63 protein-coding genes (1 of these 63 running past the window's edge) are annotated in these 57671 nt (G+C 44.3%); 37 read left to right on the plus strand and 26 right to left on the minus strand.

What is annotated here, in order from left to right; all coding sequences use genetic code 11:
• The 8 genes from HF974_11085 to HF974_11120 form a co-directional block, all read right to left on the minus strand.
• The coding region (locus tag HF974_11085; protein ID MBC2698850.1) for a lipoate--protein ligase family protein at positions 1–761 on the minus strand (761 nt) is incomplete at its 3' end.
• Positions 762–898: 137 nt separating this feature from the next.
• Positions 899–3169 (minus strand): 4Fe-4S binding protein, encoded by a 2271-nt coding sequence (locus tag HF974_11090; GenBank protein ID MBC2698851.1) that lies wholly within the window; start codon positions 3167–3169, stop codon positions 899–901.
• 18 nt (positions 3170–3187) lie between these two features.
• The gene (gene hdrB, locus HF974_11095) at positions 3188–4081 is read right to left on the minus strand and encodes a CoB--CoM heterodisulfide reductase subunit B (GenBank protein ID MBC2698852.1); all 894 of its coding nucleotides are present in this window, start codon (positions 4079–4081) and stop codon (positions 3188–3190) included.
• A 38-nt stretch (positions 4082–4119) separates the two neighbouring features.
• A complete protein-coding gene (gene hdrC, locus HF974_11100; protein MBC2698853.1) occupies positions 4120–4599 on the minus strand; it encodes a CoB--CoM heterodisulfide reductase subunit C in 480 nt (159 codons plus the stop codon).
• A gap of 60 nt (positions 4600–4659) precedes the next feature.
• A complete protein-coding gene (locus tag HF974_11105) occupies positions 4660–5397 on the minus strand; it encodes a hypothetical protein (protein MBC2698854.1) in 738 nt (245 codons plus the stop codon).
• Between the two features lie 13 nt (positions 5398–5410).
• Positions 5411–6919, minus strand: a complete 1509-nt coding sequence (locus HF974_11110; GenBank protein ID MBC2698855.1) for a 4Fe-4S binding protein — start codon at positions 6917–6919, stop codon at positions 5411–5413.
• A gap of 3 nt (positions 6920–6922) precedes the next feature.
• A complete protein-coding gene (locus HF974_11115) occupies positions 6923–8050 on the minus strand; it encodes a glutamine amidotransferase family protein (protein ID MBC2698856.1) in 1128 nt (375 codons plus the stop codon).
• On the minus strand, positions 8051–9562 hold the full coding sequence (locus tag HF974_11120; GenBank protein ID MBC2698857.1) for a hypothetical protein: 1512 nt from the start codon (positions 9560–9562) through the stop codon (positions 8051–8053).
• Between the two features lie 262 nt (positions 9563–9824).
• Between HF974_11120 and HF974_11125 the strand changes: the two genes are divergently transcribed.
• A complete protein-coding gene (locus HF974_11125) occupies positions 9825–10007 on the plus strand; it encodes a hypothetical protein (protein MBC2698858.1) in 183 nt (60 codons plus the stop codon).
• A gap of 137 nt (positions 10008–10144) precedes the next feature.
• Here HF974_11125 and HF974_11130 read toward each other — a convergent pair whose 3' ends face one another.
• The 4 genes from HF974_11130 to HF974_11145 form a co-directional block, all read right to left on the minus strand.
• Complete coding sequence (locus HF974_11130) at positions 10145–11536, minus strand: ATP-binding protein (protein MBC2698859.1); 1392 nt, start codon at positions 11534–11536, stop codon at positions 10145–10147.
• Between the two features lie 1056 nt (positions 11537–12592).
• A complete protein-coding gene (locus HF974_11135) occupies positions 12593–13915 on the minus strand; it encodes a glutamine synthetase (protein MBC2698860.1) in 1323 nt (440 codons plus the stop codon).
• A gap of 813 nt (positions 13916–14728) precedes the next feature.
• Complete coding sequence (locus HF974_11140) at positions 14729–14956, minus strand: addiction module toxin, HicA family (protein MBC2698861.1); 228 nt, start codon at positions 14954–14956, stop codon at positions 14729–14731.
• Positions 14953–15153 carry a type II toxin-antitoxin system HicB family antitoxin gene (locus tag HF974_11145; protein ID MBC2698862.1) on the minus strand — a complete coding sequence of 67 codons (201 nt, stop codon included), beginning with the start codon at positions 15151–15153 and terminating at the stop codon, positions 14953–14955. The genes HF974_11140 and HF974_11145 overlap by 4 nt, the downstream gene beginning before the upstream one ends.
• Before the next feature lie 406 nt (positions 15154–15559).
• Between HF974_11145 and HF974_11150 the strand changes: the two genes are divergently transcribed.
• The 5 genes from HF974_11150 (at position 15560) to HF974_11170 (ending at position 20108) form a co-directional block, all read left to right on the plus strand.
• Positions 15560–17209 carry an SAM-dependent DNA methyltransferase gene (locus HF974_11150; GenBank protein ID MBC2698863.1) on the plus strand — a complete coding sequence of 550 codons (1650 nt, stop codon included), beginning with the start codon at positions 15560–15562 and terminating at the stop codon, positions 17207–17209.
• Entirely contained in the window at positions 17209–18228 is a 1020-nt protein-coding gene (locus HF974_11155) for a DUF1016 domain-containing protein (protein ID MBC2698864.1), read from the plus strand. The genes HF974_11150 and HF974_11155 overlap by 1 nt, the downstream gene beginning before the upstream one ends.
• Complete coding sequence (locus tag HF974_11160) at positions 18225–19574, plus strand: restriction endonuclease subunit S (GenBank protein ID MBC2698865.1); 1350 nt, start codon at positions 18225–18227, stop codon at positions 19572–19574. The genes HF974_11155 and HF974_11160 overlap by 4 nt, the downstream gene beginning before the upstream one ends.
• A complete protein-coding gene (locus HF974_11165; GenBank protein MBC2698866.1) occupies positions 19571–19804 on the plus strand; it encodes a hypothetical protein in 234 nt (77 codons plus the stop codon). Before HF974_11160 ends, HF974_11165 begins: the two co-directional genes overlap by 4 nt.
• A gap of 88 nt (positions 19805–19892) precedes the next feature.
• Complete coding sequence (locus tag HF974_11170) at positions 19893–20108, plus strand: DUF2283 domain-containing protein (protein MBC2698867.1); 216 nt, start codon at positions 19893–19895, stop codon at positions 20106–20108.
• Between the two features lie 16 nt (positions 20109–20124).
• Here HF974_11170 and HF974_11175 read toward each other — a convergent pair whose 3' ends face one another.
• On the minus strand, positions 20125–20271 hold the full coding sequence (locus HF974_11175; protein MBC2698868.1) for a hypothetical protein: 147 nt from the start codon (positions 20269–20271) through the stop codon (positions 20125–20127).
• Positions 20272–20293: 22 nt separating this feature from the next.
• Here HF974_11175 and HF974_11180 point away from each other — a divergent pair, with 22 nt between their 5' ends.
• The 3 genes from HF974_11180 (at position 20294) to HF974_11190 (ending at position 24650) form a co-directional block, all read left to right on the plus strand.
• On the plus strand, positions 20294–20503 hold the full coding sequence (locus HF974_11180; GenBank protein ID MBC2698869.1) for a hypothetical protein: 210 nt from the start codon (positions 20294–20296) through the stop codon (positions 20501–20503).
• On the plus strand, positions 20500–21327 hold the full coding sequence (locus HF974_11185) for a DUF429 domain-containing protein (protein ID MBC2698870.1): 828 nt from the start codon (positions 20500–20502) through the stop codon (positions 21325–21327). The genes HF974_11180 and HF974_11185 overlap by 4 nt, the downstream gene beginning before the upstream one ends.
• 158 nt (positions 21328–21485) lie before the next feature.
• Positions 21486–24650 (plus strand): type I restriction endonuclease subunit R, encoded by a 3165-nt coding sequence (locus tag HF974_11190; GenBank protein MBC2698871.1) that lies wholly within the window; start codon positions 21486–21488, stop codon positions 24648–24650.
• Between the two features lie 57 nt (positions 24651–24707).
• On the opposite strand, the gene HF974_11195 is transcribed toward HF974_11190, so the two are convergent.
• The 3 genes from HF974_11195 to HF974_11205 form a co-directional block, all read right to left on the minus strand.
• On the minus strand, positions 24708–24947 hold the full coding sequence (locus tag HF974_11195) for a hypothetical protein (protein MBC2698872.1): 240 nt from the start codon (positions 24945–24947) through the stop codon (positions 24708–24710).
• A gap of 86 nt (positions 24948–25033) precedes the next feature.
• Positions 25034–25387: a hypothetical protein gene (locus tag HF974_11200; GenBank protein ID MBC2698873.1), complete on the minus strand. Its 354-nt coding sequence runs from the start codon at positions 25385–25387 to the stop codon at positions 25034–25036.
• A gap of 38 nt (positions 25388–25425) precedes the next feature.
• Entirely contained in the window at positions 25426–25629 is a 204-nt protein-coding gene (locus tag HF974_11205; GenBank protein ID MBC2698874.1) for a hypothetical protein, read from the minus strand.
• Positions 25630–26131: 502 nt separating this feature from the next.
• On the opposite strand from HF974_11205, the gene HF974_11210 reads away from it, so the two are divergent.
• Positions 26132–27172 (plus strand): NAD(P)/FAD-dependent oxidoreductase, encoded by a 1041-nt coding sequence (locus tag HF974_11210; GenBank protein ID MBC2698875.1) that lies wholly within the window; start codon positions 26132–26134, stop codon positions 27170–27172.
• A gap of 454 nt (positions 27173–27626) precedes the next feature.
• Entirely contained in the window at positions 27627–27788 is a 162-nt protein-coding gene (locus tag HF974_11215; GenBank protein MBC2698876.1) for a hypothetical protein, read from the plus strand.
• A 180-nt stretch (positions 27789–27968) separates the two neighbouring features.
• Here the strand turns inward: HF974_11215 and HF974_11220 are convergent, their stop codons facing one another.
• The gene (locus HF974_11220; GenBank protein ID MBC2698877.1) at positions 27969–29285 is read right to left on the minus strand and encodes an ATP-binding protein; all 1317 of its coding nucleotides are present in this window, start codon (positions 29283–29285) and stop codon (positions 27969–27971) included.
• Between the two features lie 927 nt (positions 29286–30212).
• Between HF974_11220 and HF974_11225 the strand changes: the two genes are divergently transcribed.
• From HF974_11225 to HF974_11300, 16 genes are all read left to right on the plus strand, one after another.
• Positions 30213–31628 (plus strand): ammonium transporter, encoded by a 1416-nt coding sequence (locus tag HF974_11225; GenBank protein MBC2698878.1) that lies wholly within the window; start codon positions 30213–30215, stop codon positions 31626–31628.
• Between the two features lie 11 nt (positions 31629–31639).
• Positions 31640–31987 (plus strand): P-II family nitrogen regulator, encoded by a 348-nt coding sequence (locus tag HF974_11230; protein MBC2698879.1) that lies wholly within the window; start codon positions 31640–31642, stop codon positions 31985–31987.
• A 25-nt stretch (positions 31988–32012) separates the two neighbouring features.
• On the plus strand, positions 32013–32195 hold the full coding sequence (locus HF974_11235; protein MBC2698880.1) for a hypothetical protein: 183 nt from the start codon (positions 32013–32015) through the stop codon (positions 32193–32195).
• Between the two features lie 18 nt (positions 32196–32213).
• Positions 32214–33011, plus strand: a complete 798-nt coding sequence (locus HF974_11240) for a GNAT family N-acetyltransferase (GenBank protein ID MBC2698881.1) — start codon at positions 32214–32216, stop codon at positions 33009–33011.
• An 82-nt stretch (positions 33012–33093) separates the two neighbouring features.
• Positions 33094–34074 carry a DUF128 domain-containing protein gene (locus tag HF974_11245; protein MBC2698882.1) on the plus strand — a complete coding sequence of 327 codons (981 nt, stop codon included), beginning with the start codon at positions 33094–33096 and terminating at the stop codon, positions 34072–34074.
• 329 nt (positions 34075–34403) lie between these two features.
• Entirely contained in the window at positions 34404–35222 is an 819-nt protein-coding gene (gene cfbC, locus HF974_11250) for a Ni-sirohydrochlorin a,c-diamide reductive cyclase ATP-dependent reductase subunit (GenBank protein MBC2698883.1), read from the plus strand.
• A gap of 14 nt (positions 35223–35236) precedes the next feature.
• Positions 35237–35554, plus strand: coding sequence for a P-II family nitrogen regulator (locus tag HF974_11255; protein MBC2698884.1), 318 nt, complete (start codon positions 35237–35239; stop codon positions 35552–35554).
• Positions 35551–35907 (plus strand): P-II family nitrogen regulator, encoded by a 357-nt coding sequence (locus HF974_11260; protein ID MBC2698885.1) that lies wholly within the window; start codon positions 35551–35553, stop codon positions 35905–35907. The genes HF974_11255 and HF974_11260 overlap by 4 nt, the downstream gene beginning before the upstream one ends.
• Positions 35908–35967: 60 nt before the next feature.
• Positions 35968–37338, plus strand: a complete 1371-nt coding sequence (locus HF974_11265) for a nitrogenase component I subunit alpha (GenBank protein ID MBC2698886.1) — start codon at positions 35968–35970, stop codon at positions 37336–37338.
• A complete protein-coding gene (locus tag HF974_11270) occupies positions 37335–38684 on the plus strand; it encodes a hypothetical protein (GenBank protein MBC2698887.1) in 1350 nt (449 codons plus the stop codon). Before HF974_11265 ends, HF974_11270 begins: the two co-directional genes overlap by 4 nt.
• Positions 38674–39615 (plus strand): ABC transporter substrate-binding protein, encoded by a 942-nt coding sequence (locus HF974_11275; GenBank protein MBC2698888.1) that lies wholly within the window; start codon positions 38674–38676, stop codon positions 39613–39615. Before HF974_11270 ends, HF974_11275 begins: the two co-directional genes overlap by 11 nt.
• 77 nt (positions 39616–39692) lie before the next feature.
• Positions 39693–40457 carry an ABC transporter permease gene (locus HF974_11280; protein ID MBC2698889.1) on the plus strand — a complete coding sequence of 255 codons (765 nt, stop codon included), beginning with the start codon at positions 39693–39695 and terminating at the stop codon, positions 40455–40457.
• Between the two features lie 3 nt (positions 40458–40460).
• Positions 40461–41150 (plus strand): ABC transporter ATP-binding protein, encoded by a 690-nt coding sequence (locus tag HF974_11285; GenBank protein ID MBC2698890.1) that lies wholly within the window; start codon positions 40461–40463, stop codon positions 41148–41150.
• A 5-nt stretch (positions 41151–41155) separates the two neighbouring features.
• The gene (locus HF974_11290) at positions 41156–41878 is read left to right on the plus strand and encodes a hypothetical protein (protein MBC2698891.1); all 723 of its coding nucleotides are present in this window, start codon (positions 41156–41158) and stop codon (positions 41876–41878) included.
• Positions 41879–41940: 62 nt separating this feature from the next.
• On the plus strand, positions 41941–42192 hold the full coding sequence (locus tag HF974_11295) for a hypothetical protein (GenBank protein ID MBC2698892.1): 252 nt from the start codon (positions 41941–41943) through the stop codon (positions 42190–42192).
• Positions 42193–42195: 3 nt separating this feature from the next.
• The gene (locus HF974_11300; GenBank protein ID MBC2698893.1) at positions 42196–42681 is read left to right on the plus strand and encodes an amidohydrolase family protein; all 486 of its coding nucleotides are present in this window, start codon (positions 42196–42198) and stop codon (positions 42679–42681) included.
• A gap of 358 nt (positions 42682–43039) precedes the next feature.
• Here HF974_11300 and HF974_11305 read toward each other — a convergent pair whose 3' ends face one another.
• The 3 genes from HF974_11305 to HF974_11315 all read right to left on the minus strand — a co-directional run bounded on the left by HF974_11305 (position 43040) and on the right by HF974_11315 (position 44319).
• Positions 43040–43468, minus strand: coding sequence for a hypothetical protein (locus tag HF974_11305; protein MBC2698894.1), 429 nt, complete (start codon positions 43466–43468; stop codon positions 43040–43042).
• 415 nt (positions 43469–43883) lie between these two features.
• Positions 43884–44111, minus strand: a complete 228-nt coding sequence (locus HF974_11310; protein MBC2698895.1) for a type II toxin-antitoxin system HicA family toxin — start codon at positions 44109–44111, stop codon at positions 43884–43886.
• On the minus strand, positions 44104–44319 hold the full coding sequence (locus HF974_11315; GenBank protein MBC2698896.1) for a type II toxin-antitoxin system HicB family antitoxin: 216 nt from the start codon (positions 44317–44319) through the stop codon (positions 44104–44106). Before HF974_11315 ends, HF974_11310 begins: the two co-directional genes overlap by 8 nt.
• A 116-nt stretch (positions 44320–44435) precedes the next feature.
• Between HF974_11315 and HF974_11320 the strand changes: the two genes are divergently transcribed.
• The 7 genes from HF974_11320 to HF974_11350 all read left to right on the plus strand — a co-directional run bounded on the left by HF974_11320 (position 44436) and on the right by HF974_11350 (position 47591).
• Positions 44436–44600: a hypothetical protein gene (locus tag HF974_11320; protein MBC2698897.1), complete on the plus strand. Its 165-nt coding sequence runs from the start codon at positions 44436–44438 to the stop codon at positions 44598–44600.
• 360 nt (positions 44601–44960) lie between these two features.
• Entirely contained in the window at positions 44961–45503 is a 543-nt protein-coding gene (locus HF974_11325) for an N-acetyltransferase (protein ID MBC2698898.1), read from the plus strand.
• Positions 45504–46013: 510 nt separating this feature from the next.
• Positions 46014–46220, plus strand: a complete 207-nt coding sequence (locus HF974_11330) for a hypothetical protein (protein MBC2698899.1) — start codon at positions 46014–46016, stop codon at positions 46218–46220.
• The gene (locus tag HF974_11335) at positions 46210–46470 is read left to right on the plus strand and encodes a type II toxin-antitoxin system RelE/ParE family toxin (GenBank protein MBC2698900.1); all 261 of its coding nucleotides are present in this window, start codon (positions 46210–46212) and stop codon (positions 46468–46470) included. The genes HF974_11330 and HF974_11335 overlap by 11 nt, the downstream gene beginning before the upstream one ends.
• 134 nt (positions 46471–46604) lie before the next feature.
• Positions 46605–46835: a hypothetical protein gene (locus tag HF974_11340; GenBank protein MBC2698901.1), complete on the plus strand. Its 231-nt coding sequence runs from the start codon at positions 46605–46607 to the stop codon at positions 46833–46835.
• A 256-nt stretch (positions 46836–47091) separates the two neighbouring features.
• Positions 47092–47328, plus strand: a complete 237-nt coding sequence (locus tag HF974_11345) for a hypothetical protein (GenBank protein MBC2698902.1) — start codon at positions 47092–47094, stop codon at positions 47326–47328.
• A complete protein-coding gene (locus tag HF974_11350) occupies positions 47325–47591 on the plus strand; it encodes a type II toxin-antitoxin system RelE/ParE family toxin (protein ID MBC2698903.1) in 267 nt (88 codons plus the stop codon). The genes HF974_11345 and HF974_11350 overlap by 4 nt, the downstream gene beginning before the upstream one ends.
• Positions 47592–48102: 511 nt before the next feature.
• Here HF974_11350 and HF974_11355 read toward each other — a convergent pair.
• Together HF974_11355 and HF974_11360 are read right to left on the minus strand one after the other, a co-directional pair.
• Positions 48103–48327 carry a type II toxin-antitoxin system HicA family toxin gene (locus HF974_11355; GenBank protein ID MBC2698904.1) on the minus strand — a complete coding sequence of 75 codons (225 nt, stop codon included), beginning with the start codon at positions 48325–48327 and terminating at the stop codon, positions 48103–48105.
• 13 nt (positions 48328–48340) lie between these two features.
• Positions 48341–48541, minus strand: coding sequence for a type II toxin-antitoxin system HicB family antitoxin (locus HF974_11360; GenBank protein ID MBC2698905.1), 201 nt, complete (start codon positions 48539–48541; stop codon positions 48341–48343).
• A 77-nt stretch (positions 48542–48618) separates the two neighbouring features.
• Between HF974_11360 and HF974_11365 the strand changes: the two genes are divergently transcribed.
• The 3 genes from HF974_11365 (at position 48619) to HF974_11375 (ending at position 50433) form a co-directional block, all read left to right on the plus strand.
• Positions 48619–48837 carry a hypothetical protein gene (locus HF974_11365; protein ID MBC2698906.1) on the plus strand — a complete coding sequence of 73 codons (219 nt, stop codon included), beginning with the start codon at positions 48619–48621 and terminating at the stop codon, positions 48835–48837.
• 360 nt (positions 48838–49197) lie between these two features.
• Positions 49198–49614 carry a nuclear transport factor 2 family protein gene (locus HF974_11370; protein MBC2698907.1) on the plus strand — a complete coding sequence of 139 codons (417 nt, stop codon included), beginning with the start codon at positions 49198–49200 and terminating at the stop codon, positions 49612–49614.
• 156 nt (positions 49615–49770) lie between these two features.
• Complete coding sequence (locus tag HF974_11375) at positions 49771–50433, plus strand: A/G-specific adenine glycosylase (protein ID MBC2698908.1); 663 nt, start codon at positions 49771–49773, stop codon at positions 50431–50433.
• Between the two features lie 54 nt (positions 50434–50487).
• On the opposite strand, the gene HF974_11380 is transcribed toward HF974_11375, so the two are convergent.
• The 4 genes in view from HF974_11380 to HF974_11395 are tightly spaced (at most 38 nt apart) and all read right to left on the minus strand, a layout consistent with a single transcriptional unit that may run on beyond the window.
• Positions 50488–51654 carry a DNA cytosine methyltransferase gene (locus HF974_11380; GenBank protein MBC2698909.1) on the minus strand — a complete coding sequence of 389 codons (1167 nt, stop codon included), beginning with the start codon at positions 51652–51654 and terminating at the stop codon, positions 50488–50490.
• 4 nt (positions 51655–51658) lie between these two features.
• Positions 51659–52747 (minus strand): hypothetical protein, encoded by a 1089-nt coding sequence (locus HF974_11385; GenBank protein MBC2698910.1) that lies wholly within the window; start codon positions 52745–52747, stop codon positions 51659–51661.
• A 38-nt stretch (positions 52748–52785) separates the two neighbouring features.
• Positions 52786–57504 (minus strand): DEAD/DEAH box helicase, encoded by a 4719-nt coding sequence (locus HF974_11390; protein ID MBC2698911.1) that lies wholly within the window; start codon positions 57502–57504, stop codon positions 52786–52788.
• 6 nt (positions 57505–57510) lie between these two features.
• Positions 57511–57671, minus strand: partial view of a DEAD/DEAH box helicase gene (locus HF974_11395; GenBank protein ID MBC2698912.1) — the 3' portion only. Its footprint extends 850 nt past the window's final position; 161 of the gene's 1011 nt are visible here — the last part of the coding sequence; its start codon lies off the right edge, out of view; the stop codon is at positions 57511–57513.

Genomic DNA, 57671 nt, shown 5'->3' on the forward strand with positions numbered 1-57671 from the left:
CGACCCCGCCTCCTACGCCTCTTATCATCCATCCGGTAGATCCAGTCCCTGCTCCTGTGCTTCTCACTCAAACGCTGTGCCAGTTCGATCTCCGAATCCGTCAGCACACCGTGCTGCGCCTCTATCCCGAGCGCATCTTCAAATCCGCGTTTCAATACCCCTTTAACATGATCGATATCATAACCAGCGCCATCCAGAAGCTCCGAAAGCGTGATCATCCCGTCCCGTGCGCACTCTACACCCTCTGCCAGGTTCTTTGTGGGGTTCTTAAGCACCCTGTCCATCTCATCAAAAACAAAATCCAGCAGGAAACTGCCGTTTACCAGCACCGCACCGTCCAACCTCCCCTGTGCATTCCCTGATATCTTGCGCCTCATCGAATACACTGCATTGCGCGTTGGTTCGAGCTTGCCGTCAAACCCGAGCGCCCTGAGCGTGTTTATCAGCCCGCCAAGGACGCGTGAATATGCCCCCTGGATGTCTGTGGGAACCGAGCCGCTGCCCTCACGGGAGATCACGGAGAACAGGATCTGGTCCTCATCACAGAACCCGCACCCTCCGCCGAGCACTCGTCGTACCACCTGGATACCGTTGGCTGCACAGTAGTCCTCGTGTATCTCATCTTCCACGTACTGGTGGTATCCAAGGTAGACGGCAGGGGTCCTGACGCGCCAGAACAGGATAGTATCGTCAACTTCGCTGTTGCCAACGTGTTTTGCGATTGATTCGAACAGGGCTGCGCTGTAGAAGCCGTCTGTCATGTTGGTGTCGATGAATCTCCAGGTCATGTTTTTCACGTGGGTAATCCGGATTTGCAGAATATAAATTGAACCCACTGTTTTATAAACGATTGGCTGCAACCAAATTCTCTGAAAAATAATTAGAAGATGGCGTACCTTCACGCCTCTTTCTTCCCGGCCTTCTTTGCCGCCTTCGCAGCCACCTGTTCAGCAAACACATTCAAAAGATTCATCAACTTCTCGTACTGCGCAGTCTCGATATGCGAGTACCTGATAGGCCTTTTGTGTTCTTTCGTAGCCTTCTTTAGTTTGCTGTACAGGTCCTTGGACCTTGAGGTAAGTGCCTCATCAGTCGTGCCCTCGATCATCATCACACCACCGGCACCGTGCTCGTATGCATGGTTCACGATATCCGCATCCAGCACATGAATGGACGGCACCTGGACAAACCTAATAAGCGGCGAATATGGACTCCTGTTCACACCCGCAATATCGGCAGCCGCATACGCAGCAGGGTCGATGTACACGATCACGCCCATACCCGCATCAAGTATCCCTTCAGCCTGCGCCTTCAACTGTTTGCGCGTGTAGTTTGCGATCTCCACCGCTTCCTGCGGACATACGGCTGCACATATCCCGCATGCATTGCATGAAAGCGCTTCGAGTACTGGCGCTTTGTTCTCCATTGAAAGTGCACCATAGGGACATTCCTTCACACAGATACCGCACCCATCGCAGGCATCCTTGATCACCGGCTTTTCAGGCGAGATCGAGATCATGCCTTTACCAAGGAACCCTGAAACCTTGAGTGCCGCACTCATGGCTTCAGTCACAGAATCATGGATGTCTTTGGGTCCAAGCGCACATCCTGCCGCAAACACTCCCTGGTTAAGCGTGTTCACTGGATCGATCTTGACATGCTTCTCTTCGATAAAACCATCACTGCCAACATGCACACCCAGCTGGTCGGCAAGCTCGTGTGTCCCGGCTGACGGGTTCAGCGACGGACACAGCACAACCATATCGAATTCATCGCTTCCTATCTCACCAAGCAACGTGTCCTCATACCGAAGCTGCAACACGCCGCCATCCAGCGGATTCACCTCAGCCACGCGCCCGCGGATAAAGTTCACTCCCACCTCCTGCGCATGCTGGTAGAACTCCTCCATCCGCCTGCCTGCTGCACGCATATCGATGTAAAAAACTGTCACATCCGCATCCTTGTTCATCTTCAGCACCAACTGCGCCTGTTTCTGCGAATATAGGCAGCATACCTTCGAGCAGTACTTGTTCGCACGGTTAAAATCGCGCGAACCCACACACAGCACAAAAGCAACCTTCTGCGGCATCGTACCATCCGACTTCTGTAAACGCATACCGGTCCTGCTCATAGCAGAAAGCATCTCCTCAAACTCAATTGCGGTTATGATATCCGGATGCCGCCCGTAATTGTACTCCTCAATGATCGATGGGTCGATCGGCTCAAAGCCTGTGGCTATGGTGATCGCACCGACATTAACCTCAATGTTCTCCTCCCTGTCATCGAGTTTGACCGCGCCAACGTCACACACCTTTTCGCAAAGACCGCATTCCACGCATTTTTCCATATTAATAATGTATGCCTGTGGAATCGCCTGCACAAACGGCAGTGCGATCGCATCCTCCGGACACTCCTGTGCACACCTGCCGCATGAGGTACATGCATCAACATCCACGTACCGCGGCATACGGCGCAGGGTTACCTTGAAATCCCCCACATTTCCATTAACCGATGCAACCTCGGTCTGGGTGTATAGTGTGATATTAGGATGGTTGAACACCTCAACCATCTTCGGCGTCAGGGTACACTGCGAGCAGTCAAACGTCGGAAACGTTTTTGACAGACCGATCATCTGACCTCCGATATATGCTTTATTTTCTACAAGGATAACCTCGTGCTCGTTGGCCATCTCAAGTGCTGCTGTAATGCCGCTAATACCACCGCCAACAACCAGCACGCGGTCTTCAAGATCTTTAATGATCGGCTCAAGCGACTCAAGACTGTTCATTCTAAAAACAGCGCCAGTGATAAGTCCTTTCGCTTTCCTTGTAGCCTCTTGTTGGTCCTCATGCACCCATGAACACTGCTCGCGGATGTTAGCGATCTCAAGAAGCATCGGGTTGATACCTGCCATTTTTGCCATGGCACGGAATGTTTCAAGATGCAGCTTTGGAGAACACGAACCGATCACCACGCGGTCGATCATCCCTGTCTCGATATCGCTTTTGATCTTACCTTGTCCTGCGCTGCTGCACAGGTAATCCTGGACGTTCGCTATCGCCACACTGTCCATTCCTGAAACTTTTTCGGCGATCGCTTCAACATCCACTGCATCCGAGATATTGCCGCCGCACCTGCAAAGGTACACACCTGTTTTTTGGCCACTCATATCTTCACAACCTCATCACTATTCTATACGTCCTCTGAGCTTCTCAAAGAATTCTTTGTTCGTTATGATATTCAGGTCAATTCCAAGTTCCACAGGTGGAAATCCAAGCGCAAGCCCAAGGAGCTGGCTGTAATGCAATACCGGGATATTATACTCTAAAGCGAACTTCTCCCTGATCTCGGCCTGTCCGCTGTCAAACTGCAGGTGGCAGAACGGGCATGCATTCACAATGCAGTCCGCACCGGCATCACGGATACGTGAGAGCTTATGTTTTGTCATTTCAAGCGATCTTTCAAGTAGTGCCGAGCGCACGCCTCCGCCGGCGCCGCAGCATGCCATCTTATCAGGATAATCTATACTTTTTGCACCTGTAGCTTCGATCAGTTCATCAAAAAAAGTCGGTTGTTCCACACTTCCAAGCTGGCGCTCTTTCGAAGGTTTTACGAGATGACAGCCGTAATGCAGCGCAACCTTAAGGTCAAGTGGCTTTACCACCATCTCCTTTATCTTTTCAGGTCCGAACTCGTCATAGAGAAATTCCACGATGTGCCGCACATCCACAGTTCCCTCGTACTTTTTACCTATCTTCCCAAGATGGACATTCGTGCTTTTTTTAAGCGCTACGTTCTCTTTGAGTTCATGATTTGCATCAGTGAGTGAACCGTAACAGCCGTTGCATATTGTCAGGACATCGCACCCGAGTTCCTCGGATAGTACAATGTTACGGCCTGCAAGTGCAAGCCATGTCGGTTTATCGAACGACCTGAACACACCGGGCGCCGGACAGCACGACGCACCCGGCAGATCCGAACAGTCGATATCTAATTTATCGAGGCACAACTGTGTAGCTTTTTCGATTCCAGGATAACGGTTCGGGACAATGCAGCCCAGGAAAAGTGATAACTTTGACATGATAACGTCTCCTCTTTCTCATCTATACGTTCTGCTCTTCAGGCCACCAGTTTGTCAAATTCGCACGACCGTAAAAGCGTCTGCACATCAGCCAGTGCCTCCGGGTATTTATGAACTGTCCCGGGGATGGGGTCCATTTTGAGCTTTTCACGTTTTTCTTTTACGTCATCATTGATGGGTACAGCGTGACCGTACTTAAGCACCAGCTGGCTGACCTTCCTGTGTGCCGGCAGCATGATACCTTCATGCACAGCAATTGTCCTAATCGCCAGTATCGTATCAGCGATCTTTATCTCGCGCGGACACCGCTCCTGGCATGTATAACAGGTAGTGCACATCCAGAGATCTTCGTCATGCAGTATGTCCCTGCCTACACATGTTCCTCTTACAATTCTTCGTGTGTTCAGGCTCGTATAACGTCCTGACGGGCAGCTACTGCTGCATGTACCGCACTGCATGCAGGTAAGTACATCAAGACCTGCGTTTTGCAGCGTATTTAACACATCTGATTTACTCATTTTTATTCACCGTCCCACATTACTTATTTGACATCTAAAGACACGATCTGACCTTGATAATTAATATGCATACATATTCCCGTAAGGTCTGCAGGATACAGGAAGCAGTTTGATGAAAGGCTTGCTTAGCAATTCATCAAGGTCGAGTTCGAAGTGTTTGCAGTATTCACTGAGGTGTTTCTTTAAAAGTTTTTCATCCTTTGCATCCAGGTCCAGCACACTTACTTCTTTACCCAACGTGTATTCCTCTACCTCGCCCCTGATGTAGATCACGCCTCCGTGCATGCCTGTTCCGAGATAATCACCAGCGATCGGTGTATTCTCGTCCCTGTCCAGACCAAGGAGGACCAGGATACCGCCAGCCATGTATTCACCCAAGAAATCACCTGCATTACCACCGGCAATGATCACAGGTATTTGTTTTTTATACTGTTTCATATGAATTCCGGTGCGGTATCCCACATTGCCTTTAATATACATTTTTCCGCCGCGCATACCATATCCTAACACGTCCCCTGCGCTTCCGTGTATAATGATCTCACCTGCATTCATAGTATTTGCGACGCCGTCCTGTGCATTGGCATTAATAACAAGAGCAGGACCGTTCATAAACATTGCAAGGTCGTTTCCTGGTACTCCGTTTATAGTAATACTAACCTTCTCATTGATCCCGTTGCCTATGTAGCGCTGACCGTTCACATTATCGAGTATGAACTCGGTCTCACCTTCTTCCACTGCATCACGGATCATACTGTTCAGTTTCCGGTAGTACATTCCTTTGCAGTCGATTCTCATCACCATTGCTACCACCTCACTGCCCTATCCCTGCAGGTTTGATCCCAAGCAGTTCCAGGGTCTGTTCATCAAGATCGATACCTCGCAGCCGTTCACGGCTGCCGCGCAGGGATTCGATTGAATTGACTCCAAGTGAACCCAGGATTTCCTGCAGTTCATAACCCCATGCCGTCACGAGGTTCGATAACCGCTCTGCACCGACCTGCGGATCTAACCTGCGCACAAGTTCTGGTTTCTGGGTTGCAATTCCCCATGCACAGTTGCCTGTATAACACTTCTGGCACACCCGGCATCCCATTGCCACAAGAGCCGCAGTTCCGATAACAACCGCATCCGCACCAAGAGCGATCGCCTTTGCCACATCACCGCTGTTCCTTATACTTCCTGCACAAAGTATCGAGGCATGGCTCCTGATACCTTCATCACGCAGTCGCTGGTCGACCGCAGCCAGTGCAAGTTCGATCGGTATCCCTACATTGTCCCTGATCACCATTGGTGCTGCACCTGTACCGCCGCGGAACCCGTCGATGGTAACGGCATCCGCACCCGCACGTACGATCCCGCTGGCAATAGCAGCCACATTGTGCACTGCAGAGATCTTGACAGAAACGGGTTTAGTATAATCCGTGGCTTCCTTGATCGCATAGATGAGCTGCGATAGGTCTTCTATTGAATATATATCGTGGTGTGGTGCAGGAGAGAGGGCATCTGTCCCAACAGGGATCATCCGGGTCTTTGATATATCTTCTCCTACCTTCTCACCTGGAAGATGTCCGCCGATTCCAGGTTTTGCACCCTGTCCTATTTTGATCTCAACCATCGCACTCGAGTTCAGGTATTCGCTGGTTACACCGAACCGGCCGGATGCGACCTGGACTACAATATTATCCGTATATGAGTTCAGGTCTTTGTGGATTCCACCTTCACCTGTGTTCATAAGTGTTCCTGAATTTTTAGCAGCCATTGCAAGTGCCCTGTGCGCATTCAGGCTTATCGCACCATACGACATTGCTGCAAAGACGATCGGCACATCCAGTTTAACCTGGGGTTGAAGTTCGGTGGACAGTTTGATCTCATCATTCCCGTCCCTGGTAAACTCCAGGCGGTTTGGTTTGCGGCCGAGGAATGTCCGCAGTTCCATTGGTTCACGGAGTGGATCAATAGATGGGTTTGTGACCTGGCACGCATCAATTAACATATGATCCCAAAGTATCTGGTACGGTCTGGGATTACCCATTCCTGTTAAGAGAATGCCGCCTGTTTCTGCTTGTTTTAAGATGTTCTGCCGGGTCTCAGGCAGCCAGTTAGCACTGTCCTTGTAAGTTAGTTCGTTTTTAGTGATCGATATTGCGGATTCCGGACAGAAAGTTACGCACCTGTGACATGCCACACATTTTTTGTGGTCAGGTACCACCCTGTCCTTGAATTGCATGCATCCAAAACTACAGTTCATGACACAGCGCCTGCACCGTCTGCACGTGTCATAGTCGATCTTCACTATAAATTCCGGTGGTATCTGGGACATCATTTATTCCACCTCCCAATTTAATTCGCCTATAACTGCTGTTCCGGCTTTCGGGCTCCATACCGTATCCGGGTCTGCGATCTCCCGGATTGCCGATTCCTCTGATGACATATACAGCATGTCATCACCTTTTGTGGCACAGGTCATGGGCCGCAGTTTGATACGGTCATTGAATCCAACCATACCGCGACTGTATCCGAGAATGATGCTGAACGGTCCGTTTAAGAGTGCACCACCATAAACTTGCCTGATCGCAGTTGCAATTTTCTGTTCGCGTTTTGGCATCCTGTCAATATCTTTCCAGAAAGGTGATGCAAGTGCCCTGACAGCCAGGTCCATTGGCATTTTGTGCCTGCGGACAAGCAGGTCGAACAGGTATGCCACGACTTCGGTATCTGTTCGAAGTTCTAACTTGTATCCAAACGGCTCAAGGTAGCGTTTGTTGATCCCGTAGGATGATATCTCGCCATTGTGGACAATTGACCAGTCAAGAAGGCAGAATGGATGTGCTCCGCCCCACCATCCCGGCGTGTTTGTCGGGAACCTGCCGTGTGCTGTCCAGATATATCCTTTATACTCGTCTAATTTGTAGAACATTCCAATGTCTTCCGGATATCCTACACCCTTGAAGGCTCCCATATTCTTACCTGATGATGCAACAAAAGTACCGGTGAACTTTGAGTTGATATCCATCACCTTTTCAACAACATATTCACGTTCTGAAACGAATGTCGTTCTATGCTCGGGGACATCCATGAAATAGCGCCACAGTATAGGGGGAGACGTGATCGGCTGCGTTCCACATTCGGCAGACCTTCCAGAGGTATCCTGTTCAAAGACAGCACCGGGACGCGTAGGTATCTCCTCATCAAGAACGATGTCGAACGTATCCTTGAGATATTCCTCGCACTGATCCTTTGCCTCCATATTGTCAAACATCATGTGGAATGCATATTCATTAGCATGTCTCGGGTATATCCCGTATGCTGCAAAACCGCCTCCAAGACCGTTCGAGCGGTCATGCATTAAGGCAATTGACCTGATAATATCGTTTCCATCCATTCGCTCTCCCGCTTTACTCATTATACCGGAAACGGCACACCCTGACGGAATATAACAATCACATCTCATTTACTCGCCTGCCTCCTGTTTCTCTTTATTAGCATCAACTTCACGAAGCTTATCTTTACGAGTTTCATCTTCATGAAGCTCATCCTCAAGAATTTCATCTTCACGAACTTCATTTTCACGAAGCTCATCTTCACTGACTTTATCTGGTTTTGTTGAACTTGATCCCGATCCGGATTTTAATCCGGACTTTTTTCGTTTTTTGATGACCTTCATCAATTCCCTGAGATCATCCGCACCGCTTTTTGGCGGTTTAGGTAATTTCAATTTTTTACGCATGGCTGTTGGCTCGCCCAGCTTCCCGGTATCCATGAACATTTGAAGTCCGCCTTTGAAACCTTCCGGAGCCGTCTCGCGCTCACAGGAGAGGGTTTTCAGACGGTCAAAGACTTTTACCATACCGAACTTCTGCGGGCAGAGTTCATAACATGTATAGCAGTTTATGCAGTACCAGATATCGGGAGATTCCACGATCTGGTCAAGTTTCCCGTGTAATACATCACCGATTATCCTGTTCGGTTCGAACTGCGGGATGATCTTGGTAACAGGGCAATCGTCAATGCATGCTGCACATTCATAGCAGCTCCGCAGAGCTGTCAGGTCAAAATGCTCCCGTGCACTTTCAAGATGCTTTGAACGTTCATACCATGTTTCAAGAAATGAGTCGGTTTCGACCCTGTGCATATCCATGCCAAGTTCGGCGGCTTCAAATCCAAATGCAAGCCCCATAAGTTCTGTGAAATATACGATCGGCAGGTGTACCCGCTCACCGCTTTTTTGCATAAGATACTGTTTGGAGTCGAACTGGGCAAAGCATGCCGGGCACATCATTGTCATGGCATCTGCAAGTTCCTGGACCTCAAGTATCTTTTCACGGGAGAGTGTGACCGCATCTGAAGGGTTGTCTGCGTTGTTCAGGTCGCTGCCGCAGCAGAGCATCTTTGTCGGATAGTCCATACTGTTGGCTCCCAGTGCTTCGACGAGCAGATCGAACTTTGTCGGGTGGTTCGGATCATCAAAGTGTATGGCTGAACTTGGACGGATCATGTGACATCCGTAGTGAACTGCGATTTTTATCCCATCAAGCGGTCTGGTTATATGCTTTTTGACCTCGTCTGTACCAAGATCGTCATATAATACTTCAACGAGATGTTTGATCTGCAAATTCCCGGTGTACTTCAATCCTGCATTTGCAAGCACCTCATTTACATCCCGCTGGAGTCGATGATTAATATGAAGTTCGGCTGCTGCTGCTTTTAAGCTACTGTAACAGCCATTGCATGGTGTTAAAAGATCCATGCCCATATTTTCTGCCAGACAGAGGTTCCTTGCTGCTGTGACATACCAGGTGAATTCATCTCCAACTTTGATGATCGATTTTGTGGGACAGCAGGTGGCACCCTCAATATCATGAAGTCCGACTCCCATTTTGTCAACTACGAGCCGGATTGATTTTTCCATAAATGGAAATCGTGCCGGAATGGTGCATCCCCAGAACATTGCATAATCAGTCATTTCGTAATTGCTCCTGTTTTTGTTTCGTAACGTGTTTAGGTGGTGATTTTTAATCCTATCTATTCAATATTCGTTTATATGTAATACATATTGGTCGGTTCAAGACAATGCGAGGTGTTACGCTGGAAAGCGGTAACCTCATAGATACTTTCTAGTATATAAAACTAACTAAAGCAGCACTAAGATGGGAATTCAATTCAGCATTATTTTATTCAGATCACATGGAATTAATATCATGGCTGTTGCCCATAATGAAATATTTATGAAGATCATAGGAGTACTACGGATCGATACGGTGAAGAAGTGCGTGGATAAACTGGGAACCGAAAGTCTGATGATGGGGTCAGATTCATCGAATTATTCCATAGGGGTTGATGCCAGGAAGTGGAATCTCTGGAAATATCCGAGAATGATGAACAAGTCACATACCCCGGACAAGATGTAACGAAGCCTGAAAAGAGTGCTGTGCTGGCGGGAGTAGTTATGGTGTAGATGGTGTAGTCACAGGCTGCCGGGCTGATGGGGTGAAACATCAGGGTTGATGCTCATGTTAGCAGGTGCAAAGGCAAGCAAAAATGATACCTAAGCCGTGAATATCAACAGGAACATCCACACAGGAATGCACAGGATGTTCGTCCTCACCTCAAACAGGTTCCTGGTAACCACCACTCCAAAATCCAGACCCTGTGCTTTCATGAAATAGTGCAGGTGCTTTAGGTCATGCTCATAGATATTGTTCTGGTATTTCACTTCTACTGGCAAGATCTTCCCGTCAACGTCAAGCACAATATCCACTTCATGCTTTTGCTTATCAGTAAAATATGAGATATTCCTGATATCGAAAAATCTCCTGAACTCCTTTACAGTTAGCAGGTTGGAATCTACTACAGATTCTACCAATAGCCCAGTGTTTTCATCCATTAAACTGCGATTCTTGAGCAAGGCATTCCGTAATCCTGAATCGATCACAAAGAATTTCCGGTTGGAACGTATTTGTTTTTTCACGTTCTTTGAGAAAAGAGGTAAACTTCCTATCAAATGCGTGGATTCCAGGTAATCGATCATGTTTATGAGCGTATCTGTGCTGATAGAGAGTGCCTGTGCTATCCGGTTATACGATGCAGTCTGGCAGTTGTTCTGGGCAATGTATGTGAGTATCTTTTCAAGATACTGGGGGTGCTTTATCTGGTACAGTACAGCAATATCGCGGTATATGGTCTTTTCAACCACGTCGGCAATAAGGATATCCTGCCACAGCCGTATGTCTTTTGCAGGATGATATTCAGGATAGCCGCCTGATAGGAGATATTCGTTGAAATAAAGTACCAGTTCGTTCTGGAATTTTGTGAGTTCGAATTTGTCCCTGTTTACATCAATTTTGAAAATATCCTTGCCGCCATAGGGTTTTAGCAATTCGGTCTTGCCTTTGAATTTGATGAATTCCTTGAAGTTAAGGGGTAGTATCTTTATTTCGGAAATCCTCCCAACAAGTGATTCCCTTGAGTATTTTAATAGATGTGTGGCACTTGAACTGGATATTATGAATTTGATGTTGTATTTCAGGTCAAAATATCTTTTTAACCACAGGTTCCAGTCGGCCAGGAAATGTATTTCGTCGATGAAGATGTATAACTTTTCAACATCCCGTATTGGCTTTTTGACAATTTTTTCGAGATATTCGTCTATTATGGTCTTCAGGGGGTCTGTCATCATCTTGACCAGGGGGTCGTCCATTGATGCGAACAGGATATGCTCTTTTTTTGTGCCTGTGTCCAGAAGATGGTCTATCAACTGGTACATGAGTGTGGTCTTCCCAACCCGTCGCGGCCCTATGACGGCTGTGATGCGTTCGCTTTCAAGGAGCTCTGCCAGTTCGTGGAATTCGTCCCTGTGGAGTTTTTGGAGTAATACGGGGTTAACGCTTCCGCTGGTCCACCATTCGTTTACTTCCTGAAGGTAATGCAACGGCTCCATGGTAGGTGGGTTGGTTTGTGAGCGCTTATAAGTTTCCATTGAAATGGATGAAAAGACGGAATTTTATCGAGTATACTTGATGGATTGGAGTGATTGAGGGTAGGGGTATGGATGTGAGGGGGTGGTTATGCTATGATGACATAGCTTGATAAGAGATGACATAGCTTGATAAGAGATAACTATCTCTGTACTAACAGTACCGAGTCTTTCTATACTTAAGTAAATCGGTTTGTTGCTTTGAATCCCACTTTCCGCAGGTATCTGAAAATTTTAAATAATTTCTCTTGTCAGTGGTTTTCATATTTATAAATAATTATATTTATATTGTGAATACATAATATACACTTTTTGAATATACAATTTGCCAATTTTAGCAGAAAATAAAAATGCATTTTTTCAAACCGTTTATCTAAAAAATACCGAAAACCACATCCATTCGGCATCATTCAATGTTAAAAATAAAGATTTGTTTTCAAAGTATACCTGCGGAATATAAGTTGAATCCTGTTCAATAGTTATTTATCAGAGAGCCTATAAAACACGAAATTATTTTCGTTCCTTTAATGCTGGTAGCCCTTACACATTAATTCAGTCATACTCAACACCATCCTCTAAGGTCCTAGCTCAAGGCCCATGCTTCTCTACCCAGGTTTCCCCGGTAGCCAACATCTCTTAACCCGATGAATGTCTCAATCCCCGTTCGGGGGGTAAAAAGGCACAAAGTGCTCCCTAATTCCTATGATATGTAAGTGTAGGACTGGGGGGCTAGTCCCCCCCATAAGCCCGGAAAGATATCATATAGGAGGCAGATCAGCACTACTTTTAGATGCCTATCCATCTAATTTGCAGCACCAACAAATACGTCATATTCCATTGATCTCGATCCGGGCCATATATCCATATGCCACAATCGTGAAAATGGCATACAGATGCCATAACCCTGATAATAATACTTCCCTATTTGCCAGATTATACCTGTGTACCAGGTAAATGGTCTATCGGGTGAAAACAACCGGGGTTAATGACCTTGAAGCTGTTTGCATATATTCTATTTCTCTACAGTACACCCAGGTATTTTTCAAGCTCGTACGGTGTGACCTGGATCCTGTAATCATCCCATTCGCGTTTCTTTATCTCAATGAACCTTTCAAAGACATGGTCACCAAGAGCCTTTCGTACAAGTTCGCTCTTTTCAGTAGCCTGGATGGCTTCCCCAAGACTGGACGGCAGGGAGACTATACCCTCTTCTTTCATCTCGGACTTACTCATCTTGAAAATGTTCTTCTCTACCGGGTCAGGCAGTTCATACCCTTTCTCAATCCCATCAAGACCCGCACACAGCATAACCGAGAATGCCAGGTATGGGTTACAAGCAGGGTCAGGACAGCGCAATTCCATTCTGGTAGCCAGTTCCTTGCCAGGCTTATACATGGGTACTCTCACCAGTGCACTGCGGTTCCTCCTGGCCCATGCCACATAGACCGGGGCTTCATAACCGGGCACCAGCCGCTTGTAACTGTTCACGGTCTGGGCCAGCACACAACACATCTCGTTGGAATGTTTCAGGATACCTGCAATGTAGCTCTTTCCAATACCAGAAAGACTGTACTCGTCATTTGTATCAAAGAAAGCATTTGTTTCCCCCTTAAAGAGACTCTGGTGGACATGCATCCCGCTTCCGTTTTCCCCGAAAATAGGTTTAGGCATGAAAGTGGCATACAGGTCATTCTGTGTTGCTATCTCCTTAGCGATAAGCTTGTAGGTCATTGTATTGTCTGCCATTTGCAGCCCTTCTGCATACCTCAGGTCGATCTCATGCTGGCTGGGTGCAACTTCATGGTGGCTGTATTCCACCCTGATGCCCATATCCTCAAGTGCGAACACAGTTTCCCTGCGCAGGTCTGTGGCCAGGTCAAGGGGTGAAAGGTCGAAATATCCGCCTTTGTCAATAGTCTGGGTTGAATCACATGAATCAAAATAAAAGTATTCCAGTTCAGGACCCACATATAATGTATAGCCCAAATTCCGGGCACGTTCCAGGTTCTGTTTAAGTATATACCTGGGGTCACCTTCAAAGGGACTTCCGTCAGGGTTCAGTATGTCCACGAACATCCTGGCAGTGGCCCGCTCCTTTGGCCTCCAGGGAAGTATCCTGAAGGTAGTTGGATCGGGCATGGCCACCATATCGCTCTCTTCGATATCCCGGTAGCCTTCGATTGAGGAACCGTCAAATCCCATTCCTTCATCAAGTGCGCCTTCCAGTTCTTCTTTGGTTATTGCGAAACTTTTCATGGTTCCCAGGATATCTGTGAACCACAACCGGATGAACTTTACATCCATTTCTTCAACTGCTTGAAGTACGTCATCTTTTGTTTGCATTTCATTACCTCTAGTATTGTGGGTAGACTATGGCATAGTTCCTATTTAATAGTATATAATGTTAACTATAACGTTTGTATCCTGTGTAGTCCCGAAAAGATTTCGCATCAGGTTTTACCAGGAAATATTTGTTCAGAGCGTGAAGCTGAATAAAAGCCTGTAAAACCCTCTGAGTAATAGGAATAGAGTGGGCATGTTTTCGTGCATCAACCATGGGTATGGCGCAGTGCCTGCCTGGTTTTAATACCTTGATGTACTCAGCCGCCACCGGCAGCACCCCATTCCCAACCCATGTTCAACGCTTGTGCCAAATGAAATCAGGCAGGGATTATTTCAATTTCATTATTAACCGCAGATGAACACAGATGAACGCAGATAATGGTTATTTTGGGTTTAAATTTTGATTATACGGTATAAATTCAAGTATAATCTAAATTTGGCTGCAATATCTGCGTTCACCCGCGGTTCTAAACTCGCTCGCATCCACAAGGCTGGCTGCCACCCAGCCGCCCTGACGGGCTGCGGTGGCAGGGTATAGTGCAGAGAGGCCGGGCGGCGGGAGAGCAGAGGTAAGACCACAACACAACACACCCCGCCCCAACCCACACTAAGCGCATGAGCACCCGCACCCGGTCCGCAACACCAGGGATGGGCAGCCGGGGAAGTGCAGGAGGAGCAGCGCAGGCGGGCGGCGAGAGAAGCCTATGAAGGAAGAAGGGCTGGATTTTAGTTTTCAGTTATGGAGTTCCAGGCTAATTTACATAGGTTGAATGAATGTTTTTGATTGGCCAGTGTGAGCTGATCGTAAAAAATCTATAGCAACTCAACGAACTCTTCCGTTGTGAGGCCAGAGCTTTTGATTATACTTTTGAGAGTTCCCCTGTCAATAGTCCCATGGAGGGGAATGGTTAGTTTGATCGTAAATTCAGGCGTAACTTTTTTCATCCTGATATGACTGCCCCGCTGCTTGAATATAACAAATCCATTCCGTTCTAAAACCTTGACGGCTTTTTTTCCTGAGATAACAGGCAATCTGGTCAAACAGTTACCTCTGCAATTTGCCCGGAACCTACTGTAATAAAGTCTTCATCTGGTTCCAGATGGAGTTCAATAGCTTCTTTGATATTCTCCAAAGCTTCTTCGATTGTTTTTCCCTGGGAAATGCACCCTGGAAGGGAGGGGACTTCAACTACATACCATCCGTCTTCGCCTTCCCTGATAACAACTTTGAATTTCATAGTTATAACCTGCAATTTCTATTATAGAGCTTCATACTAATATACTCTACTTGTTACAATCTCCACTTCCATTTTGATTGCCGGGTGGCCAATCCAGTTTTAGGGTGGCACAGCAGGCAAGCGGAGACGAGGGGCGGGTACAGCAGGAACGGAGGCATGGATTGATTAGAAGCTGCAGTGGGTTGGCTTATTTCATCGAACTACGGAGTGTGGGAGTTAGTATTTTAAAATAGAGATTAACACTGGTTTAAGTGACTTGAAAATTTCTTTGTGAAGATTTGATTTCCATCGGCTATTATAGGTTTAATCAAAATTATAACTTTAATAAAACCGCATACTTATTATATAATTACATTAAGTTATATGTATAAATGAAATCAATATCATTTTTAGTTGAGGTGTGCATATAGTAAGCAATAATAACGAAATTGAAAAACGCTTATGGGAAGCTGCAGACGAGCTCCGCGCCAATTCCAAACTAAAATCATCCGAATATTCAACACCTGTATTGGGCCTGATCTTTCTTCGCTACGCCGATCATAAATTCACTATAGCCAGGCAGGAATTAGAAGGCAAGAGCACCGGCCGCCGCACAATCGGTAAAGCCGATTACCAGGCCCGAGGTGTCCTATATCTCCCGGAAGCTGCCCGGTTCTCGACTTTACTAAATCTGCCTGAAGGTGAAGATATCGGTAAAGTCATCAACGATGCCATGCGTGCTATCGAAGCTGATAATGAGGAACTAAGGGGCATACTACCCAAGACCTACAACCATTTTTGGCATAAAACATTATTCACGTTATTGAAGACCTTCAACTCAATAGTTATGGACATTGAAGGTGATGTTTTTGGCAAGATATACGAATATTTCTTAGGCAAATTTGCCATGAGTGAGGGCCAGAAAGGCGGTGAGTTCTTTACTCCAACTTCTATTGTGAAACTTATAGTTGAGGTCATAGAACCCTTCCACGGTCGTATCTTTGACCCTGCCTGTGGTTCAGGCGGTATGTTCGTCCAAAGTGCCCGCTTTGTGGAAAAACACAAGGCAAACCCAAACTCTGAGATCAGTATTTATGGTGAGGAAAAAACAGCAGAGACCGTCCGGCTCTGCAAGATGAACCTGGCTGTTCACGGCCTTTCAGGTGATATTCGTGAGGGGAACTCATATTATGAGGATATCCACAACACTGTGGAAAAGTTCGATTTCGTGATGTCCAATCCTCCTTTTAATGTTAATAAAATTGATAAGGAGCGGATAAAGGATGACCCCCGTTTCCCATTTGGTATGCCTACACCTGATAATGGCAATTATATCTGGATCCAGATATTCTACAGTGCATTAAATCAAGGAGGTCGGGCTGGTTTTGTGATGGCAAACTCTGCCAGTGATGCCAGGGGGACTGAACTGGAGATCAGGAAGAAGATCATTAAAGCGGGCGAGGTGGATGTGATGGTAGCAGTGGGCTCCAATTTCTTCAGTACTGTCACGCTGCCATGTACCCTCTGGTTCTTTGACAAGGGAAAAAAGGATACTGACAGGCAGGATACGGTGCTGTTCCTTGACGCACGGCATATCTTCAAACAGGTTGATCGTGCCCATCGTGAATTTACTCCTGAGCAAATTCAGTATCTGGCATATATAGTCCGGCTTTACCGCGGTGAAAAAGTAGAAGATTTTATCCATCATATTGATTCAGCTATCGATTATTTGAGAAATTACGAAACATCAGATGAACAAAAAAAGAGGGAGATCTTAGAACGGCTTTCCATTGCTGAAGAGCTTAGATTACAGTGGCAGGAGCAATTCGGAGGAAATAGTTACCAAGATATTCCAGGTCTGTGCAGAGTAGCTGCACTTTCAGACATCGAGACACAGGGATGGAGTTTGAATCCCGGGCGGTATGTGGGTGTGGCTGAGCGTGAGGAGGATGATTTTAATTTTTTCGAGCGGCTGGAGGAACTGAATGAGGAGCTTGAGGTGCTGAACGTTGAGGCGAGGGATCTGGAAGATAGGATTGCTGAGAATGTTGCGCAGCTATTGGAAGGAGATAATTGATGAGCGAACTTGTTTCTGATGAATATGTGGTACTTCTTGCTGAGATAAAACAGCGTATTCGCTCTGCCCAATATGAAGCCCTAAAGGCAGTCAATAAGGAACTAATTTCGCTATACTGGGACATTGGAAAGGTGATTGTAGAGAGACAGGAAGGGGAGACATGGGGAAAGTCTGTAGTTAAAAGGCTTGCTGAAGATCTGCAAAACGAATTTCCGGGGATTGGAGGCTTTTCATCACAGAATCTCTGGAAGATGAAACAATTTTACCAGGCATATTCCCGAAATGAAAAACTCTCACCATTGGTGAGAGAAATTGGGTGGACTCATAATCATATAATTCTGACGAAATGTAAGGACTATCTGGAGCGCGAATTCTATATCCGCATGACCCGGAAATTCGGGTGGACCAAGAACGTTTTGATACACAAGATTGAGAACCAGACCTATGAAAAAACCCTGCTCAACCAGAATAATTTTGAACGAACCTTACCTGTTGAAATAAGCACCCAGGCTAAACTTGCAGTTAAGGATGAGTACACATTTGATTTTCTGGAACTTGGTGATGAACACAGCGAGCGCCAGTTAGAGCAGGCGATTCTTTCTAAGATCGAGCCTTTCCTGCACGAGATGGGCGGGGTGTTTTCTTTTATTGGCAGCCAGTACCGGCTGGAGGTCAGCGATAAGGAATATTTCATTGACCTTTTGCTGTATCATCGTCATCTGAAGTGCCTGATAGCACTTGAACTGAAGATTGGGGAGTTTATCCCTGAGTATGTGGGTAAGATGCAGTTTTACCTGGCTGCGCTGGATGATACTGTTAGGATGGAGGATGAAATGCCCTCTATTGGTATTATCCTGTGCAAATCCAGGGATAAAACCATTGTTGAGTATGCGCTGAGGGAGTCGAATAAGCCTATTGGTGTGGGTGCTTATCGGATGGTTTCTACTCTGCCAAAGGAACTGGAAGGGGAACTTCCTGCACCTGAGCAGATTGCTAAGTTGTTGGAGGGGGTGGAGTGATGGTGAATAAATCCTTGCGAACCATTGGAACGAATTACCGTAAAAATTGCATGGTTTCTGAAGATGCAGTTCCAATTCATTCAAAAATGCAAAATTCCGCCTTAAGAGATGTTTGTTATTTGGTTACAGATGGTACACATGATACACCGAAAACTTTGAAAAATGGTGTTCCACTTATAAAAGCTAAAGAAATTGTCGGTGGTATTATTGATTTTGAAAATTGTGAATACATTAGTTATGAAGACCATCTAAAAGTAATTGCGCGATCCAATCCTGAAAAAGGTGATATATTATTCGCTCATATCGGTGCATCTCTTGGAGAGACAGCTTTTATCAAAACTAATAAAGAATTTAGTATTAAGAACGTTGCACTTTTTAAACCAAACCCATCTAAAATCGACAATCGATATTTATTTTACTATGTCATCAGCTCAAAATTTCAAAATGAAATAAAAAATTGTAGAACGGGCTCAGCACAACCATTTGTTAGTCTTGATTTTTTAAGAAATCATCCTATTAAGTATCACACTAACCTCGAAACCCAGCACAAAATCGCCGCTATCCTCTCCGCCTACGACGACCTCATCGAGAACAACACGCGGCGCATAAAGATTCTGGAAGAGATGGTGCAGACGCTCTACCGCGAGTGGTTTGTGAAGTTCAGGTTTCCGGGGCATGAAAGAGTGAAGATGGTGGAGTCGGAGCTGGGGATGGTACCGGAGGGGTGGGAAGTTAATAAAGTAAAAGAAACATTTGAAATTTTGGGTGGAGGCACACCTTCCAAGAAAGTTGATGAATATTGGGAAAATGGAGAGATTGTGTGGTATACACCATCTGACCTCACATCATCTAATACAATGTTTATGGAACAATCATCAAACAAAATCACAGAACTTGGACTTAAAAAAAGCTCAGCAAAGTTATTTCCTCCTTATTCCATTATGATGACAAGCCGAGCCACCCTCGGAATTGTTGCAATTAATACAACACCTGCATGTACAAATCAAGGATTTATTACATGCTTACCAAATGAGAGAGTCCCTATTTATTACATATATTATTGGCTTCTTGAAAATACAAGCACTTTTCTAAATATGGCATCAGGAGCTACATTTAAAGAAATAAGCAAAACAGTTTTTAAAACTATTGATATAATTCTACCATCACAAAATATCCGTGATGATTTTCAAAGAATAGTAGAACCATTAGTTGATAAAATCCTAAATCTTCAGAGAAAAAACACCAACCTCCGCCGCACCCGCAACCTGCTGCTGCCGAAGCTCATATCAGGCAAGGTGGACGTGGAGAATATCGATGTGCAGATGCCGAATAATGGAGGAGCATGAAAATCAAAATCATTGGAACTGAAGACAAAACAAAAGGCAGGCTTTATAAGATCGAGGTTGCAGCCAAAATAGTTGAACTTCGGCTTACATGGCACTCATTAGACCGCATAACTATATGGGATTTAAAACCTGAACATGTTCTTGAGACTTTGCTATTTCCGGAAGAAGTTGTGACCGGTCATAATAACAGATTTATTGCTCATAAAAGATATAATGGACATATAATTTGAGCAGTCTATGAATATGATCTTAATTTACCAGTTCTTGTAACGGAATATTATCCAACAGCGAAAAGATACTTTAAAGGAGGTAGAAACTTTGCAGATAAAATACTCCCCTGATGCAGATGCATTGATAATACGACTCAGAGAAGGTAAACCAGTGGATTCTGTTGACCTTGCTGAGGGGATTATCGCGCATTACTCGAAAGACAAGAAGATACTTGAGATAGAAATTCTGGATGCATCAACGGTTGTGCAAATGAGTGAATTGAATGTGTCGCTAAAGGGTGCACAGGCCGCAGTGGTGACTTGACACTTTAATTTGTGTCTTAAAAATGACAATCTGGCTCCCCACCTACACGATAACCCCTGCCACAGCCGCCGCCCTCATGCAGATCGAAGCTGACCGGACCGTGGTGGAACAAACACCGCTCCCCCTGGCGGTCCGGGAAGAACTGCGCTGCCGCGCCCGGCAAAGCGAACGAATAGGGAGGTAAGATGAGCAGTCTATTCTCAGAAGATGCATTGGTTGAGCAGCCTGCTATTGCTCTATTTGCCGGATTAGGGTGGGAAACTTCCAATTGCTTTGATGAAAAGTTCGGTGAAAATAGTACACTTGGTCGCGAGACATCCAGCGAAGTAGTGCTATTGCCCCGATTACTGCCAATGCCAACCGCGAAGTTAGAGACTGTTGGGAGAGAAACATGAAAATATATGGTATGGACTTTACCAGTGCTCCACGCCGGAAGAAGCCTATCACCTATACAGAATGCATACTTGAAAACGGCATTCTAAGAGTTAATAACTTAAGACATCTTGAATATTTTAAACAGTTTGAAGATTTCCTCGATATTGAAGGAGATTGGATATTGGGGATTGACTTTCCTTTCAGCTTGCCGAGAAAGCTGATCATCAATTTGGAATTACCTCTTTCATGGGAAGGCTATGTTGAGATCATAGCCAAAATGGATAAACAAGCATTTGAGGATCTGCTGACAGAATATTGTCATTCTCGTCCAAAGGGAGATAAACACCATTTCCGAGTAACCGACAAAAAAGCGAAATCTTGCAGCCCGATGACATTATACGGTACTCCGGTTGGAAAAATGTTCTATCAGGGAGCACCTCGACTTCTAAAGTCCAGAGTAAGCATACTTCCAAGCCGTCCCACAAATGGGAACAGTATTGTGGTAGAAGCCTATCCAAAACTTGTCGCCATGAAGTGGATCGGCAAGCGCGGATATAAAAATGATACCAAAAAGAAGCAATCAGATGAGCAGAAGACCGCTCGTACTGAAATTGTGCGCGGGCTATGCTCAGGGAAACTTCGAGACTACTATGGATTCGATATCGAATTGAGTGAGAAATTGAGGGCAACTCTCATTGAAGATCCCACTGGCGATAATCTGGATGCTTTACTTTGTGCTGTTCAAACTGGGTGGGCTTATGAACAGCGAGATCAAGGATATGGGATTCCAGCAGATTGTGATCCTCTTGAGGGATGGATTGTAGATCCTGATTTGTTAGACTAAGGACAATTCAATAAAGTGGATATATATATAAAAATAACAATAGTGTTAGTATATGTATGTAGGATGTCCCGCAGGACTGTAGCTCAAAAAATTGCTGACGAACTTAAAAGACGTGAATCTGAAAATAAATAGTCTAAAATTGAAGGATAAATTGAAAAATGGTAAATGACTATTCAGAAGACAATCTTGTTGAACAACCCGCTATTGCTCTATTTGCCGGATTAGGGTGGGAAACAGAAAACTGTTTCTATGAAAAGTTCGGTGAAAATAGCACACATGGTCGCGAGACATCCAGCGAAGTAGTGCTGTTACCCCGATTACGTTCGGCATTGGAAGGATTAAATCCTGCTCTCCCAAAAGAAGCCATTGAGCTGGCTATTGAAAAACTGGTACGCGATAGAAGCATTATGAGCCCTGCCAATGCCAACCGCGAAATATACCAATTATTAAAAAATGGAGTCAAAGTCTTATTTCAGGATACTGAGAATAAGGAAATTGTAGAAACTGTTCAGGTCATTGACTGGAAATATCCTTCAAATAATAACTTCTTCCTTGCCTCACAGTTCTGGGTGTCAGGTGATATGTATAAGCGCCGGGCTGATCTTGTGGGTTTTGTCAATGGACTACCCCTCGTTTTCATTGAACTTAAAGCATCCCACAAGCGACTGGAACGTGCTTATCAGGATAATCTGCGCGATTATAAATCAACCATCCCCAAGATCTTCTGGTATAATGCAATTATCTTACTCTCAAATGGCAGTTTCAGCAAGATCGGCAGTATGACTGCTGCGTGGGAGCACTTTGCAGAATGGAAAAAGATTAACAGCGAAGGGGAAGAGGGTATCATTTCACTGGATACCATGATCCGCGGAACCTGTGAACCTTCCCGCCTGCTGGATATGATAGAGAACTTCACCATTTTCAGTGAGGTCAGTGGCGGTCTCGCAAAATTCGTTGCAAAGAACCATCAATACCTGGGTGTAAATAATGCCACTGAAGCGCTATTACAGATTAAAGAGAATCAGGGGAAACTGGGAGTTTTCTGGCATACACAAGGAAGTGGGAAGAGTTATTCAATGATCTTCTTTTCCCAGAAGATACTGCGCAAAATTCCCGGAAACTACACTTTTGTTATCATAACCGACAGACAGGAACTGGACGACCAGATCTATAAAAATTTTGCCAATACGGGAATTGTTACAGAAGAACACATACAGGCCACAAGTGGCAAACACCTGCAGCAGCTTCTGAGTGAAGACCACCGGTTCATTTTCACATTGATCCAGAAATTTCGAACTGATAAAGATGAAACCTACCCCGAAATCTCAGATCGGGATGATATTATTGTAATCACTGACGAAGCACACCGCAGCCAGTACGATATACTTGCCACCAATATGCGTAATGCCCTTCCCAAAGCAGCTTTTATAGCCTTTACCGGTACACCTCTTATCGTTGGGGAAGAAAAAACAAAAGAAGTTTTCGGGGATTATATCAGCATCTATGATTTCAAACAATCGGTAGAGGACGGGGCTACAGTACCGCTGTATTATGAAAACCGCATTCCTGAACTCCAGCTTACCAATAAAGACCTCAATAAAGATCTGGAATGCTTGATAGAAGAAGCAGAATTGGATGAAGAACAGGAAAATAAAGTTGCTCGGGAATTTGCCAGGGAATACCATTTAATCACCAGGAACGACCGGCTTGAGAAGATCGCAGAAGATATTGTTGCACATTTCATGGGCCGTGGGACTACTGGCAAGGCAATGGTCATTTCCATAGATAAAGCCACTGCGGTAAAGATGTATGATAAAGTGCAGGAGTACTGGCAAAAATATCTCAACGAACTTGAGTCTAGGCCAGTCCCCTCGTACGAAAGTGAAAGAAATGAACACATGGCCAGAATCAAATTCATGAAAGAGACCGACATGGCAGTGGTGGTCTCCCAGGAACAGAATGAAATTGAAACCTTCAAAGAAAAAGGATTGGATATTGCCCCACATAGAAGGCGGCTGGTAAATGAAGACCTGGATAAAAAGTTCAAGGACCCGGATAATCCCTTGCGCATTGTATTTGTCTGTGCTATGTGGATGACCGGTTTTGATGTCCCTTCCTGTTCCACCATCTATCTCGACAAACCCATGCGCAACCATACATTAATGCAAACCATTGCCAGGGCGAACCGTGTTTTTGGAGACAAATTAAATGGTCTGATAGTGGATTATATCGGAGTATTCCGGAACTTGGAAAAAGCTTTGGCAATCTATGGATCAGCAGCAAGTGGAAAAATCAAAGAGGGTGAAACTCCGGTAATGGATAAAAGTGAGCTTGTTAAGTACCTTAAACAGGCGATCGATGAAACCATAATATTTTGTAAAAAACGGGGTATAAACCTGACTCAAATTCAAGCTGTTGATGGTTTTAAAAGGGTGAAATTGCTTGATAATGCTGTTGAAGCAATTTTAATTAATGATGATTCGAAGAAAAAATACCTGTCACTGTCAGTGAACGTAGCTAAAATATACAGAGCGATTCTCCCAGACCCGGCCGCAAATGAGTTTGGACCCAGCCAAAAACTCATCACTATAATAGCTGCAAAAATTCGTTCCCTGGCACCAAAAGCAGATATTTCAGATATTATGGGTGAAGTTGAGGAATTATTAGATCAGTCAATTGCTACAGAAGGATATATCATCCAAGATCCATCTGAACAATCTGATGTAAGCAAATACCTTGATTTGAGCCAGGTTAATTTTGAAGCATTAAAGGAAGCTTTTAAAAAAGGCCATAAACGGATCGAAACAGAAAAATTAAGAGCTTCAATTGAAAATAAATTGGCACAATTGGTTCGTTTAAATAAAAGTCGGATGGATTATCTGGAGAAGTTCCAGGAAATGATTGATGAGTATAATTCAGGCTCACATAATGTGGAGTTTTTTTTCACTAAACTAATGGCTTTTGCACAAGAACTAAATGCAGAAGAAAAACGGGGAATTGTTGAAAAACTTAGCGAAGAGGAACTCGCAATATTTGATCTATTGACCAGGCCAGAAATGACTTTGGGCAAGAAAGAGGAATTACAGGTTAAAAGGGTCGCACAGAAGCTTTTGGAAACTCTTAAAGAGGAGATGTTTGTGCTGGATTGGCGTAAAAGGCAGCAATCCCGGGCTGCGGTCCTTGTATCTATTGAAGAGACTTTAGATCTTCTGCCTCGAATTTATACTCCAGATTTATTTCAAAATAAGTGTGATTTAGTATATCAGCACGTATATGACTCATATTTTGGGCCGGAACAAAGTATTTACGCTCTTGCTGATTGAAGCACCAACTGAAACATATTTCATTTACTTAACCTCCCGCCCCCCGCCAAACCCTTATCAAGCCCCACACTTCAATATACCCTTCATGCTCACCATCGAAGTCATCACCCGCCGTCCGGACAGCGAACAGGCACACCAAACACCCCCGCCTTCCAGCCATAGGGTAAGTACCTTGGGGGTGTCTGAATCACAAGCTGGGCCAGTGACCGCACCGCCTGGCTCCATACCAAACACCCGAGCCGCCGCCTGCATCATGCACCGCCCTCCACCCGCCGCCCGGACTGTGAGCAAGCACACCAAACACCCTCGCGTCCCAGCCACAGGGTCAGGACCGTGCAAGTGACCAGGCTGTTTAAAAGGTGGAAAAAATCACCAAAACAATCCTAATCACTAAAACAGAAGTCCTCTCCTTTTGTAAAACATATCTCGAAAACATCAAAAACATCTAACCTGCCCAATAAATTAGGGACCTCTGATATGGCAAAAGCAACTCTTGTTTCAACCTTTCTTCCGTTGATTAACATTTGGATACTGTGGACGTATGCAATCAATTCACCCACAATTCCCCGGAATATCTTCTCATCACCCTGTTCCACATCCACCCACATAATGTCGCCAATCCTCTTAGAAAAAATAGAAATATCAGCACCCGAATCCACCAGCATACTAAGTTCAAAAAGATCTCCATTGGCATCAATAAGTCCAACTTTTACGATCGGCCTATAAACAACCCCCAGACTTGAAGAATTTTACTTTGCGAATTTAAAACATTTTTTCAAAGGATCATGGCCTCTTTTCTTGGGACCTGGCCTAAGAAAACAACCATTTTCGGGAATTTGGTCTTTGCTTCGTTGTAGACCTTTTTAGCATCAATACCATGAGCTATGATATCATCTTCTATGATAGCGACATATTCACCTTCATATTCAGCGACCATGTCCATAAGATGTGTTCTGAAATATTCCATGGCATCTTTCATATTAATATGTTGGAATCGATTGATTAAAAACTTTTAGGTTAGATTTTCAATCCCGGTTTTACAAGCAATAACCACCCACGAAGCATCCCCACCCGCCGCCCGGACAGCGAGCAGGCACACCAACCCCCCGCGTCCCGGCCATGGGGTCAGGACCATGGGGGTGCCTGAATCATAAGCTGGGGCAGTGACTACATCGCCTGGCGATTTTTTTTGCCTGAATTAATGGACAGGATTAACTGGATTGACAAGATATGAAAGTGGCTCGCATCATCCTGTAAATTTTGTAAATCCTGTCTAATAATTTTTAAATTACCCTTAGATTTGAAGTGGATACATCATATCTCTAATTTCAGCAGCAGGATACACAAATGTGTTTATACTTTCCTATACGTTAATCAATCATAAGAAGAAAGAAAAATCATGTGAAATAATCACAACAGTTTACAATGGCGCAGCAATCAGAATTCAAAACATTAAATACCATATCTCACGATGTATTGCTATGAACTATGATCTAGTAGTAGCTGGCGCCGGTCCTGGCGGGTTGATGACCGCTTCAGTAGTGGCACAGGCCGGATACCGTGTACTGGTGGTGGAAAAAAACACAACATGCAGGTCACCATGTGCAGGATACATCAGCAATACCATCAACTTTGAACTGCCTGATAACTGTATCATCCAGTCAAAAATAAGGAAAATGCGCACCTATTTTCCGGATCTATCCTATCACGATTTCCAGCTGAACGGTTTTGTGGTTGACAGGCCGTCCTTTGATATGGCACTGGCAGTGAGAACAAAAGAACTGGGTGCACACATTAAATGGGGCTCTCCCCTGGTCGACCTGATACCCCGGGGTGTCAGGTACGACGGTGGTGAGGCTTGCGGGAAAATTATCGTTGGTGCGGATGGTGTTTTTTCAAAGACTGCATCACTTATGGGAGCGGATAAGCAGAGAGTTGCATTTTGCGCCCAGTATCACCTCAGGGGAATTGAGGTGTTACCAGATACCTGCAAGATATTATTTGATGCCGATTATGCGCCAGGCGGATATGTATGGATCTATCCCACAGGTGAAAATTCGGCCAAAGTGGGTCTGGGGGTAACAGAAGCGGGCACAAGGTCTGCGCGCGAATACCTGGATGCATTTATCAGTGAGTCCATTATTGCCAAGCGGCTTAATGGTGAAAAGACAGAATACATAACAGGCGGTTTGCCAGTAAGTGGACTTCGTAAAAAGTTATGCTACGGGAATATCCTGCTTGTGGGTGACAGTGCAGGCATGGCAGACCCGATCACAGGTGCGGGCATCAATAATGCACTGCTGGCAGGCGGGATAGCAGGCAAAACAATAATCAACGCACTTGAAAACGACGATATGGCAGTGCTCGGGCAGTATGAGATAAAGATTAACAGGTTGCTTGCAAGACCGCTAACAAGATCACTCGATAAAAGAAAAAAGCTGGACGAATACTGTACTTCAAACGAGCTGTTACAGGAACATCTGCCAGAGGTCTGGGTAACTTTCAGGCAGTACTGGGTATAATATTTAGTGACTTTTTAATTTTTTCTGGATAAATGGATCGTGGCGAATAAAATTCACCGCAGTGGACGCAGAGAGGCGCAGAGATGTGTTGTTTTTCTCTGCGTGTCTCTGCGCTCTCTGCGGTTTTTTGAATCGTCCTAGTGTCAAGTCAACCATACAATATCACTAGATATATTATCTGACACTGTTCCATTTCCCAGTTATTTTTAAGACGCAGATTTACACTGATTTACGCAGATTTAAGGTTGCATCTGCGTAACCTGCACGCCCTTAAGGCGTAGCAGGCATTCACTTCCCGCGGAAGTGAATGTATCAGTGTAAATCTGCGTCTAATATTATTATTGAAATAATTTGATTTTAGAATTGTGCCCTATTCCCTTCATAATCTGACACTTTGATGTTGACTTGACACTAGAAAACGTACATGAAATTCTTCGAATGACATGCTCAAAAAATGAAAGAACCCAAGGGTACTTTCATGCTAAATAATAAAAAGTCTCAATATTTACTGGGCCCTGAAGAAGGGTTTGTAGTTGCAAATTTACATATTCCAATATCATATATCAACAAGATATCCTTCAGAGCTGCAGAGGAGAGGGTATCAATGGCAGTCTAAAATTTCCCACTCTTCCAAAGGTTTACTTATATCATAAAATTGAACTGTGTACTGCACTGGTAGATAGTAGCATTTGTCCGATTCAGAACAAACAAAGTAGAAGCCTTTAATCATGATCGAACTTGGATGTCTGGGTGAATGAATCTTGCGTCAAAAAGAACGTTAAGTTGAAGGTCTCGTTCAGACCATTCGATCAAGCAACAACCACTTCCACATAGGAACATACTTTATCTTAAATCCCTTGATCTCTTCTTCACTTTCAAAATCGTCTGTGATTATGAGTCCTTCCGTCAATTTAAACTCTTTCATAGCCCGTATCAATGATTTGGTCTCTCTTTCTTTTGTCCCTATACTGGTGATGTCGTGACATATCTGGATCAACTGTACCACATCTAAGCCTTTTTTCACAACAAAATCAACTTCTCTTTGCTGGTAATCCTTCCAGTAATATATCTCGATCTGCGGATCGAACGATTGTCTTCTTTTCAATTCTACTGCTGCGATGTTCTCCATGATCTTACCGAGATTTTCCGAGAACCTAAAGCCAATAGTATTTGATAGACCAACGTCTGCCGAATATATTTTCCTTTGGGCCTTTTCCTGTTCTTTAAATGAAAAAGAGAATTTCTTAAGGAAAAACACAACATTTGCAGTTTCGAGGTGACCTGAGAACCGTTCCACAGTTGTGAGCGGTATATTGAGAAAGCCGGAGATTTTATTGAAACTGATAGGGGATGAGATGTTTGTGAGGTAGAATTTTGCGATCGTTCTTATTTTTTCCCTTTCACGTATGTTGAACCTCTCTATAACATCTCTAACGATCATTGTTTCAAAGTAACTCAAAAGGATTCTCTGCTTATCGTGGGACTGTACGACTTCCGGAAAGCCGCCATATTCCTTGTACTCATCAAGCATTTGCATTATTGTGGTTCGATTTGTCAGGATTTCAATTTCGTTTGCTATTGGTATATTTTTAAATTTCAGAAACTCTTTGAAAGAGAGGGGATATATAAAAAACATAATGTGCCTGCCGGTCAGCAGTGTAGCGAGTTCTGCACTGAGCAATTTTGATGATGAACCTGATACGATTATCTTCGTCCCTGTCCGCTCATGTACTCCTCTTGCAAACCGTTCCCATCCTGGAATGTTCTGTATCTCATCAAGAAATATGAAGGGTTTGCCTTTTGGTTTTACTTTTTCAAGGTACGTATTGTAAGTATCTATCAGCAATTTAAGATCTCTTTGCAGGAACCGTTCATCCTCGAAGTTCACTATAAGGGTGTCAGCATTTTGCTGGTCGATCAGTTGTCTGGCGATCTGCTTTATAAGAGTTGACTTCCCGCTTCGCCTGATTCCTGCGATACAGATTATCTGGTTCGTTTTTGTAATAAGGCTTATGAGAGTGTTCAGGTATTCTTCTCTTGTTATCCCTGTATTCACTTCTTTAGCCCAAAAATTCCAGTCTAAAAGGATTTCGAGAATTTGATTTTTTTGCATAATTGTCTATTATGTGGGTTAAATATTTAAGTTTTTAGTTCACAAGTAGATTAAAAATCATGTTTTTTGATTTATTTGTGGATTGGGCTACCTTCACCTTAAGGATTTATTGACTTAAATCACCACCCACTCTCCATTAATTCAAAAATTCAACCGTTGCGTTTTGGTATAAAAATGAACGGTTGTCTGAAGCGGTGGTGATGAAAGCCTGGGCCGGGAATCTGAAACAGCTTTATTGAAGCTGTAAAATTCGGCGCACTTGGGAAGTCAAGAATCTTTTTTGCAACATGTGTTTTTTCTATTGAGTGTGTGTTTCTACTAAATCATATCTGTTTTTTGTAACTTTCTGCCACAGAGTGCACAGAGGTGTTTTATCTGCCCCAAACTCCTCTCTCTGTGAGCTCTGTGGCAGTCATATAGAGTTCCAAATTATACTTACGGAGTAGTATCTACTCACCACGTAATAAGGAAAATCAACGATGTGTGACGGCATAATTTAGTACAGTTTGTATGAAAACAAAATAAAATATCTGGATTTGCTGATAAAACCTCAAATTTCGTAATCCTGTGGCTTGAATTTTATACTATTATTATAAATCTATGCTTATAAATACATTTTTTTGTGTTAAATGGTTTATGGATTTGCAGTTGCAAACAAACACATTCCTGTACCCTATAGAACAATTGGCATGTCAGGAAATGATGTCATTGGCGATGTAAAAAATCCCAATTGTGGCAGTCTAAAAATCCCCACCCATTAAAAAGTTTACTTTTAGCATAAAACTAAACAGTAGATGGCAGCATTTGCTGGATCCAAAAATTGGACGAAAGATTCAAAAGGAGTTTTAAGTGAAGATAGTTAAATTTAAATAATATAAGATCTACAGTAACCAGCCGTATACCTTATAAGATGGAGGCATTAAATATATGGTGCAAAATAATATTATCAAAAAATGTTGCAGTGTAGTATTACTATCACTAATACTTGGAACTGTAATCATGACGCTTGTCGCGCCCGTATCTGCGGCAACCGTTGATGAAAATACCGACTCGATCATCAGTGTGCAGACCGCTCTGACATTTGTCTGGCTGCTGATGTGTGGTGGGCTTGTCTTCCTGATGCATGCCGGTTTCTCGCTTGTTGAAGCCGGGCTCACCAGGACAAAGAACACCGCAAATATCCTCATGAAGAACCTGATGACGATCTGTCTCGGTGTCCTGATCTACTGGCTGGTGGGCTGGGCAGTCATGTACGGAGATGACGTCGCAGGTCTTTTCGGATTCAGCCAGTTCTTCCTGAGCGGTGCTGATAACGCTCTCTGGAACTCATGGTTCTTCCAGATGGTCTTTGCAGCGACAGGTGCGACTATCGTATCAGGTGCCATGGCAGAGCGAACTAAGTTTAAAGCATACCTGGTCTTCACCGTGCTGCTCGTTGCGATCATCTACCCTGTCTACGGACATTGGGTATGGTCCGGAGCTGATCTCGCACTTCTGACAGGGGATGGAAGTCCGCTCGTCCAACTGGCCGGTGCAAGTTTTCATGACTTTGCAGGCTCAGGGGTCGTACACTCGATCGGTGGCTATGCAGCCCTTGCCGGTGTGATCGTACTGGGTCCCAGGCTCGGCAAGTTCAAAAATAAGAAACCTGTAGCTATTCCAGGTCACAGCATTACGCTTGCATTCCTTGGAACGCTGCTTCTATGGTGGGGCTGGCTCGGTTTTAACTGTGGCTCGACCCTTGACGGCAGCGACGCTTACATGAACCTTGTGGTTGTAAATACATTCCTTGCAGCTGCTGCTGCTGCTGTGATCGCAATGCTTATTACATGGGCAAAGACCGGAAAGCCAGACCCATCGCTCACTGCGAACGGTGTGCTTGCAGGACTTGTCGCGATCACCGCGCCCTGCGGCTCTGTTGAGAACTGGGCAGCGATCCTTATCGGCCTTATTGCAGGCGCAATCGTCTATGCCGGTGTGATGTTCAATGAATCCGTCCTCAAGGTCGATGACCCGGTCGGTGCGATCGCTGTACACGGTTACTGCGGTACATGGGGTGTCCTGTCAGTCGGGATATTCTCTGTTGGCATGGGTAACGGAATACTTGCAGATGCAGTATATGCGGCAGGTGCACCCGGATTGTTGTACGGTGGTGTGAGCCAGTTCGTGATCCAGGCTATAGGAGCACTCGCAGCCATTATCTGGGCATTTGTGGTGGCTTTTATCGTGTTCAAGATCATCGATGTGATCATAGGACTACGTGTGTCTGAGACTGAGGAGATAGAAGGACTGGACATTACAGAACACGGGATACGGGCGTACCCCGAATACATAATCGAGTGAGGTGAGCTTTAATGAGTGAAATGAGAAAGATAGAGGCAATTATACGACCAATGAAACTGGAAGATGTAAAAACCGCGCTGAGTGATGCTGGATTTGTGAGTATTACTGTGAGCGAGGTCAAAGGACGCGGACAGCAGAAAGGACTTGTCCAGCAGTGGCGCGGAAGGGAATACTGCGTAGACCTGCTTCCAAAAACCAGGATTGAGATCGTGTTGTTAGAGCAGGATGTGGATCGTGTGATCAAGATCATCCGGGATACGGCTGCCACTGGAAATATCGGTGATGGTAAGATATTCGTAATCCCTATTGAAACAGCCATACGTATCAGAACCTCCGAGATTGGCGAGGACGCGCTTTAGCGTCCTTTCCTTTTTTTTTATTTTCATGTTTCCGGGATTCAGTTTTTCAGTTGAAAAACTATTAGGCTCCCTTGTTGATATGGGAAGTATGATGTTGTTCATTCCTGGTACAGTACTAGTTATAGGTTTCAAGCTTGCTCCAGTGATGCTATTGTTCGAAGCGGCCTACTATAAGTTAGGGGACGGGACAGGAAAATACCTACGTTAAATATGGGGATTACAGATAATGTATTTAAGGGAGATGGAAACTGATGATCTTGGTATCCTGCTTGATATGGCACATGTTGAGGGGTGGTCATCAGAAATATTTGAATTCGAACTTTACCATAAGCTTAATCCTGGCGGATGTTTTACCTCTATTGCAGATAAAAAAGTAGTGGGGGGCGTTATGACATTCACTTATCCCAACAGCGGCTGGATAGGTAATCTGATTGTTGAGAAAAAATACCGCCTCAAGGGATTCGGGAAAGCCCTTTTTTGCAGGGGTCTGCGACACTTGTCCTCCTTGCCTACAATTTTCTTGTGCGCATCTCCAATGGCAGTGGGATTATATTCAGAATTCGGGTTCAGGAAAGTATCGAACATCAACAGGTGGGAACATAAAGTTATGACCCTTAATGTGCCTGGGACTAACAGGAATCTTGAACTTGTGCTTGCTATGGATAGTAAGTACTGGCGTGAGGATAGGTCGCTGATGCTATCTCGGATGCTGACAAACCGCTCTTATGTATTCAATGAGGGTGCATGGCTGGGATTCGGACTGGTGGATGACCACTGGACCATAGGGCCGTGGGAGGCATACAATAAAGATTCTGCACTTGACCTCTTAAAAGGGGCCATTGTAGATGGCAACGACCAGCGTATACTGGTGGATGTACCTGCACAGAATACGGGGGCATGGGATATACTGACAATTATGGGTTTTGAAGTTGTTGGCAAAACAGTGCTTATGTGCAGGGGCCTGCTTCCTGATATTGCCTTTGGCAATATCTATGGTCTTGCCAGTATGGGTTCAAAGGGATGAATAGTTAATACTATATATTATAAAATCTATAGTAGTTTACCGACTTAATTATCTTGATATGTGAAATCCGGGATTGGAGCATATGACTGAATTTACTACCCAAAGATTAATAATCGGGATATTGAAAACAATTTATGAAAACAATGATCCTATAGGTGCACGGCTGATTGCTGATAAAATGGATGGTAGGGGATATTCCCTGGGGGAAAGGGGTGTCAGGTATCACCTGAAGATACTGGATGCCAATGGATTTACCCAAAGGGTAGGCTATTCCGGAAGGATCATTACAAAAAAGGGGATTGCTGAGATAAACAATGCTCTTGTCGGGGATAGGATGGGTTTTGTCATCAGCCGTATCCATGAAATGCTATACAGTACGACTTTTGATCCCTATAAAAAAAGCGGGAACATAATCATCAATCTGTCTATTATGGATCAAGATGATCTGGATAGAAATAAGGAATTGATCCATACCGTTATCCAGAAAGGTTATACGGTCAGTCCAAGGTGCCATATTTTTGAAGGAGGGGAAAATGTTTCTAATATCGCCATCCCGCAAGGATCAGTAGGGATTGCTACCATATGCGCTTTAACCATTGATGGGGTCCTTCTTAAACAGGGTATTCCTATTGAGACCAAATATGGAGGTATCATCCAGGTAGATAATGGTACACCTGTGCGTTTCACAGATTTGATATCATATACTGGGACTTCACTTGACCCGATCACGATATTCATGTCTAAAAGGATGACAGATGTTATGGGTATATTGGAAAATGATAGCGGCCTACTTCTGGGCAACCTTAGGGAAGCCCCTATTATTGCTCATGAAAAAATCATGGATATTATTTCCCTGCTTAATGGGGCAGATATCGGTGGTGTTATCGGACATATTCATGCAGGGGATACAGTTCTTTCTGCCCCCATCAGTCCGGGTAAAATTGGAATACCCATATATGCCGGAGTTAACCCTCTGGCGGTATTGGTTGAAAAGGGGATTGAAGTGACAACACATCCGGTCAGTTTGATAATGGATTATAGTGAAATGAATACAATATTTTAGGACCTTTACAGCATAATATTCTGAAGTTTGCAAATAGAATTTTGTCTTGACACCTGAAATGCCCTGGACTTGTTTTTCATTAAATATATCGCCAAATCTAAGATTGTTTTTTAGTACCTAAAATCATTACATTATTTTGATATTGATTATATATTTTTTTATAATTAGTCTATTGATGTCGATTAATATTTCTGAAAACATTTATATTAATTTATATTTATAGATTTATATTTTTTTGATAGAAACTTTTATATAATATTATCTCTACAATTGACTTCCGTTGTATGATATAACAGTATATAAATACAACATATATTGGAGACACGCAAATGAGACAAATAGCAATGTATGGGAAAGGTGGCATCGGCAAGTCAACGACCACTCAGAACCTGACTGCAACACTTGCAGATATGGGCAGCAGTATCCTGCAGATAGGGTGCGACCCGAAGGCAGATTCGACACGTATGCTGATGGGCGGAAGAAGACAACCCACCGTACTTGACACTCTGCGAGAGGTCGGGGCAGAGAATGTGACGCTTGAAGAGATCCTGCATGAAGGTTTCAAGGGAATAAAATGCGTCGAGGCAGGAGGACCTGAGCCAGGCGTTGGTTGCGCTGGAAGAGGTGTGATCACCGCGATAAAACTGCTTGAGACACTGGGCGCATATGACGAAGATCTTGACTTTGTCTTCTACGATGTCCTTGGTGACGTGGTCTGCGGCGGATTTGCCATGCCGATGCGTGAGGGATATGCAAAGGAGATCTATATCGTGGCATCCGGGGAGATGATGGCTCTATATGCTGCCAACAACATCTGCAAGGGAATCGTCAAGTTTGCAGAAGAAGGTGAGATCAGGCTTGGAGGCATTATCTGCAACAGCCGCAATGTCGAGAACGAACTGGCGCTAATGGAAGCGTTTTCCGAGCGCATCGGGAGTCACCTCGTGCATTTTGTGCCAAGGGACAACATCGTCCAGCAGGCAGAGATACGGAAAAAGACCGTGATCGAGTACGACCCGACCTGCAATCAGGCAGATGAATACCGCACACTGGCCAGGAACATCCTCGAAAATGATAAATTTGTGATCCCTGAGCCGATCACGATGGATGAACTGGAAGGCATGATGACCGAATTCGGGGTCGTTTGAGACAGGGTGATGTTATGCAGCTAATAAGAGCGATCATACGGCCCGAAAAAGTGGATGAAGTGGTGGACAGTCTCGATGCTAAGGGCTTCTCTGCATTTACCAGGATCGATGTCTTTGGCAGGGGTAAGCAGAAGGGTATACAAATCGGACCGACCGTTTATGATGAACTGGCAAAGGTGATGCTGATGATAGCTGTCAATGATGATGACAGCGATGAAATTGTCAGAATCATCGAAGAAAGTGCACGAACAGGAAGTTTCGGTGATGGTAAGATCTTTATCGGTCCGATAGATGAGGCGTATACCATCCGTACAGGCGAGATGGGACTATGAAAGAAGTGATAGCCGTCCTCCGGATGAATAAGATACAGCTAACCAAGGATGCCCTGGCAGAGGCGGGATATACCTGCCTTACTGCCAACCTCGTCTACGGCCGCGGGAAACAGAAAGGATTATACATCAATCCGCTTGGCAATATCACACCCGATGATAAAAGAGCAACTATCAGGTTCCTTCCGAAAAGGATGCTCACCCTTGTGGTGGATGATGCATCCGTTTCACCAGTGGTTGAGTTGATCATGCAGACCAACCGGACCGGAATGATCGGTGATGGAAGGATATTTGTCTGTCCTATGAACGATGCGGTCCGTGTCCGGACAGGAGAGCGGGGTAATGATGCACTGTAACAATAATTGTAACTACAATCGTAACTCAGACTCTAAGCCTGATATTACAAGGAGGAGATCATGCCGCTGACATTACTTGAATGTGATAAACCGATACCTGAACGGGAGAAACATACCTACATTAAAAAGTCAGGTGAATCCATCGTACCGGCGTGCAATGTCCAGACAACGCCTGGTGACCTGACCGAGCGCGGATGCACCTATGCAGGATGCATGGGCGTGGTCGGGGGTCCGGTAAAAGATGTCATACATCTGGTACACGGACCCATTGGCTGTGCTTTCTACACATGGGGCGGGGGACGCAGGCAGAACCTGTCCGATAACACGGAATTCCACCGGAAGTACTGCTTTTCGACAAGTATGCAGGAAGCAAACATCATATTTGGTGGAGAGCAGAAACTGCACAAAGCGATCCTTGAAGCATACGAGCGTTTTCCTGATGTGAACGGTGTGTTCGTCTATGCGACATGCGTGATCGGACTTATCGGGGACGATATAAATAATGTCTGCAAGCAGGCATCAAAAGAGATCGGAGTTCCTGTGATCCCGTTCAGTTGCGAAGGCTTTCGGGGCGTCAGCCAGTCACTCGGACACCACATTGCAAACGATGTTATCTTTGAGCGTATCGTGGGCACAAAAGAACCCGACGAAGTTACTCCGTATGACATAAACATCATCGGTGACTATAATATCCAGGGTGACCTGTGGATCATTGCTCCGTTATTCGAAGCGATGGGACTTAGAATACTCTGCACATTCACAGGAAATGCTTCGATCGATGATCTTGCCATGGCGCACAGAGCGAAGCTGAATGTCATGCACTGCCAGCGTTCCACTCCATATATCTGCCAGTTGATGGAAGAGAAATATGAACTTCCTTACATGCCGGTATCACTCTTTGGAATTGAGCAGACATCTAAGGCACTTCGTGATGTTGCATCCTTCTTCGGTCTTGAAGATAAGGCAGAGGAGGTCATAGAGAGTGAGGTTGCAAAAATACTACCTGAAATTGAGTATTACAAAGAACAACTCCGTGGAAAACGAGTCTTCATCTATCAGGGTGCGCCGCGTGCGTGGCACTGGATCAAGCTGATGGAGGAACTTGGAATGGAGGTAGTAGGCGCTGCAACGACGTTCGGGCACACCGATGACTATGAGAAGATCATCGAACGGATCGGTGATGGAGCCCTGGTGATCGACAACCCCAATTCAGTGGAACTTCGGGAGATCCTCATCGGATACAAGCCCGACCTCTTCATCTCAGGACTCAAGGAAAAGTTCCTTGCATACAAACTCGGGGTGCCATTCGTCAATGGTCACTCGTACGAGAGAGGACCGTATGCCGTGTACAGCGGATTTCTGAAGTTCGCAAAGGACATACACACGACGATCAACCATCCGGCATGGAAATTAATCGAGGGAAGAGCATGACTCAGGTAACAGCGAAAGCGAAAACAGAGACAAAGACGAAAACAAAGGCAAAGGTAAAGAGATCGGTCACGATCAATCCAGGCATGATATGCCAGCCGATCGGTGCAATGCAGGCGGTGCTCGGCGTACACGGCGCAATCTCGCTTGTGCACGGATCACAGGGCTGCGCAGCCTATCCAATGAGGATGTTCAACCGACATTTCCAGGAGCCGGTCGAGATCGCATTAAGCTCACTTGGCGAGGACGCTGCGGTCTTTGGCGGAGCAGACAACCTTGTAAAGGGAGTACACGCGCTTGTGGCAAGGAGGCAGCCTGAACTGATCGCAGTTCTCACAACCTGCCTCTCAGAGACGATCGGGGATGATGTCAACGGAATCCTCCGAAAGATCGACCTACCTACCACACTGGTCCCAGTGCATACACCGAGTTATATCGGTTCCCATGTCACAGGATACGACAACGCAGTGAAAGCGCTTGTTACGCATCTTGCAGAGCAGACCGGACCTAACAGCAAGATCAACATCGCTGTCGGGCTCTTAAACCCGGGAGATATCAGGGAACTCAAGAACATGCTTGCTGCGATGCGGGTAAAAGCGATCATCTTAACCGACATCTCAGAAACCCTTGATGCGCCGCTGATATTGCCAAGACCGCGGTTTCCAGATGGCGGGACAACGCTTGCCGAGATCGCTGACACAGCCAACTCGATTGGATCGATCGCCATGTGCAAGCATGCAGGCGGAGGCGCGGTAACGTATCTTACGAACAAGCACAAGGTGCCGATGATTTCAGGTTCATGCCCGATCGGTGTTGCCAACACTGATGCGTTCATCGGGAACGTGAGCCACCTTTCGGGAAGACCGATCCCGGATGAACTGCGAAAGGAGAGGGGACGGCTCATTGATGCAATGGTCGATGTGCAGTTCAAGATCGCACAGAAGAGGGTTGCGATCCATGCAGACCCGGACGTTGCATCTGGAATGGCACGGTTTGTGCATGAACTCGGGATGGAGCCGACAATCGTTGCGACCGGAACCGAGAGCAAGGAGTTTGTTGCGGATGTACAGGCGGTCGCAAGCCAGACAGGGCATGAGATCGAGATTATCTCGGGATGCGACCTTTACGAGTTGCATGAGGCAGTGAAAGCGGTTGGCGTCGATCTGCTGATGGGAAATTCGCAAGCAAAATATATCGGAGACGACGAGAAAATAGCTTTCGCAAGGATTGGATTCCCGGTCTATGACCGTGTGGGCTATCAAAGGAGGGCGATCATCGGGTACAATGGCGGGATCAATCTTATGGACCTGATCACCAACTCGATCCTGGAGCATGGGGATGCGTCGTAATTACCCAGTACTGTTGAGGATGGGTTTACTAGGTTTACTCATCCTGGCAGTCCTTGCGTCAGGTTGTATGGAGAAAAGCAGTGATATCGGCATGGCTGTTGAGTTCAATGACCACGCCGCATGTGCTTATGTAGCAAGGGAGAACAACTGGTACGAAGATGAAGGGATCAATCTAACAACTTACGAGAACTATGCCACAGGAATGCAGCTTACCAGTGCACTTGCAAGGGGTGACATACAGGTTGCCTATATCTGTCTGTCTCCGGCTATACTTGCATATTCAAGGGGCGTTCCGTTGGTGATCGTTGCCGGATCACATAAACACGGCTATGGCCTGGTTGCCAGTCCTGATATCACAAATATCTCTGATCTGAATGGTGCAACCATAGGATGCGTGCGGGAAGGCGGCATGGTGGATATCCTGCTAAACCGCATGATCAGGGAATATGATCTCAAGGATGTCCGGATCCAGCGAATGGAACCTTTAAAACAAGTCATTGCCCTGGAAACGGGCAGGATCGATGCAGCATTTTTGCCTGAGCATCATGCAACTGCTGCCGAGTCCAACGGCTTTCACATGCTTATCACAAGCCATGAACTGTGGGATGATATGCAGGGCAGTGTCCTGATCGTTAAGCAAGAACTTATTGAAGACGATCCCAAAACCGTAAGAAAACTGGTTCAGGTTACACAGAGAGCAACTGACCGGATAAATGATGATCCGGATGAAGCGGCTGCAGTCCTTGCTGAAGAACTGGACACCGAACTTGAGATTATTAAAAAATCGATGGGCCGGCTGAATTACACCACCCAAATCGATGCAGGGTCTGTCCAGGAGATGATCGACTTCATGGTTGAACTTGGGTATATCGAAGAGGGTATGAAAGCCGAGGATATGCTGGATACTACATTCCTGGGGGAAGATATATGAGAACCAAAAATATGAGACTTTTTACTAACTTTGGGAACGGTTCTAAAATAAATGATCTTCTTTACCATGACCCATTTATGTGGAATAAAATAAAAAGTCTGCGAAATATACTGGATGGACTTATCCCGATCATCATATTTATCCTGGTATGGGAGAGCATTGTCAGGCTGCATATTGTTCCCGAATATATATTCCCTTCATTCTCTGCTGTGATAAGGGAATTCTACCACCTGACAGTTAATGGGGTCCTGCTGAATAATCTTGCAAGCAGCCTGTTCAGGGTACTGGCAGGATTTCTGCTTGGTTCTATGGCTGGTATTATGATGGGGACTGTGATGGGATGTAGGCAGATTATGAACAGGTCGTTTAACCCGATATTCAGTTTGCTCTATCCAATACCAACGCTTGGCTGGGCACCGCTGTTGATGATCTGGATAGGGATCAATGAGATGCTGCCCATCATATTGATATTCTTGTGTTCCTTCTTTCCTGTGCTCTATAACACGATCACAGGCATCAGGAGTGTTGATAGTGATGTCATCAAAGCGGCAAGAACCCTGGGTGCATCAGATCGAAAGATACTGACCAGTATTATCCTGCCGCTTGCCGTGCCAAACATCTTTACAGGGCTTAGACTTGAAGCCGGTATGGCATGGCGTGTTGTGATAGCAGCTGAGATGGTTGCGATCCCGACAGGCATCGGCGCACTGCTGATACGCTCGGAGAGTCTGCTTAGGGTGGATATTATCATCGTCTGCTTGATGGTGCTTTCGGTAATGTGCCTGGTCTTTGAGCGGTTCTTCCAGTATATCGAAACTAAAATGACAAAAGAATGGAGGTAGATTATGCCGGATATTGAATTGAAGAATATCAGTAATTATGTATTCAATGGTCTGAACATGGAAATATTTGATAAGGAGTTGCTGGTCGTGATCGGTCAAAACGGAGCAGGAAAATCAACACTGCTTAATATCATTGCCGGGCTTGTGGATTATGAAGGTAGCGTGCTCTTTGACGGGGTTTCGGTCAACAGGATGTTAACCGATAAGCGGCGGGTCGGTTATCTATTCCAGAATCTTGCACTGTTTCCGCATCTTGATGTTGCATCCAATATAGGATATGGACCTGCAGTGAACGGCAGCGGAAGGGAAAACATTGCACAGAGTGTGGACGAATTGCTCAGGTTAATGAAGATCGAGCATCTGAGAGACCGCTATCCAAAGAATTTGAGCGGAGGGGAGCGCCAGAGGGTGGCTCTGGCACGGACGCTTGCCGTATCGCCGCGGGTACTGCTCCTTGATGAGCCATTCAGCAGTCTGGACACTGGAATGTGCAGTTGTATCAGGCAGGAGATCAAAAGGATACAGAGGGGGCTTGGGATCACAACTGTGCTTGTTACACATGACATGGCAGAGGCTAAAGAGATGGGGGACAGGATAGTGACTATAAATGGTGGAGAGGTCCATGAGGTGGCTGATCTTCAGCCTGAACACGGATGTAGCGGGTGCACTATTGATTGTCACTGCAAGAGGTGAATAAAATGTACAGGGAAATAAAGGATAGATTCGAGAAGATTGTAGCAGAGCATAACCTGTTAGATGAGACTGTGACGATCAGGGCAAAGCCCCTGACTCCTGAAGAAGCGATAGGAAATCCGGAAAGTGAGGACTTTCCGATACTAAAAGGGCATGAGCGGTTGATGCAGGCAGAGTTTAAAGGCAGCTTTGGCCAGGCATTCACAGATATGCATGGCGACTTCGAAGGAACACTTCAGGACGTTCTCTATATGGAACTTAATAACAACTTCAGGAGGGCAATTTTCATTTCAACCCTGAATGCAGTGATGCGAAATCTTGGTCTGATAGAGGGAAGTGTTCACTGCAAGGACCGCGGTCCTGAGGAGTGTGGTCAGGATCTGGTTGAGTTTCTTGAGGGATGCAAAATATCAAGGATAGCACTGGTAGGATTCCAACCGGTACATGCACGATGTTGCTCCGGATCTCACGAACTTAAGATACTGGACCTGGATAAGGAGAATATTGGGAAAGAGAAATTTGGTGTTGTCGTGCTGGATGGTGACAAGAATGCCAAAGAGGTGCTGAAATGGTGCGATCTGGCACTTGTCACAGGAACTACAGTTGTAAACGGGACCATCGAACAGATACTTGATATGGCAGGAGAGAAAGTGGTGTTCTATGGCATCAGTATAGCTGGGGTTGCACAGTTGTTTGATCTTAACAGATTCTGTCCAAGATCGACATGATGAAGTAGAAATTAATAATGCCTACAATGAGATAATCAGGAATCAATCAATGAGGAATTTATATGACTTTAGTAATTGATGCCCATAACCATCTGGGCGGACCTGATAAAGGCGACGGCATGAGCCAGAGTGCAGGTGATATCATTGCCAGGATGGATGCCGCAGGCATTCATAAGGCTGTGGTGTTCCCATTCAATGATGAGGACCAGGGGATTTCATTTTCCAGAAGTAATGACCAAATCTATAGTGAAGTGGCCCGGAATCCTGACAGGCTGATAGGATTTGGACGCCTTGACCCCAACCAGGGGGAGTAGGCAGTGGCAGAGGCCCGACGCTGTGTTGTAGAACTGGGATTGTCAGGAATTAAACTACATCCCCATGCCCAGAAGTTTGCTATTGACAGTGCGACCGTGTACAGGATAGCAGAATGGGTGGCGGCCGCACGGCCTGACATTCCCATAATTTTCGACAACGGCAAGCCGGCATCGCCTAATCAGCTTATTGGCAACCTTGCAGAGACATTCCCTGATGTTACGTTCATTCTGGCACACATGCGGGGCGGCGACTTCATTGAAGTGACTGCAGCCCATGATAATATATTTATCCAGACCACAGTGGTGCCGCAGGTAGAAGTGGTGCAGCAGTGCGTGGATGAATTGGGAGCTGACAGGGTTATAATGGGGTTGGATTCGCCATATCATTCCATGGAGGATGAAGTGACGAAGGTGGAAGCGCTGCAGTTGCCCGAAGCTGAGAAGTTAATGGTCTTTAGTGGAACTGCAAAAAAAGTACTGAATATCTAATCCGCTTGCCACCTTATTTGCAATAATAACACCTGCTCTTATCTCTGGTGCTATTGCCAGTCGCATCAAGTTCAAGTCATATATCGCATAAGGGGGTATCCACTTATCGCATTTGTTGCACTATGGGGCCTTATCGTCTATGCACTGTCTGTCACTGGGTATGGGGCGGCGGGAGAGCCGAAGAAGGGATGAGGGATTGGAATAAGTTCAATACTAACCGCAGAGTTCGCTGAGGTACGCAGAGAGGGGTAAAAATGCTTTGCGCACTCCGCGTCCTTGGCGGTTTTTAAAGTTCACATAAATCCACAAGGTTGGCTGCCGCCAAAAAAATCCAACACCCCTTCACTCTAAACCATCCTCACAATTCTATTATCCCAAAATCCAGCGCAAGCGACAGTACAATAGCAGTCACTGAAAACGCGAAGATAACAAGGTAATTCAAACGCTCCTTCGATACCGAAAGACTCCACATAATATAATTCAACCCCTCAAAATCCTCTTCAGTAAGAGCTTCCCGTCGGTCTATCTTCTCAAGTAATCCCAGGTCCCTTATCACCCCGAACCTGCGCTTACCAATATGATACCTGTGCGCAAAGAACCACAGATACCCAACAACCCCAAGATACCATAGTATCCGTGCATAAACATCCCCGTAATGGTCGGCAATGATCACCAGTCTGAGCAGCAGTGCTGAAATAAGCCCTACCCAGAAATACATTTTTATTACAGACATCCGGTACCCTTTTGGTATCTTCACTCTGGCCCGGTCTGATTTAAACTCCTTCATAAACACCATTTACTCCTATTTATAGTATATAAAGTACAAGAAAATCCTATCTTCTGTTGGATTATAGTCTGGAACCAAATATTCTATACAAATCATATGGACTCTTTTGGCTCTTAGCGTCCTTTGCTATACAGTATTTCATAAATAATATATTTTAACAGCCGCTGGCAGCGAACAAACACAACTTCCATTCCGCACTCCGGGACCGCCGGATACCCATTCACCCATAAGGCACCGAAAAGCGCCTGCCAGCCCCCACACCACAGGGGCGGGAGGAGCAGATCGGGACGGGGCACCCGGGTGGAGTGAAGATAAGAGGGGGCGGCGGGAGAGTCGAAGAAGGGACGTGGGCTGGAGAGTACAGGTAAGATGTATTATGGGTGCATAAAGAATTTAAAAATCACTCACTTATTCATTAAAGTATTTCTAACAGATTACCTCGACTCATTCCTGTTTGATGTAAAATATCTAGCAATGTCCCTTTCGCCAGTTCTTTATGCAAAGGAACAACGGTTCTGTAGGTTTTATCCGGAGTGATTTTTTGTATTGAGACATGGCTCCCCTTTTGCCGCACCTCAACAAAACCCGCTTTTTTTAACGCAGTCACGAGTTCCTTTCCAGACAGTACTGGTAATCTAGGCATGAGCAACTTCTACAGTAGTCCAGAACGGTCTTGATGTTTCACTTGGCAGGTCTTCTGTACCGAAACTTTCAATATAAAGTTCTATAGCTTCTTTGATGTTTATTTGTACTTCATCAAGGGTTTCACCCTGGGATGTCACTCCAAGCTCAGGACATCTTGCAATAAAGAATTTATCTTCTTTTTGAATGGAAATCAGAAATGTATTCATAATGTCCTCCAGTTTTGTGATAATATATTATCTTACTATATTTTAACTTCACTGCTTATCTATGATTTTACTAAAATAAAGTAGTCTCATAAAATGTTGAATTGCGGCCAAAAGCATTGGGAGTAAGAGTTGTCCGGTCAAGTACATTAAGGGCAACGCATGGAGCAAAAAATGGCGGGAGGCAGAAATCACAATCATATTCAGTACACTGTTTCACATTCCAGACCATCCGGACCCAGGCAACAAGAATCAACAAGGTTGGCTGCCACCTGCCGCCCTAATGGGCTGCGTTGGCAGGGGTAGGGGGTGCCATATGTATTTCTATTGCTATATATTTTTACAGCCGCCGGCGGATAACAAAACATCCACTCCGCACCCACAGACCGCTGGTACCCATGTATCAGCGAGGCACCGAAAAGCGCCTGCTAGTCCCCACACCACAAGGGAGGTGGAGCAGATCAGGACGGGCACCCGGGCAGAGTGAAGGCGAGAGGAGGGCTGAAGGCCTGAGGTATTTCAAAAAACATACACTTCCTCCGGTATTGGGGGATGGCAGTAAATTTAATCTGCTAACCAGTCAATCAAAAGGTTAGCGCCATTTATCATCGGCGTTACCAATTCAGAAATAACGGAGAGATATTTTGCAAATAAGACCTACTAAAGAATCAGATTTACATGATGTATTACTTGTAGAAAAAGCTGCTTTCGGTACTGAAGAAGGCAAAGAAATAGCAGATCTTGTAAATGATTTACTTGTTGATCCAAGTGCAATGCCAATATTATCCCTTATCGCAATCAAAGATTATCAGGCCATTGGGCACATCCTATTCACAAAGGCAATAATTGATTCAAATCTTTCAATCTCAGCAGTAATTCTAGCACCACTTGCTGTTATTCCTGCTGCTCAATCACAAGGTGTTGGCGGTCAGCTTATTAATGAAGGTCTGAAGTGCTTGTCAGAATCAGGTGTTGATCTGGTATTTGTCCTCGGTCACCCAGATTATTACCCACGGCATGGCTTTAAACCAGCAAGTATTCTTGGTTTTGATGCACCTTATCCAATTCAACAAGAGCATGCGGATGCATGGATGGTTAAAGAACTTCGCTTTGGTGTTATCGGTAGCGTAAGTGGTAAGGTTCAATGTTCTGATGTGCTAAATCAACCAGAGCATTGGCGTGAATAAGCAAATAAATGCTAACAATGCCATAAAAACGGCTGGAATTCATTAGTATCTCACCGCAAAGGGTGCAAAGATCGCAAAGGATTATGTTGCATTGGCTTTGCGTCCTTAGTGTTCTTTGGGATGTATTATTTCATGAAAATTATATTTTAGCAGCCATATGGGCACTTCCCCCGCCAATAACCAGCTTAACATTAATCAATGAGGCACCACAAAAGCGCCTGCCAGCCCTCACACCACAAGGGCGGGCGGAGAGAGCGGGATAGGCACTCGGACAGAGTGAAGATGAGAGGAGCACCCGGGCAGAGTGGAGGAGATAGGTGGCGTAAAAAGGGATGGGAGCAAAAATTTTAATTGTATATCTATAAGATTATGTACTCAAGTAAATCTGACCGTAGCGAGGGATTTCTTGTAAGTCATAAGCTGAGTTAGTTATTTTTAGTATAATGTGTGAGTTGAACAAGGGAGAATTAGAAATAGTTGAAGATAGTATATTATATTCAGGCGATTCACATGGATTCAATAGTCGAGGATAAAAATGCCGTCAATATTCTATTAGGAACACTTGAAAAACTGGATGATGAGATTGAATCAGCAATAGACACCCTTGAGATTATGAGTGACCCTGAAACTTTGAACAACATCGAAGAAGGTTTAAGGGACATAAAAGAAGGACGGTTTATAACATTTGAGGATTTTCTGAGTAAACATGGATGCTGAATACAGTATAATTTTATCAAATAAATTTGATAAGACTTTTTCTCAATTGGATAGAGTTTCTCAGAAGCGAATCATTGAAAGATTAAAGGAACTTTCAAAGAATCCTAAATCTGGTAAGCCTTTGAAGGGCAGGTTCAAAGGTATTAGGTCATTGCGTGTAGGAAAGTACCGAATTTTATATGATATTCAGGAAAATCACCTTATAATAGTGGTTATTGCTATGGGCCATCGAAGAAATGTTTATGATTAGACCTTTTTAATTCAACTGCTATTGAATAAATCGTATATATCTTATATTTCAACAGCCATGGCGGCACTTGCCCTAACAACAACCAGCCGAACATGAATCCCCATCGTTTCACAGCAGATAGTGAGGTCTGGGCAATGACATTCATACATCCACGAGGCATCACAAAAGCACCTGCCAGCCCCCACACCACAAGGGCAGGCGAAGCATATCGGGAGGGGCACCCGAGCAGAGTAAAGGCGAGAGGGGGCGGAGGGAAAGACGAAGAGGGGACGGGGCTGGAGTTCATTAGTATCTCACCGCAAAGGATCCTAATGCACTGGCTTTGCGTCCTTTGCGATCTTTGCGGTGCAGTATTATATAAATAATATATTTTAACAGATTCCAGCAGCGAACAAACACAATTTCCATTCTGCACTCCAGGACCGCCGGATACCCATGCATCCGCGAGGCACCACAAAAGCACCTGCAAGCCTCCACACCACAGGAGCGGTTGGAGCAGATTGGGAGGGGCACCCTGGTTGAGGGGAGGGAAGAGGGGGCGGAAGGAGAACTGAAGAATGGATCGGGAAGTACCGTATATAGCAATATATATTAAACATATAACATCATATAGGCAACTATATGAATGCCACAACAACAATCTGCCTAGATCCTAGAGTTAAGGATATGTTGACATCTCTAAAACATTATCCTCGTGAATCATATAGCTCCGTTGTGAAGAGATTGGCAAATATGGCGATTGATGAAGAATCACTCAGCGACGAAGCGATAAATGGCATAGAAGAAGCACTGGAAGATATCAAACAGGGGCGACTGCACACCGAAGAAGAAATTCAGAAAGAGTTTGACCTGTCATGAGCTATAAGGTCAAGTACACATCTAAAGGGAAAATGGATCTTAAAAAGCTCCCTCTAGGTGTTGCACAGAGCATAATTCTATCGATTCATGACATTAAAAATGACCCCTATTCTTATGTAAAAAAGATAAAAGGGACAAAAAGTCATCCTCTTTACACTCACCGCGTTGGTGAATATCGGGTAATATTGGACATTATTGATGATAGTCTGTTGATCATAGTGATTGAAACGGGTCATCGAAGCAAAATCTACCGGAAATATTGATTCGATGAAATTCACATTTTTTTCATACATTAATTGTCTAATTTATTATTTATATAGCCATGGCGTAGCCCCCCACCTGCAACCACCCACCCAAGCATCCATTTCCATTTCGCACCCAAAGCCCGCAGGAATAATCGAAAAGCGCCTGCCAGCCCCCACACCACAAGGACGGGCGGAACAGATCGGGAGGGGCGACAGGAGAGCTGAAGAATGGATGGGGGCCGAGTTTCATTATTTGGTTCAGCGCAAAGGATTCTACTGCCATGGCTTATCGTCCTTAGCGATCTTTTCGGCATAGTATTTCATATACAATATATTTTAACTGCCGTCGGTAGCTAACAAACATAACATCCACTCCGCACCCTCGGACCGCCAGATAACTGTGCATCCATATGGCACCACAAAATCGCCTGATGGGCCTGCATAGCACAAGGGGGGAAGTCGAGGCTTGGAGTACGTTGAAATGGGTAGCAGGCTTGAGTTAAGCAAGAAGAGGAGTTAGAGTATAAAATCACAAAAGTTTAACAAATTCATCGATTGTTAAACCAGCATCTTTAATTAATCTACTTAGGGTCTCTTTCTTCATTGGATTATGTAATGGAACTGTAAGTTTAATTATATCATCACCTTCAATCTTTTCCAATCTTACATGGCTTCCACGCTGCCTGACTTTTACAAAACCAGCATTTAAAAACGCCTTAATTGCTTTCTCGCCTGAAATGACTGGTAACTTCATTTGATATACCTAGCTAGACAGCAACTTCAGCGACTTCGGCACTATTAGCTAAAACCGGATTTTCGATTGGTTCCAAATATAATTCAATAGCCTCTTTGATGTTCTCCAGTGCTTCTTCTTTACTATCACCTTCAGAAATACATCCGGGAAGAGAAGGTACATATACTACATAGCCACCCTCTTCAGCTAATTCCAAGACTACTTTAAAAATCAATATTTTCACCTTGCAATTAATTAGGTGTTTTTAGATATAAATATGGCGACATCTGCCCCACCACCAACCAACAGAACATGAATCCCCATCATTCTACAGTAGAATATGAGGTCCGGGCACTGACACCCATGCATCTACGAGGCACCACGAAAGCGCCTACCAGCCCTAAACCACAAGGGCGGTTGGAGCAGATCGGGAGGGGCACCCGGGCAGAGTGGAGGGAGGAGGGGGCGGAAGGAGAGCTGAAGAATAGGGGGGGCTGGAGTTCATTAGTATCTCATCGCAAAGGATTCTAATGCCCTGGTTTTTCGTCCTTTGCGGTGCAATATTTCATAAATAATATATTTTAACAATCGCCGGCAGCTAACAAACATAACATCCACTTTGCACCCCCGGGCCGCTGGATACCTATGTATCAGCGAGGTACCACAAAAGCGCCTGCCAGCCCGCACACCACAAGGGCAGGCGATATGGGGCGGCAGACCCAACCATGCAATCATCCCCGCTTCGCACACACCGCCCACACTCAGCCGAGCCAGAATCCCATGCATTTCGCACAGGCCCATCTTGTCAGTAATTACTGCATAACTATCTGCATCCCAAAACGAGCCCTTTTTTGTATAATTAACACATAATTTGAGAGAGGAGGGAGAATGATGAATAAACAAGAGAATGTCCGGTTATTGAAGCAACACTTTGAGGCCTTTGGCAGGGGTGACCTCCCTGCTGCACTGGATTTTGTAGCAGACGATGTAGATTGGCAATCACCGGTAACGCGAACTGAATCACAGAATATCTCATGGGCCAAACCTTGTCATAGCCGTGAAGAGGTTTCTTTATTTTTCAAAGAATTATATGAAAAAGTACAACCGGAAGGTATGGAGATATTTGATTTTACTGCCCAAGGTGATCGAGTAATTGTAGAGGGAAGAAATCGTGGTATTGTAAAGTCCACGGGCCATAGTTACGACCATGATTGGGTGATGGTATTCACTTTCAAGAACGGAAAAATTGTACGGCATAGACACTATTATGATACAAATGACATACTGGCAGCTTTTCGTAAGAAATGAATCCTATAGAATGCCTAATTAATCAAAAAGCTCCTGCCAGCCCCCACACCACAAGGGCGGTTGGAGCAGAGGGGGATGGCAGGGGAGCTGGAGGAATAGTAGAAAAAACAAATTTTGAACAATGAGAATAAATAACTAAAGCTTTATAAGGAAAATATGAACCTTTCATTAAAAAAAGATTTTTTTAACGGTGCCCTTCTGAAATGGTATGAGCAAAACCACAGAGACTTTCCATGGAGAGGAGTATTAGATCCATATGCAATATTAATCTCAGAAATACTACTACAAAAAACAAGAGCTGAAAATGTCGTTACAGTGTTTAATAAGTTTATTGTGAAATATCCCGATGTTGACAAACTTTCTACAGCTTCCTTTGCCGATATAAAAAATGAAATAAAAATACTAGGTTTATATACCCAACGAACCACTAAAATCCAGAATTTAGCAAAAATCTTGAGTGAAAAATATAATGGAAAAATTCCAGATAATAAAAAAGAATTATTAGAACTTCCAGGTGTTGGTATTTATATTGCAAATGCAGTACTATGTTTTGCATTTAATTGTGATGTTCCTTTATTAGATACAAATATTGGTAGAATTATTGAAAGAGTTTTCTCAGTTAAAGTGACTGGAGAAGAGAGGAAAAAAATTCGGGTGTGGAACTTAATAGCTGAATTCCTACCAGAGGGTAAATCGAGGGAATATAATTATTCTTTAATAGATTTTGGGGCCAAGGTATGCACAGCTAGAAATCCTAAACATAATTTGTGCCCGCTGATTGAAATCTGTGATTATTATTCAAAGATAAGGAATAAATAACAATATAAATAAGTGGTACAGTTGAAATAAGTTTTTTAATTGTTTTATAATGTGTTATATAAATGCTTTCAACAGAAGATCATAAAGTGATTTTGCTACATGTCTGGCAAGTGGAACTGGGACGCCATTTGCTATCAAAGCATATTTTTGGGTTAATGCTATTTCAGAAGGTAGTATATATGTATCAGGTATTCCCTGTAACCTCATTGTTTCCCTAACTGTAAGCCTCCGTTTTTCCCAAGGATGGATATGAACTTCATTATGTCCATAACAAGCAGTTGGACTATATCTATAACGGTGAAGGCGCTTGAAGGACTTTCTGTTTGTATCTCCTTCCTCTATTGTATTAAATTTATTTGAATATGGCTTAAATCCTTCTTTTCCATTTGGCAGTTTGTCTGGTGGATTGCTGCCGCTAAGTATATGGTATATCATTAGTTCATCAGGTATTCCGGCAGGTTTTTCAGGGATCTTATTTTTTTGTACAATAGTTGGCCAATCAAACATTTTTTTTGCATTTTTATACTGAGGGCATTCAGGCCATGGAAACCACCCCCTTTCTTTTTGTTCTAACTCCCGATTAAGAAATGTTTCTGAAAGATGATGCTTTATACCAATGATAAATAATCTCTCGCGGTCTTGTGGTAGTCCCAGTTCAAGCGCATTCAAAATACGCAAATCAAGATTGTATCCATTTTCTTCAAGCTGATTCTCTAGCTTTGCAAGAAACTTTCGATGTTTTTTGGTCCGGAAGAGCCCTGCCACGTTTTCAAACAAAAAAAAATCTGGTTTGATTTCACATATGCGGTCAATATAAACATTGGATAGAGGGCCATGAATACCATTATGCCCCCGATTCTTTCCCCCTATGCTGAAATCTGGGCAAGGCGGTCCTCCAATCATCCCGAATAGTTCTGGTATTTTCAGCGGAAAAGCTGCTTCAATAATATCACACGTAGCTATATCAACAATACTACGTCGGTCGCTGATCTTCGCTTGTTTCGAATTTGGACTGGAAGAATGTCTCCATGTCGTCATACCATATTCATGCATGTCAGCAAAAACTGGATTACACTCATTGTTCCAGACAATTTTAAAACCAGCTTGCTCGAACCCCAAGTCAAGAAATCCTCCACCTGTAAAGAAAGAAAGTACAGGAATCTCTTTCATTTTAAATTTTTTATTTGCAAATTCCTGAGTATTAACTGATTGAGATACCATTTTATCAGCTCATCGAATAGATGGTGGTAAAAAGTCCTTCTTCATAGTTGCCGGAGATATTATCTGCAATTAAAGAATATATGAATACTTTATCATAAGAATTATTAAGAACTGGATGTCTTTTGGGGTGCAAACCCCTAACTTTTATGGTATTAGACTGACCGTCAGGTATGATTGTAATTAATATAAGTCCATTTCCCAATCTCTTTTTATCTACAACTATTCCTTTTACATCATACGGCCAATCAATTTCTTGTTCAACCTCTCTCTGTTCCCAGTAAGGGAGGCAGCCCGGCCGATAGGAACAAAACCTACATCTTTGTGGGGAGGGTGATGCTAGCCGATTTAACATCAATTCATAACTTTCGGTCGTATTCGTGATTATTGAATTGATCTTTTTTAGAATATGACCAGCTTCAATTAATAAATCTGAACATTCATCTTCATCAAACTGAATCTCATAAGATTCTCCATTCGTCCCTACGACTTTTAAAGACACTGGCCACTTAGCATACATTGAATTATATAAAGCAGCATAGAGTTTTAATTGTAATTGAATATTTTCATGAATACTTGGTTCAGGCGAGTTATTCTCGGATTCAATTATTGAGCCTGTTTTATAGTCTACTATTACATCTCCTGCATCTGTAGATATTATTGCATCTGCATATCCTCCGACTTTTCCGTCTGGAGTCTGTAACCAAACTTCTTCTGATTTTGTTGTATGGAAATTGCCCGTAATCTCAAAATGTGGTAATTGAGATGGAATCATATTACGCATAATTAGTAAGCATTGTTGTTTTTTAACTTCGTAGTTTTGAACAGATTTTTCAAGGGGTACAAAATGTTTCTCCATCCAAGAAAGACTCATCTGAACCTCCTCTTCCTGTATATAACTATCCCAATCAGTTTTGAAATCATCATCTCCAGTGATTTCTCCACCGCTTGATTTCTCGAATATTTTATGAATAACTGTCCCAAGATGAGCTGAAGGATGGGTAGGCAGTAGTGTGTTAGCTTTGTTGGATTGCAAAATTGCTTTTAGCTTGCATTCATTGAAGGCAGAAAACTTGCTCGGAGTAATTCGTTTCAATGGTTCAATTGATAAGATGACCGGAAGTATGCAAGATGTTATGAATCCACATCCTTTTCAAGTTCAGTGCGACACCATCCTGGTCTTCGTAGCAGATTAAAAGTATCCAAGTAGTCCGGTTCCGGTCCGTTTCCTGCATTTGCAACTGCTTCTGCAAGAATTCCACGCGGACTATGCGTATCCCAGAGTGGATGGACAATAATGACATTTCTGTTTCCAGCTTTAAACCCAGGCAAAGAGCCAAATGTATGGGGTTGGTATTTAAATTGTGAGGCAAATGTATCTGATTCTTTTTTGGCGAAATCCAACCAACCATCTAATTCTGGTGTTTCAAAATGGCAATCAAGCCCGCATAAATACTTTTGGTCATGCAGTACACGCAGGTAAGCCAAGCCAAGACGCCAATCTAGTAGACCGTGATATGTCATGTTGCGGTACACTTTGAGGCAATCATAACACGCGGAATTGCATTTTTTACGGTGTGACTCAGAAGCAATTACCCATGGAAATGAATGTGGGTCAGGGTGCAGGATTCCATATAACAGTTTATCCCAGTCACTGCAGGCTTCGCGAACAAAACCTGCACCGTTAGCTAGACGGTCACTCAAAGCAATTTCACCTACATATTCACCATCAATTTCATGACGCTGTAAATTGCAGATTTCGATTTCTTCAGGATCTATATCCATATTATCTGCGATAGTTGCTCTCAAAAGGAATGCAGCAGAGTAAATAGCTGCTTTAACACCGCCTTTTGATCTCATATGATCAAGGTTTAAACCCAGAGGAACTTGGGAAGGCATGAATCTTAAAACATCTGTAGTCTTACCAGCTAGAATTGCTATTTTTTCTAATTTTTTTGGTTGCTCTGTGCTAACACCAGCAATATATTCTGATGATATCCATTGATTGTGAAAATTGAGATAAGGCTTTTTTATTAACCCGCTTGTTGGGTATGAGTATCCTTCTGTTGTAACTTCTGCTCCCTCAAAAAAATTTCCTGCATTATCGTTGATACGCCATACACGGGAATCAGAAGAAAAATTCACTTTGCAGTTGGACCTCTCAATTGGAGAAAATCTTGTTCGGGAACTCTCTGTCACAGTGGACGGAATACCGGGAAAAATATCTCCCCATTCCTTTGCATCCTTACCTCTTGATAAATCAGTCCGAAATGCTAAAGGTGTTACTGCACAATAACGTTTGAAATACTGTCCTTCTGGCTCTCCACAATTTCCACAATTAATACACTCAATAGATTCAGTTAAAGGTTGTTGAAATTCATTTGTTTCCATATTGCCACATTTAATACATCTTTCTATCCATATACGCATTGGCAAAGGATTATTAGAAACAGTCTGCCATTTTCCGATTCTTTTTACAAAAGGTGCTGTAAATCCTATTGCAGTATGAACAGCCTTATCTTTTGTTTTTTGTGCACCTGGAGCAAACTCTGTGATGGCCAGCTCTAAGTCACGATCTATGGTAAGCGAATCGTCTTTACGTAATCCATGATACAGTAACCGGGTGCGTGATGGCATTCCGTACATAGGTAGGATACCAGCTTCTGCAAGTTTTTCTGCTAATCCATCTCCAGCAAGTTCTGGATTGTCGAATGCTTTGTTGATATCACAAGGTAGTTTACCACTAAGATGGTGTAGCCATTCCTGGATTTCTTGCTGGTTCACATCTCCAATAAGTGCCCTAATAACTTCTTCTCTATACATGTCAGTTTGCAGCCAGCTAGTGACTTTTTGTTGAATGCTAGGCCAGCTAGTGACTTGCCCGAATTCACCGTGACTGTCAGTCGAGTTTGGATTGTCCCACCACCGCACATCAGCATTCCGAAATGCTTTGCGCAGGCATTCTTTGGCTAACAGACGCTGAATAATTCTCTGCTGACCCATAGTAAGGAAAGGTACAGGTGGAGAATCACCTGTAATACGACAGGGATTGGCAAAATAATATTCATCATGGCTGCGGCCTCGACAGAGGGTGAGAACTGTAGCGAAAGCCTGACTGCGACGCCCTGCCCGCCCGACTCGTTGCTGGTAGTTAAAACGAACAGGAGGCATGTTTGCCAGCATAACAGCTTGCAAGTCTCCTATATCCACTCCCACTTCCATTGTAGTCGTAACGCTCAGGACATCAATTTCATCGACTTGCTTTACATACTCCGTTTCCTGCCCTTCAACAAGCATACCGCGGAAAAGTCTCTGGCGTTCAGCCTGATCGTTTGTTTGTGCAGTTAATTCCTCACAGTGTAACCTGAGTGGGAAGCGCCTGTCTGCAGCTGTACGTGCCAGATAATTGCGCTCCCAGATGTTTTCACAGGTATCACCGGGTTTTTCATCGAGTTTTGATTGACAGTTTGTGCAGATGCCTGCTGAATAGTGCAAGTGCGTACGGTGACAGTCGGGACAAATCCAAACAGGATCATCTGAAAGACATACTTTAATATCAAGGCTACTTATATGGATTTTACCGTTTTGATGGCCGACTTCGCGAAGTACAGAAAATATTGCAGATCCAACATCAGTTTCATTTTTTTCTAACTTCCTACAAACTGCCCGGACATAATTTTTGAATTTTGCACTGGAATCTTGATAATCTGGCCAGTCATTCGGCTCATAATCTGATCCTTCATGGCGGTATGAATCACCCAATACCCTCAAAACAGAATCGCATATCTGCCGGAAAATCTCTAATTGTTCTTGCTGGATGCCTGCTTTAGCTGCATAGATTGAAAGTTCGCTGTTTTCAATCTTCAATTTTATAATGCCAAGCCCTGACGATTCCAGACTAAAATAAAGTCTGCTGAAAAACAGACTGGCCAGTCCTTTTCTAATTTCTGTGCGAATTCTCTCTTTTGCACGCTCTGCATCTGGTGGGAGCTTAGCATTCCATCTCTTTTCATTAAAATCAAAAAGGTTAGTCCATCGGTGCCAGTCATCTTCCCACTTGAATTCCTGCACATCTAGATCATTTCCCGCCGGATTGATTCCTGTATCAATGAGTTTCTGGATAAGCCGTCCACACCCGGCATTACTATCTTGCGCCGGATAGATCAAATCGCTTACGGGAATTACCCTCAACTGCCCCCGCCTTTTTATGCCATCAATCCTTTTTTGAGCATCATTGAGAGCCTTGTACACAGGTTCACGGTACGCCTCATGCAAATTTGCAGGAATGCCAGCTTTAATTAATTCAATATCTTTAAGGATTGCAATATCCGCTCCTGGATATTCTTCTAAATATTCTAGTGCAAACGGAGAATATGCACGGTTCTGTTCAATATCATCAAGCAGCTTTGGCTCTCCTATTGCAGCAACGATTAGTTCCCGTATGAAAGATTCCCTAAGTAAATCTGAATAATGGTTGCGCTCAACACCGTTTGAAATTTGCGCAGCGTCTTCGCGACTGTCAGAGAACGCTAAAAGTTTGCGGTTTTCTTCTGGCAGCTGGTAAAAAAGCTCTTTTGTAAATATCTGGCTAACCTTTGAAAAACCAGTCCTAAACCCGCGGACTGGTGATCTTCGCTGGCGTCCAGAGTGGTCTTTTGCACAAAAAGCACAGACTGAAGGGAGGGCAGCAAAAGAATCTTTTGATTCAGTCTCTACGAAGCTTTTTCTGCTTATAGAGCCTATTTGAAAAACATACCCTTTCACCCAATATTCTGGATCTTCCTCATGCAAAAGTCGAACCCTCCCTGAGCGTGAGTCGAGGCTTGCAGCATTCCAACATCCTTTTTCTTTGTCGCTTTTGCTTAAATTGGGCTGATTCCATTTCTCTGCCCCTTTATTAAAATTCGAATCGCCACATGGCCAGAATACAGCAAAATTTCGATATGTTTGGCGTTCCACAAACCGTGCTGCCTGCCTGTCGGGGATTCCTTCTATGTCTGGGTCTGAAGATAATATCTCAATATCACCATCCGGAAGATATAGCTTGTTTCCACCGAAATAAACTGTACCGCAGTGTTCGCAATAGAGTAGTTCTAACACTCTAATATGTGTATCACTAACGATTGTTGAGGATGGGTACAGTTTCCCCACAGGCCTGCCATCGTCTGCATTTTCAGGTGGCTTGGTCGATGCCCAAAGTCCTTCTATATTGCGAAAAAACCAGTGAAGCCGGAATGAAGGCAGTGTTGATTCCTGCCCGATAGTGTCGCATATGCTACGGGCTGCAAGAAGACCGCGCACAGCTTCACGTCTATTTTGATCATTTCCAAAAAGTCGTGATGCAAAGTAATTAAGAGAAACGGCACGGGTAGTTCCTTCGTACTCACATGCATTCAGCATTCTGGAGGCAATGCACATATCATCCGATTCCATTTGTTCTTTCAAAGCCAACTTCCCTGATTGCACATCTCCTTTATAACCAAGAGAATATGCTGTATTCTGACAGGCATCCTCAGGAAAATCCGGTGCTTTTTTACCGAATGTAATAAAAGGTTCTGGTGGCAAAAAAGTATAGCCGGTAACAGGTGGAATCGGTTGGTTACGACCCTCTATTATCTCAAAACTATTCGCTGATGCACCAAAAAAGTCATGCAAAAATTTACGGCTTTTTGGATCATTAGAATCTAGAGATGCGCTAGACCCAAGGATGCGTAATTTTGGATGATCTAGTGTAAGGCCTAGACGGAGCAGCAGCAACCTCAAAAGATATGCCACCTCAACGCCGGCTGTCCCCCGGTAAAGGTGCAGTTCATCGATAATCAGGTGGAATACTCTCTCTTCCCCTCCAGCCAACCATTGTCATGTTTTCTCGAAGATTGCTTCATCTGCTTCGCGCATGAGCATAATGCTCAACATTGAAAAGTTTGTTATTAACACGTCGGGTGGTGAATCCTGCATATCCCAGCGGGAACGCATTTCAGAACCATCGAGTCTTGGAAAATAGAATTTAGCATCATTTT

This window comes from ANME-2 cluster archaeon, assembly GCA_014237145.1.
Taxonomy (GTDB): domain Archaea; phylum Halobacteriota; class Methanosarcinia; order Methanosarcinales; family Methanocomedenaceae; genus Methanocomedens_A.

Excerpts from the sequence above, each read along its gene's own strand:
- HF974_11090 (MBC2698851.1), bottom strand. The coding sequence starts at position 3,169 with ATGAGTGGCCAAAAAACAGGTGTGTACCTTTGCAGGTGCGGCGGCAAT.
- hdrB (MBC2698852.1), bottom strand. The coding sequence starts at position 4,081 with ATGTCAAAGTTATCACTTTTCCTGGGCTGCATTGTCCCGAACCGTTAT.
- hdrC (MBC2698853.1), bottom strand. The coding sequence starts at position 4,599 with ATGAGTAAATCAGATGTGTTAAATACGCTGCAAAACGCAGGTCTTGAT.
- HF974_11110 (MBC2698855.1), bottom strand. The coding sequence starts at position 6,919 with ATGTCCCAGATACCACCGGAATTTATAGTGAAGATCGACTATGACACG.
- HF974_11115 (MBC2698856.1), bottom strand. The coding sequence starts at position 8,050 with ATGAGATGTGATTGTTATATTCCGTCAGGGTGTGCCGTTTCCGGTATA.
- HF974_11120 (MBC2698857.1), bottom strand. The coding sequence starts at position 9,562 with ATGACTGATTATGCAATGTTCTGGGGATGCACCATTCCGGCACGATTT.
- HF974_11125 (MBC2698858.1), top strand. The coding sequence starts at position 9,825 with ATGAAGATCATAGGAGTACTACGGATCGATACGGTGAAGAAGTGCGTG.
- HF974_11130 (MBC2698859.1), bottom strand. The coding sequence starts at position 11,536 with ATGGAGCCGTTGCATTACCTTCAGGAAGTAAACGAATGGTGGACCAGC.
- HF974_11135 (MBC2698860.1), bottom strand. The coding sequence starts at position 13,915 with ATGCAAACAAAAGATGACGTACTTCAAGCAGTTGAAGAAATGGATGTA.
- HF974_11145 (MBC2698862.1), bottom strand. The coding sequence starts at position 15,153 with ATGAAATTCAAAGTTGTTATCAGGGAAGGCGAAGACGGATGGTATGTA.
- HF974_11155 (MBC2698864.1), top strand. The coding sequence starts at position 17,209 with ATGAGCGAACTTGTTTCTGATGAATATGTGGTACTTCTTGCTGAGATA.
- HF974_11165 (MBC2698866.1), top strand. The coding sequence starts at position 19,571 with ATGAAAATCAAAATCATTGGAACTGAAGACAAAACAAAAGGCAGGCTT.
- HF974_11180 (MBC2698869.1), top strand. The coding sequence starts at position 20,294 with ATGAGCAGTCTATTCTCAGAAGATGCATTGGTTGAGCAGCCTGCTATT.
- HF974_11185 (MBC2698870.1), top strand. The coding sequence starts at position 20,500 with ATGAAAATATATGGTATGGACTTTACCAGTGCTCCACGCCGGAAGAAG.
- HF974_11190 (MBC2698871.1), top strand. The coding sequence starts at position 21,486 with ATGGTAAATGACTATTCAGAAGACAATCTTGTTGAACAACCCGCTATT.
- HF974_11205 (MBC2698874.1), bottom strand. The coding sequence starts at position 25,629 with ATGAAAGATGCCATGGAATATTTCAGAACACATCTTATGGACATGGTC.
- HF974_11210 (MBC2698875.1), top strand. The coding sequence starts at position 26,132 with ATGAACTATGATCTAGTAGTAGCTGGCGCCGGTCCTGGCGGGTTGATG.
- HF974_11215 (MBC2698876.1), top strand. The coding sequence starts at position 27,627 with ATGAAAGAACCCAAGGGTACTTTCATGCTAAATAATAAAAAGTCTCAA.
- HF974_11220 (MBC2698877.1), bottom strand. The coding sequence starts at position 29,285 with ATGCAAAAAAATCAAATTCTCGAAATCCTTTTAGACTGGAATTTTTGG.
- HF974_11225 (MBC2698878.1), top strand. The coding sequence starts at position 30,213 with ATGGTGCAAAATAATATTATCAAAAAATGTTGCAGTGTAGTATTACTA.
- HF974_11230 (MBC2698879.1), top strand. The coding sequence starts at position 31,640 with ATGAGTGAAATGAGAAAGATAGAGGCAATTATACGACCAATGAAACTG.
- HF974_11235 (MBC2698880.1), top strand. The coding sequence starts at position 32,013 with ATGTTTCCGGGATTCAGTTTTTCAGTTGAAAAACTATTAGGCTCCCTT.
- HF974_11240 (MBC2698881.1), top strand. The coding sequence starts at position 32,214 with ATGTATTTAAGGGAGATGGAAACTGATGATCTTGGTATCCTGCTTGAT.
- HF974_11245 (MBC2698882.1), top strand. The coding sequence starts at position 33,094 with ATGACTGAATTTACTACCCAAAGATTAATAATCGGGATATTGAAAACA.
- cfbC (MBC2698883.1), top strand. The coding sequence starts at position 34,404 with ATGAGACAAATAGCAATGTATGGGAAAGGTGGCATCGGCAAGTCAACG.
- HF974_11255 (MBC2698884.1), top strand. The coding sequence starts at position 35,237 with ATGCAGCTAATAAGAGCGATCATACGGCCCGAAAAAGTGGATGAAGTG.
- HF974_11260 (MBC2698885.1), top strand. The coding sequence starts at position 35,551 with ATGAAAGAAGTGATAGCCGTCCTCCGGATGAATAAGATACAGCTAACC.
- HF974_11265 (MBC2698886.1), top strand. The coding sequence starts at position 35,968 with ATGCCGCTGACATTACTTGAATGTGATAAACCGATACCTGAACGGGAG.
- HF974_11270 (MBC2698887.1), top strand. The coding sequence starts at position 37,335 with ATGACTCAGGTAACAGCGAAAGCGAAAACAGAGACAAAGACGAAAACA.
- HF974_11275 (MBC2698888.1), top strand. The coding sequence starts at position 38,674 with ATGCGTCGTAATTACCCAGTACTGTTGAGGATGGGTTTACTAGGTTTA.
- HF974_11280 (MBC2698889.1), top strand. The coding sequence starts at position 39,693 with ATGTGGAATAAAATAAAAAGTCTGCGAAATATACTGGATGGACTTATC.
- HF974_11285 (MBC2698890.1), top strand. The coding sequence starts at position 40,461 with ATGCCGGATATTGAATTGAAGAATATCAGTAATTATGTATTCAATGGT.
- HF974_11290 (MBC2698891.1), top strand. The coding sequence starts at position 41,156 with ATGTACAGGGAAATAAAGGATAGATTCGAGAAGATTGTAGCAGAGCAT.
- HF974_11295 (MBC2698892.1), top strand. The coding sequence starts at position 41,941 with ATGACTTTAGTAATTGATGCCCATAACCATCTGGGCGGACCTGATAAA.
- HF974_11305 (MBC2698894.1), bottom strand. The coding sequence starts at position 43,468 with ATGAAGGAGTTTAAATCAGACCGGGCCAGAGTGAAGATACCAAAAGGG.
- HF974_11310 (MBC2698895.1), bottom strand. The coding sequence starts at position 44,111 with ATGCCTAGATTACCAGTACTGTCTGGAAAGGAACTCGTGACTGCGTTA.
- HF974_11315 (MBC2698896.1), bottom strand. The coding sequence starts at position 44,319 with ATGAATACATTTCTGATTTCCATTCAAAAAGAAGATAAATTCTTTATT.
- HF974_11330 (MBC2698899.1), top strand. The coding sequence starts at position 46,014 with ATGGATTCAATAGTCGAGGATAAAAATGCCGTCAATATTCTATTAGGA.
- HF974_11335 (MBC2698900.1), top strand. The coding sequence starts at position 46,210 with ATGGATGCTGAATACAGTATAATTTTATCAAATAAATTTGATAAGACT.
- HF974_11340 (MBC2698901.1), top strand. The coding sequence starts at position 46,605 with ATGACATTCATACATCCACGAGGCATCACAAAAGCACCTGCCAGCCCC.
- HF974_11345 (MBC2698902.1), top strand. The coding sequence starts at position 47,092 with ATGAATGCCACAACAACAATCTGCCTAGATCCTAGAGTTAAGGATATG.
- HF974_11350 (MBC2698903.1), top strand. The coding sequence starts at position 47,325 with ATGAGCTATAAGGTCAAGTACACATCTAAAGGGAAAATGGATCTTAAA.
- HF974_11355 (MBC2698904.1), bottom strand. The coding sequence starts at position 48,327 with ATGAAGTTACCAGTCATTTCAGGCGAGAAAGCAATTAAGGCGTTTTTA.
- HF974_11365 (MBC2698906.1), top strand. The coding sequence starts at position 48,619 with ATGAATCCCCATCATTCTACAGTAGAATATGAGGTCCGGGCACTGACA.
- HF974_11370 (MBC2698907.1), top strand. The coding sequence starts at position 49,198 with ATGAATAAACAAGAGAATGTCCGGTTATTGAAGCAACACTTTGAGGCC.
- HF974_11375 (MBC2698908.1), top strand. The coding sequence starts at position 49,771 with ATGAACCTTTCATTAAAAAAAGATTTTTTTAACGGTGCCCTTCTGAAA.
- HF974_11380 (MBC2698909.1), bottom strand. The coding sequence starts at position 51,654 with ATGGTATCTCAATCAGTTAATACTCAGGAATTTGCAAATAAAAAATTT.